This window comes from uncultured Tenacibaculum sp., assembly GCF_947495995.1.
Taxonomy (GTDB): domain Bacteria; phylum Bacteroidota; class Bacteroidia; order Flavobacteriales; family Flavobacteriaceae; genus Polaribacter.
Map to the genome: position 1 here is coordinate 1 of NZ_CANMAX010000001.1, position 57,671 is coordinate 57,671.

The following is a 57,671-nucleotide window of genomic DNA, read 5'->3' on the forward strand; positions in this document are numbered from 1 at the left end:
TCTAAAACCGTGTTTTGTTATTTGCGGGTGCAAAACTACACACTCTTTTCAATCCCACCAAACTTTTAAACCAAAAAATTACACTTTTTTTGAAAGTTTTTCATAATAAACAACTAATCAATGATTTGTAGATTCGACTTTTTTCAACTAAATAAGCAAACTAAAAAGGATAATAGAAAGTGAAGGGGTTTAGTTGAAGAACATGACGAAAATTAGGTGCTTCTTTTTCTATAATATTTCAAAAAAACTTAATTTTTTATTGCTTTAAATGCTCTTTCAAAAGAAGAAATCATATTTCTTGACACAGGAATAAAGTCAATGTCATTAATCCAAAGTTGAAATCCTTGTGAATTTCCTTCAATTTTTTTTATGGTTTTCAAGTTAATAATGTAAGATCTATGAACTCGACATATATTATTATAACTTGAAATTTGCTCTTCAAAACTTTTAATAGTCATCCTTTTTAACAAAACAGCATCATCTTTCATAAATAATTCAACATAATTCTTGTCAGACTTTGCATATAAGAAATCATCTACATCTAAAATAAAGTCATCTGAAAGTACTTGCGTTTTAATTAATACTTTTTCTTTAATATTTGTATCATGAAAATTTAAAGAAGCCCCTAAATCTTTACTTTTATTAATATATATCTTTTTTAATCTTTCGATGTTTAATGATGTAATTATAAAAATTAAGAGACTTCCTACTAAAAGTGTATTTCTTATTTCTTCAAAAAGATATTTTAATGACCAATTATCTTCTTTTAAGTAAATAAAATCTCGAATTAAAAACTGCATTATTCCAATTATTATTAATACTATTAGCAAAAAGGAAAACTCGTTCTTAAGTTTCCAATCAGAATCAAGACTTCTTACTCTACTCAAAATAACCACTGCAATCATAAAAACTAAAAAAGAAATTAAAGAATGTATAACTGATATTAGTAAGAAGCTAAATTTTAATTCGCTAAAGTTAACTTCGAAAGGTTCAAAGAGGAAACTAAAAAGAGTTGAGAGTATAAAAACTAATGATGCTATTAGCAATGATGTTTTTACATCATAATAGAATGGATAAGTTGTATTAAAATATTTCTTCAATTTTATTTTTTTGTGCAAAATAAAAAAAGGTGCACAAACTTAAATAAGTTGTACACCTTTTATATTATTGAACTGATAATTTCTACCAGCTAGCTTTCTTTACACCTGGAATTAATCCTTGGTTAGCCATTTCACGGAAAGTTACACGTGAAATACCAAACTGACGCATATATCCTTTTGGACGTCCAGTTAGCTTACAACGATTGTGCATTCTAATTGGAGAAGCGTTCTTAGGTAACTTTTGTAATGCTTCATAATCTCCAGCTTCTTTTAAAGCCTTTCTTTTTTCAGCATATTTAGCTACAGTTTTAGCTCTTTTACGCTCACGCGCTTTCATTGATTCTTTAGCCATGTTATTAATTCTTTTTAAATGGTAAACCTAATTCTCCTAATAATGATTTAGCTTCTTTATCAGTTTCAGCAGATGTTACAAAAGTAATATCCATTCCACTAATTTTCTTCACTTGATCAATATTAATTTCTGGGTAGATGATTTGCTCAGTAATACCTAAGTTGTAATTACCTCTACCATCGAAACCATTTGCTTTAATTCCATTAAAATCTCTAACACGTGGTAAAGAAGCAGTGATTAAACGATCTAAGAATTCGTACATAATATCTCCTCTTAACGTAACTTTAGCACCGATTGGCATTCCTTTACGTAATTTGAAGTTTGCAACGTCTTTCTTAGAAATCGTTGGTACGGCTTTTTGACCAGTAATATTTGTTAACTCGTCAATCGCGTATTCGATTAATTTCTTATCAGCAATAGCAGCACCTACACCTTTACTTACTACGATTTTCTGTAATTTAGGTACTTGCATTACGTTCTTGTATCCGAACTCATCAGTAAGAGCCTTAATAACTCTACTCTTGTACTCTTCTTTTAATCTTGGTACGTAACTCATAGTTATAATGCTTTATCTGATTTTTTTGAAACTCTCACCTTCTTATCACCTTCTACTTTGTAACCAACTCTTACTGCCTTACCGTCTTCTACTAAAGCTACATTAGAAATGTGTAATGGTGCTTCTTGTTTTACAATACCTCCTTGTGGATTAGCTGCATTAGGTTTAGTATGCTTTGAAATCATATTAACACCTTCTACTACTACTCTATCCTTATCTTTAAGAATACGTAAAACTTTTCCTTCAGATCCTTTGTGATCTCCTGCGATAACTTTAACAGTATCTCCTGATTTAATTTTAAATTTCTTCATTTTAAAATCTGATTTTATAACACCTCAGGTGCTAATGATACTATCTTCATAAATTGCTTCTCACGTAATTCACGACCTACAGGACCGAATACACGTGTTCCTCTCATTTCCTCTGAAGGATTTAAAAGTACACAAGCGTTATCGTCAAATCTGATATAAGATCCGTCTTTACGTCTAATTTCTTTCTTAGTACGAACAACAACTGCACGAGAAACTTGTCCTTTCTTTACAGTTCCGTTTGGAGTTGCAGACTTAACTGTAACAACAATTTTATCTCCAACGCTAGCGTAACGCTTTTTTGTTCCTCCTAAAACTCTAATCACTAAAACCTCTTTAGCTCCAGTGTTGTCTGCTACTTTTAATCTTGATTCTGTTTGTAACATATTATTTAGCTCTTTCTAGGATTTCTACTAATCTCCAACGTTTAGATTTACTTAATGGACGAGTTTCCATTATCTTAACTGTATCTCCAATGTTGCAATCGTTATTCTCGTCATGTGCAACGTACTTCTTCGTTTTCTTAACGAACTTACCGTACATTGGGTGCTTTACTCTTTTTACCTCGCTTACAACGATAGATTTCTCCATCTTGTTGCTAGATACAACACCTATTCTCTCTTTTCTAAGATTTCTTTTTTCCATCTTTAAAACTGACTAGAATTTATTGTAATTCTCTTTTAGTTAATTCTGTAGCTATTCTAGCTACAGTTCTTCTTAAGCTTTTTAACTGCAAAGGGTTTTCCAATGGAGTTATGGCGTGAGCCATCTTAAGATCAGTATAATTTTTCTTCAACGCCCCTAGCTTACCTTGTAAGTCAGCTGTTGATAATTCTTTTATTTCTGATTGTTTCATGATCTATTAGAATTAAGCGTTATAATCAAAATCTCTTGCAATGATAAACTTAGTCTTCACAGGAAGTTTTTGAGCAGCTAAACGTAATGCTTCTTTTGCTACTTCCATTGGCACTCCACCAACTTCAAATAATATTCTTCCTGGCTTAACTACAGCTACAAAATGATCTGGTGCACCTTTACCTTTACCCATACGTACCTCTAATGGTTTCTTAGTGATAGGTTTATCTGGGAAAATTTTAATCCAAAGTTGCCCTTCTCTTTTCATATAACGTGTTGCTGCGATACGTGCAGCTTCAATTTGACGAGAAGTAAGTAAGTTCTGGTCTAAAGATTTGATACCAAACATTCCGTTTGATAATTGGGTACCTCTTCCAGAGTTACCACTCATATTACCTTTACCTTTCTGAACTCTACGAAATTTTACTCTTTTTGGCTGTAACATCTTCTAATTTCTTTTAAAAATTATTTTCTTCTACGAGGTTGACGTCTACCACCTCCACCTTTGTTATTTGAATTACCTTTTTGCTTAGATAATCCAACTAACGGAGATAATTCACGTTTACCATAAACCTCGCCTTTCATAATCCATACTTTCACACCGATTCTTCCGTATGTAGTATGTGCTTCAACAAGTGAATAATCGATATCTGCTCTGAAAGTAGATAGAGGAATTCTTCCTTCTTTGTAATGCTCAGAACGTGCCATTTCAGCACCGTTTAAACGACCAGAAAGTTGAACTTTGATACCTTCTGCATTCATACGCATTGCAGCAGCGATAGCCATTTTAGTAGCACGTTTGTAAGAAATTCTGTTTTCGATTTGACGAGCGATACTAGCTGCAACTAAGTTTGCATCTAATTCTGGACGCTTAATCTCGAAGATGTTAATTTGAACTTCTTTACCAGTAATTTTCTTAAGCTCTTCTTTTAACTTATCTACCTCTTGTCCTCCTTTACCGATAATGATACCAGGACGAGCAGTTGTGATAGTAACGGTTATAAGCTTTAAAGTACGCTCAATAATAATACGTGAAACACTTGCTTTAGATAATCTAGCTTTTAAATACCTTCTTATCTTATCATCTTCAGCAATTTTATCACCGTAGTCATTTCCACCATACCAGTTAGATTCCCATCCTCTGATGATTCCTAAACGATTTCCTATTGGATTTGTTTTTTGTCCCATTTCTACTAATGATTAATTACTGTTATTTTTAGTTCCTAACTCTAAAGTTACGTGATTAGAACGCTTACGAATTCTATGAGCACGACCTTGTGGAGCTGGTCTTAATCTCTTTAACATTCCTGCGCTATCTACATAAATAGACTGTACGAATAATCCAGCATCCTCGATACTTGCATCTTCATTTTTAGCTTGCCAGTTAGCAATAGCTGATAATAATAACTTTTCTAAGTTACGAGATGCTTCTTTTGGACTGAATTTTAAGATTTGTAAAGCTTTTTCAACTTCAACACCTCTAATTTGATCCGCTACTAAACGCATTTTTCTTGGTGATGTAGGACAGTTTGTAAGCTTAGCGATAGCTCTTTGCTTCTTAGCTTCTTTTAACTGTTCTGCCATGTTATGTTTACGACTTCCCATATCCTACTTATTTTTTTCCTTTATTTTTAGCACCTGCGTGTCCACGGAATGAACGCGTTGGTGAAAATTCGCCTAACTTATGACCTACCATGTTTTCAGTAACGTAAACAGGTACAAACTGACGTCCGTTGTGAACAGCAATTGTTTGTCCTACAAAATCAGGAGTAATCATACTAGCTCTTGACCAAGTTTTGATCACAGATTTTTTTCCTGACTCAACGTTAGCTAACACTTTTCTTTCTAACTTATAGTGAACGTAAGGTCCTTTTTTTAATGATCTTGCCATGATTTATTATTTCTTTCTACGTTCTAAAATATACTTGTTACTAGCTTTAGTCTTAGATCTAGTCTTATATCCTTTAGCAGGTATACCATTCTTAGATCTTGGATGTCCTCCAGATGAACGTCCTTCACCACCTCCCATTGGGTGATCAACTGGGTTCTTTCTAACTGCATTAGTTCTTGGTCTTCTACCTAACCATCTTGATCTACCAGCTTTACCAGAAACTAATAATTGGTGATCTGAGTTAGATACAACTCCGATAGTTGCCATACAAGTTTGTAAGATTAATCTTGTTTCACCTGAAGGTAACTTAACAATTGCATATTTTCCATCTCTTGCCATTAATTGTGCAAAAGAACCTGCAGAACGAGCCATAACAGCTCCTTGACCTGGACGTAATTCGATACAAGAAATTGTTGTTCCTAAAGGAATATCACTTAAGAACATAGCATTACCAACATCTGGTGTAGCTTCTTTTCCTGAAACGATAGTTTGTCCAACTTTTAAACCGTTTTGTGCAATTACATAACGCTTTTCTCCATCAGCAAATTGAACTAACGCGATAAACGCTGTACGGTTTGGATCGTACTCAATAGTTAATACTGTAGCAGGATCGTTATATCTATTTCTTTTGAAATCGATAATACGATATCTTCTTTTATGTCCTCCTCCTCTGTTAGGAGTAGTCATACGACCCTGATTGTTTCGACCTCCAGTTCTTTTTTTCGGAGCCAATAATGACTTTTCCGGCTTATCAGTAGTGATGGTGTCGAACCCATTCACAACTCTAAAACGCTGACCTGGTGTTATTGGTTTTAATTTTCTAACTGACATTTGTCTTGCTTATTCTTATAGATTGTTATAAAAATCAATTTCGCCTTCTGCTAACTGAACAACCGCTTTTTTATAACCGCTTGTTAAACCAGTAACTAAACCTTTCTTAGTGTACTTAGTTTTTCTTAATGCAGGATGGTTTAAAGTTCTTACTTTCTCAACTGTTACTCCGTAAGCAGCTTCAACAGCATCCTTAATTTGAATTTTGTTAGCTTTCTTGTTTACAACAAAAGTGTAACGATTGAATCTTTCGCTATCTACTGTTGCTTTTTCTGTAATAATAGGTTTTATTAAAATACTCATATCTGAAAATCCTATTTACTTAAGTTAGATTCAATTCCTTCTAAAGTACTTTCTGAAATCACAACTTTATTTGCGTTTAATACATTGTAAGTATTAACTCCAGAAGCATTTACTACTTTAGATTTTTTCAAGTTACGAGAAGATAAGTATACGTTCTTATTCTCTTCGTTTAATACAAATAAAGTTTTCTTTGTATCTAATTCTAAAGCTTTTAACACATTAACAAATTCTTTAGTCTTTGGAGTTTCAAAGTTGAAATCTTCAACTACTACTAAATTGTTATCTTTTGCTTGAATACTTAAAGCAGATTTACGAGCTAAACGCTTTAAGTTTTTGTTTAATTTGAAAGAATAGTTTCTTGGTCTTGGACCGAAGATACGTCCTCCACCTCTAAAAACTGGAGACTTGATACTTCCTGCACGTGCAGTACCTGTACCTTTTTGCTTTTTAATCTTTCTTGTACTTCCAGCAATCTCACCTCTCTCTTTAGATTTGTGAGTACCTTGTCTTTGATTAGCCAAATATTGCTTTACATCTAAGTAAATAGCGTGATCGTTTGGCTCTATTCCGAATACTTCGTTAGAAAGTTCAACTTTTCTACCAGTATCTTTTCCTGTAATATCTAATACTGCTACCTTCATTACTTCTCAATAATTACATAAGAGTTTTTGTGTCCTGGAACAGCACCTTTAATAACTAAAAGATTCTTTTCTGGAACTACTTTTAACACTCTTAAATTTTGAACTTTAACACTATCACCTCCCATACGTCCTGCCATACGCATTCCTTTGAATACTCTTGCAGGGTAAGAAGCCGCACCAATAGAACCTGGCGCTCTTAAACGGTTATGTTGACCGTGAGTTGCTTGACCAACACCACCAAATCCGTGACGTTTAACAACCCCTTGAAAACCTTTACCTTTAGAAGTTCCTGAAACATCAACGAACTCTCCTTCAGCAAAGTGCTCAACTGTAATTGAGTCACCCAATTTAAACTCTCCTTCGAAACCTTGGAACTCAACGACTTTTTTCTTAGCAACGGTACCTGCTTTTTGGAAGTGACCATCTAAAGCTTTATTAGAGCTTTTTGCCTTTTTGTCATCGAAACCAAGTTGTAAAGCATTGTAGCCATCAACCTCTTCGGTTCTGACTTGGGTAACTACGCAAGGACCTGCTTCGATAACGGTACATGGGATATTCTTCCCATTCTCGTCGAATAAGCTGGTCATTCCGATTTTTTTTCCTATTAACCCAGACATATCTGTTAATTTTAAGACGATTAGACTTTGAATTTATCCAGCGCGTCTATTAATAAATAATTATTTGAAACAAATGTTTCTGCATCTTTAAAATCTCACTCAAAAAAAAAGAGCGTAAAACACGTTTTAGCTCTTAACTTATTGTGTTTTACCGTTTTTCCTTCGCGAAACCCTCCGGACATGTTGTTGAAATAACGTGTTAAAAATTGATTAACACCCAATTTCGGACTGCGAAAGTATAAAAAAATACAAACATAACCAAACTAAAACCAATTATTTAAATGATTTTATGGTAGTTAGGTTTTAAATAAATTTAAATTATCACAGAAAATAACTTTATACTCTAGTTCTGACTAGAAAAAGTTATTCATTAAAAAAGCCTTTTTACTTTCGCAAAAAGGCTTTTTATTATATCTGTATAAAAATACTTATACTTTAATCTCTACTTCAACTCCACTTGGTAATTCAAGCTTCATTAAAGCATCAATAGTCTTAGAAGAAGAACTATAAATATCTAATAAACGCTTGTAAGCAGATAATTGAAATTGCTCTCTAGATTTCTTGTTTACGTGTGGTGAACGTAATACTGTAAAAATCTTTTTATGAGTTGGTAAAGGGATTGGTCCGTTAACAACCGCTCCAGTACTTTTTACTGTCTTAACGATTTTCTCAGCAGATTTATCTACTAAATTGTAATCGTAAGATTTTAATTTTATTCTAATTTTTTGACTCATCTTAATTAACCTTTTGCATTAGCGATAACTTCTTCAGCGATATTTGAAGGAGTTTCAGCATAGTGTGAAAATTCCATTGTAGAAGTTGCTCTACCAGAAGATAATGTACGTAACGAAGTTACATATCCGAACATTTCAGATAAAGGAACGATAGCTCTAACAACTTTAGAACCTGAACGATCACTCATATCATTTACTTGTCCACGTCTTCTGTTTAAATCTCCTACGATATCTCCCATGTTTTCTTCAGGAGTTAACACTTCTAACTTCATCATTGGCTCCATGATTACAGCTCTTGCAGCTTTCGCAGCAGCTTTGTAACCTAATTTTGCCGCTAATTCGAATGATAACTGATCAGAATCAACTGGGTGGAAAGAACCATCCTTTAAAGTCACCTTCATAGAATCCATCTCGTATCCAGCTAAAGGACCATTCTTCATTGCTTCTTTGAAACCTTTCTCTACTGAAGGAACAAATTCTTTAGGAACGTTACCACCTTTAATGATAGATTCGAAAACTAAACCTTGAACTCCTTCTTCTGCTGGTTCCATAGTGAAAACAATATCAGCGAATTTACCACGACCTCCAGATTGCTTTTTATAAACCTCTCTGTGATCTGCAGATGCTGTAATTGCTTCTTTATACTCTACTTGAGGTTGACCTTGGTTTACCTCAACTTTAAATTCACGCTTTAAACGATCTACAATAATATCTAAGTGTAACTCACCCATTCCTGAAATTACTGTTTGACCTGAAGCTTCATCAGTTTTAACTGTAAATGTTGGATCTTCTTCAGCTAATTTCGCTAAAGACATACCTAACTTATCTACATCTGCTTTAGTTTTTGGCTCAACAGCGATACCAATTACAGGATCTGGGAAATCCATAGATTCTAATACGATAGGAGCTTTTTCAGCTGATAACGTATCTCCTGTTTTAATATCTTTAAAACCTACTGCTGCACCAATATCTCCAGCTTCAATAAAATCGATAGCATTTTGCTTATTAGAGTGCATTTGGTAAATACGTGATATACGTTCTTTCTTACCTGAACGGTTATTTAACACATAAGAACCTGCATCTAAACGACCTGAATATGCACGGAAGAATGCTAAACGACCTACGAAAGGATCTGTTGCAATTTTAAATGCTAAAGCTGCAAATGGATCTTTTACGTCTGGTTTACGAGCAATCTCTTCACCTGTATTAGGATCTGTACCGATAATTGCTTCTTTATCTGTTGGAGAAGGTAAGTAACGACAAACTGCATCTAATAAGAATTGTACTCCTTTATTTTTGAATGCAGATCCACATACCATAGGAATAATAGACATATCCATTACAGCAGCACGTAAAGCAGCGTGCACTTCTTCTTCTGTAATAGAGTTCTCATCTTCCATGAACTTCTCTAATAAATTCTCATCGTAAGCAGCTACTTCTTCAATTAATTTTGCTCTTAATTCAGCAGCTTCTTCTTTTAACTCTTCTGGAATATCAACTACGTCAAAAGTAGATCCAAAGTTATCATCATGCCATACAATAGCACGGTTTTTAACTAAATCTACGATACCTTTAAAGTCAGCTTCATCACCAATATTTAATACGATTGGCACTGCGTTAGACTTTAACATATCTTTTACCTGCTGACATACTGCTAAGAAGTTAGATCCTTGACGGTCCATCTTGTTAACAAATCCAATACGAGGCACTTTGTAGTTATCTGCTAAACGCCAGTTAGTTTCTGACTGAGGCTCTACACCATCTACTGCAGAAAATAAAAACACTAAACCATCTAATACACGTAATGAACGGTTTACCTCAACAGTAAAATCAACGTGACCAGGAGTATCAATAATATTGAAATGATATCCTTTAGTATCAGGAGTTGATTGTCCATTTTCAAGTGGAAATTTCCACTCACAAGTTGTAGCAGCAGAAGTAATTGTAATACCTCTTTCAGCTTCTTGCTCCATCCAGTCCATCGTAGATGCACCGTCGTGAACCTCTCCTATTTTATGAGAAACTCCCGTGTAGAATAAGATACGTTCAGTAGTTGTAGTTTTACCTGCATCAATGTGAGCAGCAATACCAATGTTTCGTGTGAATTTTAAATCTCTAGCCATTTTTATTAAAATCTAAAGTGTGAGAATGCCTTGTTAGCTTCAGCCATCTTGTGAGTATCTACTCTCTTTTTAACTGCAGCTCCTTCTTCTTTAGCAGCTGCTAAAATTTCAGATGCTAAACGTTGTGCCATCGTTTTTTCGTTACGCTTTCTTGCATAACTTATCATCCATTTGATCGCCATTGACACTTTACGATCTGGACGGATTTGCATTGGTATTTGAAATGTAGCCCCTCCCACACGACGTGAACGAACTTCTACGTGAGGCATTACATTTGATAAACCATCTTTCCAAATTTCTAATCCTGACTTCTCTTCGTCAGTTTTCTTTTGCTCTACGATATCAATTGCATCATAAAACACTTTGAACGCTACAGACTTTTTACCGTCCCACATTAAGTTGTTTACAAAACGTGTTACTAATTGATCGTTAAATCTTGGATCTGGTAATAAGATTCTTTTTTTCGCTCTTCTTTTTCTCATGTCTTTACATTAAAAAAGTTACTGAATAATTACTTTTTGTCTTTAGGGCGTTTTGCACCATATTTAGACCTACGTTGAGTTCTTCCTTCAACACCTGCAGTATCTAATGCACCACGTACGATGTGATATTTAACCCCTGGTAAATCTTTTACCCTTCCACCTCTAACTAATACTATCGAGTGCTCTTGAAGGTTATGCCCTTCTCCTGGGATATACGCGTTGATCTCATTACCATTTGTCAACCTTACACGGGCAACTTTACGCATTGCTGAGTTAGGTTTTTTTGGTGTTGTTGTATACACACGCGTACAAACTCCACGTCTTTGAGGACATGCCGTCAAAGCAGCCGATTTACTCTTCTTAGTTATTTTGGTTCTTCCTTTACGAACTAATTGTTGAATAGTTGGCATACTAATTAATTACTTGTTTTCGTTTGTACTTATTAATATTAATCTCTATTTTTAAGAGTGTGCAAATGTACAATTAATTTCTAATTAATCAAATATCAGTAAGTTATTTTTAAAACCTTTGATCCAATAAAGCCAAATCAATTGATTTAATATACTTTAGCATTTATTTTTCTACCTTGAAGCAAATAATCTTTTTTTTAGCAACAATACTACTGTTTTCCAACAACTTTGTTTTTTCTCAAAACAACAAAGTAAAATTCATTAATGATAAGAAAAACGAAAAACACACTTTAAAGAAAAACAATTTAGATCGCGCTTATTATTTCACTGATTTAAGTAAAAGCTTAGATTCAGTATCACAAAACCTAAAATTAAAAGGTTATTTCTATAATAGATATGATTCCATCATCACTTCCAAAGAACAAACATCTGTACACATAACATTTGGAAAAAAAATAGATTCAATAAGAATTTTTCACAGAAACAAATCGGTTGAAGTTATTGAAATCTCAAAACTCAAAAATTATCTAGATAATAAAAATTCAATCTTAGCTTCGGAAGGAAAAATATTCTCTAAAGCTGAACTTAAAAACATAACTCTTGAAGACAATATTATCTCAGCTAGCCTAGTCATTTCAGACTCAAAAAAAAGAACGATTGACAAAATCGTAATAAAAGGATACACTGAATTTCCTAAGACTTATTTAAAACACTATCTAAAACTAAAAACTCAATCAACTTTCTCTCCAGAAAAAATTGAAACTATTTCCCAAGAAATAAATGGACTAAACTTCATCGAACAACAAAAAAGTCCAGAAACATTATTTAGTAAAGATTCTACTATTGTTTACCTATACTTAAAGAAAGTAAAAAACAGTAGTTTTGATGGACTTATAAATTTTAGCTCTAGCGAAAGAGAAGACTTAAGCATTAATGGAAATATTAACTTCGAATTAAACAACCTAATAAATACTGGTGAGCAATTACATATAAATTGGAATGCAAATGGAAACGAAAGACAAAACCTTGTATTAAGAACTTTTATACCTTATATATTCAAATCACCAATATCAAACAATAGCTCTTTTGAAATTTACAGGCAAGACAGTAGTTTTTTAAGCTCTAAATTTAACACCGAACTTACATACGACATCTCACCTAAAATGAAAGCTGGATTAAAATTTGAAAGTTTAAATTCCAACAACACGTTAGACAGTAATAATCAAATCAACTCAAACACAGTCGACTTCTCTTCTTCATTTGTAGGCCCATCATTCTCATACAGAACAAATACTAGAAATACATTTCTTAAACCAAAATTCTCAATCCAATTCAACACCTTATTTGGAAATAGAGAATCTGAAAACAACAATGCTAATCAAATAAAAACTAATCTAGAATCTAACTTCAACTTCAAAATAAGTCAAAGAAGCATTATTGATATAAGAAACGAAACTAGCATACTAACTTCTTCTTCAGAGATATTATTCAATGAACTATATAGAATAGGAGGAATTAATTCTATAAGAGGATTTGATCCTCAAAGTATTTTTTCAAGCCAATACTCTTTCTTTAACATCGAATATATTTATTTGACCTCACAACAAAAGTCTTATTTGTACTCTATAACTGATATCGGGATATCTGAAGACATTACTAAAAAAACTAATATATTATTTGGCTATGGATTTGGATATGCCTTCAAGAGATCAAACACTCTAATAAACCTATCTATTACCAGCAATCTTTCAGAAAACCTCAATAAAAACAGGTTTAACTTATCGATTATTTTCAAAAACTACTTTTAGTTAAAAAAAAACTTTCTTTTTAACAATAACGACGCCGTATTTACATTTTATTAACTTTTTTTGTTGTTTTTTTAAGTTTAATTTAAGACTTTAGCACACATTAATTCAAATAAATACATAATGAAAACAAAATTTAATGGAATTTTAACGCTATTCCTAGCGTTGATTGTGCATGTATCTTTCGCACAAGACAAAACGATTTCAGGGGTTGTTACAGATGGTTCTGAACCACTACCTGGAGTTAGTGTTGTGAAAAAAGGAACTAGAACAGGAACAGAAACTGACTTTGATGGTAAGTATAACATTAAAGCTAAAGCTGGAGATGTACTTGTTTTTAGTTTTGTTGGAATGAAATCAATCGAAAAAACGGTTGGTAGTTCTAGCACAATTAATGTTGTATTAGCTGAAGATTCTAGTGTTTTAGACGAAGTTATCGTTACCGCTTTAGGTAAAACTGCAAAACCAAGAGAATTATCATATTCTATTCAAGCTGTAAAAGCTGAAGACATTGAAAACACTGGTGAAACTAACTTAGTTTCTGCTTTAAACTCTAAAGCTGCTGGGGTACAAGTTATCACTTCTTCTGGTTCTGTTGGTTCGTCTGCAAACATCAGAATTAGAGGTAACACTTCTATCAACAGAAGTAATAGTCCTTTATTCATTGTTGATGGTGTGCCAATTGACAACTCATCTAACGGAAACGGTTTAGCTGGAGTTGATAACTCAAACAGAGCTGTGGATATCAACCAAAATGATATCGAAAGCATCAACATCCTTAAAGGTGTGGCAGCACAAACTTTATATGGTTTAAGAGCTGCAAACGGAGTTGTTATCATTACAACTAAAAAAGGTAAAGCTGGAAAACCAAAAATTACTTTCAGCAGTAATACTATGATTAGTAATGTAAGTAGGCTACCTAACTTACAAAAAGAATTTGCTCAAGGTAGACCTTCTGGTGGTGTTTTAACATATAGAGGACCTGAAACAAGAGAAGGATTTAGCTGGGGACCTGCAATTTCTACTTTAGAATTTGACGGAGACGCTTCTTACCCATATGACAGAAATGGTAGATTAGTTCCTGCAGGAACTGGTAACGGACAAAGAGCTAATGCTTATGACAACTACAATTTCTTTAAAACAGGATTATCTACAGACTACAATTTATCTATTTCTGGTGGTACTGAAAAATCTAAGTATTTCTTCTCTGCTGGTAAATTAGATCAAACAGGTGTTGCTCCGACAGAAGAATTCGGAAGAACATCTTTCACATTAAACTTAAATACGGAATTAAGCGATAAAGTTAACGTTAACATTGGAGGTAAATACATTAACTCTGGTGGTAGAAGAGTACAAAGAGGTTCTAATATCTCTGGTATCATGTTAGGTCTTTTAAGAACTACTCCTACTTTTGATAACGGTAACGGTTTATCTGGAAGCCAAGCTGCTGCTACAAATTCTGTATACCAATTACCTGACGGAACACAACGTAGTTACCGTGCTGGTGTATATGATAACCCATTCTGGACAGTTGCTAAAAACCCTAGTTTTGACAACGTAAACAGATTTATTGGACAATTAGAAGCTACTTATTCAGTTACTGATTGGTTAACTTTAAAAGGAACTTACGGATTTGATAGATATACAGACGCTCGTAAATCTGGTATCGATTTAAACTCTGCAACAGTAAACGAAGGTTTAGTTTTAGATACTGATATCTCTAACCAACAAATAGACAACCAATTCTTAGCTCTATTCACTACTAAATTAAATGAAGATTTAACTTTAGACGGAACAGTTGGATACAACTTCTTTAGAACTGATTTTACTAGTAGATCTTCTCAAGGTAACACTTTAGCAATCCCTGGATTCTTCCATATTTCTAACACTGCTTCTCAAATTAATACTGAAACAATCAACAGACGTTCTGTAAACGCTCTTTTAGCAGATGCTAAGTTTGGTTATAAGAACATGTTATTCGTTAATGGTGCAGTAAGAAATGACTGGTCTTCTACTTTACCTCAAGACAACAACAGCTTCCAGTCTTATAGCGCTGGTTTAAGTTTTGTTTTCTCTGAATTAATTGAAGAGAGTGACTGGTTCGATTACGGTAAATTAAGAGGTTCTTGGGGTAGTACTGGTAATGACGCTCCATTATACGCAACAGTATCTTACTACAACGCTGCTTTAGCTGGTGGTGATGGATTTATTAACGGAAACCAATTCCCTTTATTCTCTAATGTTGCATTTGAGCGTGGAGCTGTTTTAGGTAATCCAAATATTCAAGCTGAAACTACTACTGAATACGAAATTGGTGCTGAGTTAAAATTCTTAGACTCTAGAATTTCGTTAGATGTTACTTATTATGACAAAACTACTGATGACCAAGTAGTATTTATTAACCAGCCTGCTACTACAGGTTTTACTAGTCGTGTAATTAATGCTGGTACTGTTGAGAACAAAGGTTGGGAAGTTTCTGCTGGATTCAACCCTGTTAGAACTGAAGATTTCAACTGGGACATTAATGTTAACTGGACTAAGTATACAAACTTTGTTACTGATTTACCAGAAGGTATAGAACCAATCTTATTAAACGGATTTAACTCTACTTCATCTAGAGCTGTTGAAGGAGAACAGTATGGTGCTATTTGGGGATCAAGATGGTTAAGAGACGCAGATGGAAACGTACTTATTGATGATAATGGATGGGCAATCGAAGATCCTGAATCAGGTGTAGTTGGTGATCCAAACCCAGATTGGACTATGGCTATCAGAAACACTGTTTCTTATAAAAACTTTAGCTTAACTGCATTAGTAGATGTTAAAGAAGGTGGAGATGTATGGTGTGGTACTTGTGGTATCTTAGATTACTTTGGAGTATCTGAAACTACTGGAAACTTAAGAAATGAAACTTTCGTTTTTGAAGGTGTAAGACAATCAGACGGTCAACCTAACACTACTCCTGTTGCTTATGCTGATCCAGCTGGTGGTTTAGGAGCTAACAGATGGGTACGTTATGGTTTTGGAGGAATCTCTGAAGACAACGTTTATGACGGTTCATATATCAGATTAAGAGAAGTAGCTTTAACATATAGTTTAGGTGAAAAAGCAATTAGTCAATTACCAATAGATAGTTTCTCTGTAACGGTTTCTGGAAGAAACTTATGGTTAGACACTGATTACCCTGGTATTGACCCTGAGACAAACTTATCAGGAGACTCTAATGGTTTTGGTTTAGATTATTTCAACCAACCAGACCTGGTGGAGATAATGTAAGTGTGCGAGCTATTGTTCCGGCAATGCAAACACAAACACACAGAAACATGATGGCTAACGGAGCTCGTTTAGCAGGAATCATTATGCAACAATGGGCTGGTTTTGATGCTCAGCAAGTTGCTTTTACTCAATACAACATTGGTGAAGGTGATATTGCTAACTTATGGGAATTCGGACTTTACGTAGGTTCTATGAAGGACTGTGATGACATAATTACTCGTACTACTACTAGTGGAAACTTACACACTAGAGGTTTAGCTAGATTATACTATGCTTACAATTTAGGTATGGCTACTAATTTATGGGGAGACATTCCTTTTTCTGAAGCTTTCAAGGGAGCAGATAACTTAACTCCTGCTTATGATTCTCAAGAAGATGTGTATACAGCTATCATTAACTTATTAGATGGAGCAATTGCTGATTTAAATACTACTGACCCTGCTGGTATTTTCGGAAATTTAACTTCTGGTCCTTCTTCAGCATCTGATTGGGCTGCTGTTGCACATGCTTTAAAAGCTAGATACTTATTACAACAATCTAAAGTTAATCCAGGAGTTATGGCTAGCGTTATCAGCGAAGTAAATCAATCTTTTACTTCTAATGATGGTCAACCTGAATTTGTATTCGAAAATACCTCTGGAGGTAGAAACCCAATTTCTGCTTTTGGTGCTGAAAGGCCAAATACTATGGTTATCGGACCTTCATTTGCTACTTTAATGACAGGAGATCCAAGACAAGAAAAATACATGTTCCAAGATGGTACAGATTTCTTATTCTACGATTCTAGTAATGCAGATTTATTCTGGGCTCAACAAGACTCTCCTTCTTTATTAATTTCTTACGCTGAAGTTAAATTTATAGAAGCTGAAGCTTTATTAAGTACAGGAGGAAATGCTTTAATGGCATTACAGGCTGCTGTTACAGCTAACATGGAGTACTTAGGTGTTCCTGCTGGAGACATTACTACTTATGTTAATGCTTTAACTTTAACTGGTACTGCTCAACAACAACTTGAAACTATTATAACGGAAAAATACAAAGCTTTTTATGGGCATAATGCAATAGAGGCTTGGAATGACTACAGAAGAACTGGTTTCCCTACATTAACTGCTGATGCTAATGGAGCGAACGGAAACAATCCTTCAGGTATAGTTCCATTACGTTTCTTATATCCAGATTCTGAAAGGTTAGCAAATAGCGCAAACTATAATGCTGCAATCTCTAATCAAGGAGGTCATTTATTAGATGATTCTTTATGGGTATGGAGATAACAAAAACACATTACTTTTTAAAGTAATCCATGAAAGAGCTAGTTTTTACTAGCTCTTTTTTTATTTAAAATTAAATATAACTCCATTTCTATTTATAAAGACACACTATTATCCTTTTAGGCGTGATTTAAATTGGTTTTTTATGTTAAAAAATTGTTTATTTAAGATAAAATTAAGATTTTAGCGATTGATTAATTCAAACAATTATACAATGAAAACAAAGTTTAATGGGATTTTAACGCTCCTTTTGGCGTTGGTTGTGCAAATTTCATTTGCTCAAGACAGAACAATTTCAGGAACTGTTTCAGATGAATCTGGACCTTTACCTGGGGTTAGTGTATTAAAAAAGGGTACTACATCTGGTACTGAAACTGACTTTGATGGTAAATACTCAATTAAAGCTAAAACTGGTGACGTTATCGTTTTTAGTTTTGTTGGTATGAAAACTGTAGAACGAGTGGTTGGTTCATCTAACAGTATCAATGTTTCAATGGAAAGTGACAATTTACTTGAAGAAGTTATTGTAGAAGGAGCTTATGATATTAGAAGAAGTAAGCCTACAGTAAACACTTCTATTACAAGTTTAGGTGCAGAGACTATTGAAGGTAGACCTAATGCTTCTTTAGTTCAGACAATTCAAGGTCAGGCTCCTGGGGTAAACATTACTACAGGTTCTGGACAGCCAGGTGCTAATAGTGAGGTTATTATTAGAGGGGTTGGTTCGATCAATGGTAACACTGAGCCTTTATTTATTATTGATGGTGTTCCAGTTGATGGTGATAACTTTAGAAGTTTAAACCCTAACAACATCGAAAGCATGACTATCCTTAAGGATGCTGGTGCTAAGTCTGTTTATGGTAACAGAGGTGCGAACGGTGTAATTATTATTAAAACAAAATCTGGTAAGTTTAATACTCCAACTACAATCGAGTATAACTTATTAACTTCTATATCTGAATTACAGAGTAACAATCTTAATCTTTTAGATTCTAGAAGAATGTTAGAATTAGAAAGAACATTCGGAAACGGTAGAGGTAGCGGATTAACTGATGCTGAAATTGCTCAATTATCTCAAACTAATACTGAATGGTTAGATATCTTCTTCAGAAGATCTATTACTCAAAGTCACAACTTAAGAATTAGTTCTGGTTCTGAAAAGACAACAACAAATGTAAACTTAGGTTACTTTGATTCTCAAGGTATTTTAGTACAAAGTGGATTACAGAGATTTAATTTAGATGCTAAAATTAATGGTAGAAGTGATAATGAAAAGTTCAAATACGGAACTTCTATATCTTTAAACTACTCTAAAAACAATGAGCCAAATGCAATTGGTGGTGGAGGTGTTAACAGAAACTTCGTATTAGGTGCTTACCAATCTTTACCTTACATTTCTCCTTCAGAGTATGTAGTTGGTCAAGGAGGATCTATTGCTCCAATTTTCGCAAATACTCCATTATTATTATTAGATAGATTAGCTACTTACGAAAGACGTGAGGACGAATTAAAAGCTATTTTATCTTTAAATGCAAGTTATGAACTTTATGATGGATTAACTTTAGGATCTAGATTAGGTATGGATTACACTCACGAAACTACTCTTAGAGCTGAGTTCCCTAATTCATTCAACTCTGTTTTCTTTGCTCAAACTGGTAACACAACTCCAGGTACTCAAGATCAACAAACTACTAGAGCTATCGGTGTTAACTGGTTAAACTCTTTAAACTATAGTACTAAGTTTGGAGAGGATCACTCTTTAGATGTTGGTGCTTACATGGAGGTTTTTAAAGCTCATTTAGATACTTTTGGATTTAGAGCTAACGGTTTAGATCCTAAGACATTTAGTCCTGGAGACGGTTCTGGTTTTGTAGATGATAATGCTGCTAATGATTTCTTCATTGATCAAGCAAATGCAAACATCAACAACGCTGGTTTATTATCTTTCTTCGCTACAGCTGATTATGATTATAAAAAGAAATATGGTTTTGGAGCTACTGTAAGACGTGATGCTTCTTTTAGATTTAGAGATTCAAACCGTTGGGGTACTTTCTGGTCTGTTTCTGGTAGATGGAACATCGATCAAGAATCATTTATGGATGGATCTGCCTTTGACTTATTAAAACTAAGAGCTTCTTATGGTACAACTGGTAACCAAGATATTACTACTGCTGTAGGTTTCAACCAATACTTCGTTGCTGCAACAAGAACACAAAGTTTATTTAGTACTGGTGCTGGTTATGGTGGTGCTAACGCTATTTTCATCAACCAACCTGGTAACCCAGATTTAAAATGGGAAACAACTACTGAATCAAACATCGGTGTTGATTTTGAAGTTTTCAATAGAAAATTATCTGGTAGTTTAGACGTTTATGAAAGAGAAACTTCTGACTTATTCGTTTCACAACCTGTACAGAGTCTTTTTGGAGCTACTAGTTTAGAAGTAAATAGTGATGGTATAGTTAGAAATACTGGAGTTGATTTATTCTTAAGATATACTCCTATCAGTACTCCTGATTTAAGAGTTTCTGCGAACTTTGCAGGAAACTACAACAAATCAGAAAGATTTGGTGCTAATTTAACAACTGTTCGTGAAGGAGGACCAATTGGTGAATTCTTCTCAGTAAGATATGCTGGTGTTAACCCTGCAAATGGTAACTTATTATTCTTAGACGCGAATGATAATTTAACTGAAACTCCAGATGCTGATAACGACCGTGTATTCACAAATAAAACTAGATTCCCAGATTACCAAGGTAGTTTTGGTTTTGACGTTGATTATAAAGGATTTTTCTTACAAACTAGCTTTAACTTCGTAATTGGAGCTGATAGAGTTGCTGGTAATTACGCGAATGCTGTTAACCCTAACAACATTGGTAACTTCCGTTTATCTGAAGATCTTTTAGATTTCTGGACACCAGACAACAGAGTTACTGATGTACCTGCCTTAAGAGCTAGTAACTTAGGTTTAGCTTCAGATCGTTTTATCCAAAGCGCTGATTACTTACGTTTACGTTTCGTAAGCTTAGGTTATAACTTCCCAAGAGATATTGTAAAGCAATTTAAGCTATCTAAGATTAGAACTTTCATTAATGGAGAGAACTTAGTTACAATAAGCGGGTTTAGAGATTTCGATGTTGAAGGATTTGGTAACACAAGTAGAACTTTCCCAACTCCAAGAACTATCTCATTTGGTTTCGAAATTGGATTCTAAGATTTATATAATTTAATATACAATATAAAGATGAAAAAAATATTTTTAATTTTAATAGGGTTGATCGCATTCACAGCATGTGATGATGTAATTGACATCGAACAACCTGGTATACTTACTTCTGATAAAGCTGTTCAATCTGTTGATGATTTTGAGAGCACTTTACTTGGAGTATATGCTCGTCTCGACAACACGACAGAGATTTTATTCAATGCTGGTTTCACAGATGAAATGTCTTTAGGTTTAGTTAATGGTGGACAAAATATCTTATTATTAGGTCAACAATTGACTCCTGCTTCAGGATTCTCTGCTGGATTATGGTCTTCTTATTATATCACTATCAACCAGATCAATAAATTATTACAAGCTGGTGAAGCTTTAACAGTAGATCCTGCTGATCAAGCTGAATACAATGAGATTAGAGGTGAGTTTTTAGCTATTAGAGCTTATTGCCACTTTCAGTTATTAACTTACTTTAGTACAGATTTAACTGATGATTCTGCATTAGGTGTTGTTAAATTAGACATCATTCCTGGTCCTACTCAGTTTTTACCAAGAAATACTAATGGAGAAGTATATGAATTCATTAATCAGGATTTAGATGAGGCTGCTACTTTAATTTCTACTCAGTCAGAGAGACAATTTATTAGTAGAGATTTTGTGACTGCTTTAAGAGCTAGAATGGCTGCTTACAGAGGACAATATACTTTAGCTGATCAGTATGCTACTACGTTATTAAACTCTTACACTTTAACTAACCCCGTAAGATATTTTAACACCTTTGATGATTCTGATGATTCTGGAATCATTTTTGAATTAGAAAGAACTATTAACGATAACTTCGATAACCAAGCTACTGGTGGTGGTGGATGGGCTGGATCATTGTTTGCTTTTGGAGGAAGTACTATTGACGGTTCTCCATTTATGGAATTAAGTAGATCTTTATTCAATAGCATTGATGATGCAGATATTAGAAAAACTAGATTAGTAGATCCAACTTCTAGAATTGATCCTAATTACGCAACTGCTTCTGACCCAAAAGAATCTGACGTATTAGTTATCAGATTATATCCTGGACACGAAAGTCAACCATTAATGAATGACATCAAGATCTTTAGAGTTTCTGAAATGTTATTAATTAAAGCTGAAGCTCAAATCGCTTTAGGAAACCTACCGGCAGCTGCTACATTATTAAAACAGTTACAAGACAACCGCTACGCTAGCCCACAACCATTAGCAAACTTCGGAAGTGCTCAAGCAGCATACGCAGCTTTATTAAATGAGAGACGTAAAGAATTAGCTTTACAAGGTTTCAGATGGGTTGATATCAAAAGATTAGGTGTACGCGCTAACACTACTATCGACAGAGACGCAATTGATTGTGCTTTCAACGGAGTATGTACAATTAGTAATACTGATCATAGATTTACTTTACCTATACCTTTAGGTGAAATAGATTTAGCAGGTGATATTTTACAACAAAACCCAGGTTACTAGTTTTAATTAAAAGACATTAATTATGAAAAAATTAAATAAATATTTTTATTTTCTTCTTCTATCTTCAATATTTGTGTTGAGTTCTTGTGAAGATGAAAACCCTACTTTTTATAAAAACACTGAAGGATTTATACAATTTGCTTCAACATCAGCAGATTTAGCGGAAAACAACACAGCAGGTTTAACGACTACTGTTTTATTTGGTGGAGCTTCTAATGAAAATGGTATTACAGTAAATTATACTGTAACTTCGGATGATAATACACGTTTTACTGACATGAACAATGGTACTGTAGAAATACCTGCGGGACAAAGAAGTGCTGAAATTGTTATTGTTCCTGTAGATAATGCGAGAACTGATGGAAACTTAGATATTGTTTTAGAATTATCTACTTCAAGCGATAAAGCTGTTGGTATTGGAGGGGAAGGTGTTAATAGCAATACAAAAACCATAACAATTGTAGATAATGACTGCCCTATTAATCTTGATGATTGGGTAGGAACATATACTGTACAAGAAGAATTTAGTGCTGGTGGTACTAATGCAGGATTAAGTTTAGCTGCTAATTTTGGAGAAACATACCAAATTGAAATCAGCAAAGATCCAACAGATACTGATGGTATTAGAGTAATTTTAAATAATTCTGCTGGTGCTAATCAATTTATTCCTAACGGTACTGTAATGACTTTTGATACTTGTAATGGAACTGTTTCTTTTGCAGGTTCAACGGTTAATATTGCCTTATTTAGAGATATGACTGTAAACGAAACATCATACGCAGATTCTAATTTCACTATTTTTGCTAAAGGACCTTTAGGTACTTTTGGAGATTACGAATTTACACTTACTAAGCAATAATAAATTTCATTGTTATAATAAATCAAAAACCACCTTTTTAAAAGGTGGTTTTTTTTTGGAATAAATTCAACTACCTTTGCAGCATGGAACAAAAAACTACAATTTTTGGTATTAGAGCTATTATTGAGGCAATTGAAAGTAATTCAACTATAGACAAAGTTTACTTACAAAAAGGATTAAGAGGTGATCTTTATTTTGAATTAGAAAAACTAATAAAGAAGAATAAAATATCTACTAGTGTTGTTCCTGTTGAAAAACTTAATCGTTTATCGAAGCATAATAATCACCAAGGGGCTGTTGCTAAAATATCTCCTATTACTTTCTTTGAATTAGACACATTGATAGAAGAAACTTTAGAATCTGGTAAAAAACCATTGTTTATTATTCTTGATCAACTATCTGATGTTAGAAATTTTGGTGCTATCATAAGAACTGCAGAATGCACTGGAATAAATGGTATTATTATTCAAAAAAGTGGTAGTGCACCTGTAAATGCAGAAACTATAAAAACTTCAGCTGGTGCTGCGTTTAAAGTTCCTATCTGCAAAGTAGACCATATAAAAGATGCTATCTTCCAATTTCAAGCTGCAGATATAAAACTTGTTGCTGCTACTGAAAAAACAGAAGATTCAATTTATGATGTTGATATGAATCAGCCTATAGCTATTATAATGGGTTCTGAACACAAAGGTGTCAGTAATTCTGTTTTAAAAATGGCTGATTATAAAGCCAAACTTCCTCTTCTTGGAGAAATTCAATCACTTAATGTTTCTGTTGCTTGTGGAGCTTTCCTTTACGAAGCTGTACGACAAAGAATGTAATTTAAAAACTAACATAAAGCTCATCTTTATTTAACAAAATTTATAGATAGGTTTTCTTAAATTTAAGACTAAACCGATAAATTTTAAAAAATGAGCACAATTAGATTAGGTGATGAAGCACCAAACTTCACTGCAGAGACTTCAAAAGGAACAATAAACTTTCATGAATGGTTAGGAAACAGCTGGGGGATTTTATTTTCACATCCTGCAGATTATACTCCTGTTTGTACAACTGAATTAGGAACTGTTGCGAAATATAAATCAGAATTTGAAAAGCGTAATGTTAAGGTTGTAGCATTAAGTGTAGATGGTGCTTCTTCTCATAAAGGTTGGATAGAAGACATTAATGAAACACAAAATACAACTGTTAACTTTCCAATTATAGCAGATGAAGATAAAAAAGTATCTAACTTGTATGATATGATTCATCCTAATGCAGATAATAACTTAACTGTTCGTTCTGTATTTATTATTGATCCGAATAAGAAAGTGAAATTAATTATAGTTTATCCTGCGTCTACTGGTAGAAATTTTGATGAATTACTAAGAGTTATTGATTCTCTCCAATTAACTTCTTATCATAAAGTTGCAACTCCTGCAAATTGGAAAAATGGTGAGGACTGTGTTATTGTTCCTGCTGTAAAGAATGAAGACATTCCAGATCTTTTTCCTAAAGGACATAAAGAAGTTAAACCTTACTTGAGATTAACTCCTCAACCTAACTTATAAAAACACAAAAAAGACGCTAATTAAGCGTCTTTTATTCTTCCTCTTCTTTTGAAATCTCGTTAGGAACGTATATATATTTATATGTTATTTCTTTAACCTCTTCGACAACCTCTTCTTCTTTTTCTTCTGGAGGTAAATAATTACCATCTTCATCAAACATTTCATCAAAAGCTGTTTTTGAAAAAATAAATTTTTCTTTAACTATTCCAATTTTTCTGTAATGATAGGCAAAAAACATTCCTACTAAAAAACCAGATAAATGCCCTTCCCAAGAAATTCCGTTTTCAATTGGAAAAAGATACCAAACCATACTTCCGTAGAGAAAAATAACAATTAAAGACATTGCTACTAATCGAAAATGTTTTCTCAAAATCCCACTAAAAAAAACAAAACTGAATAATAAATAAACTATTCCACTAGCTCCAAAATGATATGCTTCTCTACCAATGATCCATGTGAAAATTCCGGTCAGTAAACTTCCGTACAACAACACTTTTACACTTACATCTCTATAAAAATAAAATAAGCTCATTAAAAGCACTGTTAACGGTACTGAATTATTAAATAGATGCTTTGTATCATTATGAATAAAATGAGACAAGAAAACCCCTCTGACACCTTTTAAAGTTCTTGGTAAGACTCCATATTTATTAAAATTAAATCCAAACTTAATTTCTAACCAGTACACAAACCAAATAATAAAAATGAAAAGTAGCGGAATGGTAATGATATTATTTTTGAATTGAAATTGTTCTCCTTGTTCCATATTAATAAAGGTAACAAAAAGGTAACCATTTTAGATTTCTGGCTAATCTGTCATAAATCTTTTCTATTTTTACTTTATGAGTGCACCTTTGGCAGAACGAATCAGACCGAAATCTTTAAATGACTATATAAGTCAGCAACATTTAATTGGTAAAAACGGAATTTTAACAAATCATATTAAACAAGGTATAATTCCATCATTGATTTTTTGGGGACCACCAGGAATCGGAAAAACAACATTAGCCAATATTATTGCTACAGAATCGAAAAGGCCTTTTTATACTTTAAGTGCTATTAGTTCTGGTGTTAAAGATGTTCGTGAAGTAATTGATAAAGCAAAAAAAAGTGGCGGACTTTTTACTCAGAAAAATCCGATTTTATTTATTGATGAAATTCATAGATTCAGTAAATCACAGCAAGACTCTCTTTTAGGTGCAGTTGAAAAAGGTTGGGTAACTTTAGTTGGTGCAACTACTGAAAATCCAAGTTTTGAAGTTATACCTGCCCTCCTATCTCGTTGTCAGGTTTATATTCTTAACTCTTTTGATAAAGAAGATCTCATTTCATTACTGAATAGAGCCATTGAAAAAGATGAAATTTTATCAACTAAAAAGATAACGTTAAAAGAAACTGACGCGTTATTACAAATCTCAGGCGGAGATGCTCGTAAGCTTTTAAATATTTTCGAACTTTTAGTTTCCTCTGAAGAAGAAATAGAAATCACCAACAAACTGGTATTAGAAAAAGTTCAGAAGAATACGGTTCGTTATGATAAAACGGGAGAGCAACACTACGATATAATTTCTGCTTTTATTAAATCTATTAGAGGAAGTGATCCTAATGCAGCAGTATATTGGTTAGCAAGAATGATTGAAGGTGGCGAAGATGTAAAATTTATTGCAAGAAGATTACTTATATCTGCTTCCGAAGATATTGGTAATGCTAATCCAACTGCTTTAATTTTGGCGAATAATACATTTCAAGCTGTTTCGGTAATAGGTTATCCAGAATCAAGAATAATTTTAAGTCAGTGTGCAGTTTATTTAGCTAATTCTCCTAAAAGCAATGCCTCTTATATGGCCATAGGAAAAGCTCAAGAATTGGTTCGACAAACTGGAGATTTATCTATTCCTCTTCATCTTAGAAATGCTCCAACAAAGCTGATGAAAGATCTTGATTATGGTAAAGATTATTTATACTCACATAACTACGAGAATAACTTTGTAAATCAAGAATATTTACCGGATGAAATCACAGGAACTAAATTATATGAACCTGGCAACAATGCTAGAGAAAATAACTTTAGAGAAACGCTAAAAAAACGTTGGGATAAAAAGTATAATTATTAAAACTTAATCTTATAACTTTTAGTTGTAAGCTTTCCTTCTTTATAAAATTGTGCATCCCAAAATCCGTTTTCTTTTTGAATTAACATTCCGTTTGCATTCTCTAAAATATAGATATTTGGATACTGAGTTTTTAAGATTTTGAAAACAACTTGAGGCTTATCATCTATCAACTGAAAACCATTTTCTCTTGGTTGCGCATATAAAGTTGCAAAAGATGAATTTGAAGTTGTATTCACTTTTTTCACTTCTTTAACTGCTACAGGAGCTTTTGGTTGTGTTTCTGTATTTAAAGTTTGCTTACGAACAGTTGTTACATTCAAGTCTCTTTTTACAACTTTCGTTTCTTCTTTAGGCGGAATGTATTTATAGTTTAATCCTTTTACAGAAACAAAGCTTTCTCTTATAGCTTCATGATAAGCTCTTTTATACTCTTTAATTTTACTGAAACCTTCTTTTGAAACATACACTACTCTATTCTGACAATCTCTCATTTCAATTGTCGCTTTTGTAGATAAGAATCCTGATCCTTTTTTAACAACTGCTGTTAATGCTTTACAGTTATTCATTTGTAAATCTTCAGGTTTAGTTTCATCATCAAAGAAAGCTTTAAATCCATGTTTATTGAACAAGAATTTTAATAAAGAACTTGTTTGATATTGATCTGCACTTTTAAATCCATCAAAATTTTTAGGAACGATTACATATTTATAATTATTAATATTCTTTTGTGCAAAAGCTACACTAGTTGATACTAACAAAAGGAACAATAGTTTTTTCATTCTTTAAAAAATTTTTGGATGATGTGACAATATAGTAAAAAGGTTTGAAACTATCTTGAAATAAAGTTGATTCCAAATTGCAACGAAGCTGTATTAGCATCTCCTAAATTAGACAATCCTAAAACATTATCTACTGCAGTATAAATATTCAACTTCCAAACATTAGCAGAAATTCCGAATCCAAAATTTGTACTTGAAAAATCGTCTATTGTGTAGGTAACTCTTGTATTAAAACGTTCAGATAATTTTCTTTCATAAAAACCTGTCAATGCAAATCGAGGTCCGATAGGCGTTAAAACAGAGAAAATTTGTCCTCCAATAGCATTATCATAATAATCATTAAATGACATGTCTGCACAATTTTCTTCTCTTCTAGATTTTCCGAAGCTATACTTTCCTGCAAAGTTGAATTTTACAGGACGCATTACTGAATAAGATTCTGTATTCTCACTTCTAGGAATTCGAGCATTGATTTCATCATTCAATTGTTGCCAATAATCTGGATTTGTATTATCGAACTGAAATTCTATTCCATCGAAGATATAATTTCCTTCTACGGTTCCGTTTCTTACTTTATTTGAATAGCTAATAAACCCAACATCTAATAAACTTGCAGAAATTTCTGTTTGCTCATCTATTGCATAGGTAAATCCGATATCGATACCTAATCCTAAATTACTTCCTAAGAAAATATTTCCTGTAATGTCACTTGACTCAACACCAAACTCATTATTTTCATCATATAAACCAGAACTATATCCGTTTAAATTAATATTCGTTAACGAATGCTGATAAATTCCTGAAGATCCTAAACGAGTAGTAAAACTTCCTGTGTTTCCTGTAGAAGTTACATTTAAAGCTCCTGAGTAAATTTTAAGTCGAGCACCAGCTATAAACTTTTCATTAAACTTTCTTGTAATCCCCGCATGAATAACTCCTAAAACATCTGCTTTTGCAGCTAAGTTAGAAAACAAAAAGCTTCTGTTTAAAAATCCTGCATTACCATCTCTTATTAACTCTGCAAAATCTTTTGGTATTTTTAAAAATGCATCAACTTCTGTATAATAACCAACACTTATATAATCTTTTTTATTTAACTGATAACCTGCGTTAATTACTTCTATTTGAGAGTTTATATATGCATAATCGTTAGTACCTAAATTACTAACTACATTATTAAATTTTGTGGTAAAATCTATATTATCGTTACTAAATAAATCTGCTAATGTAAATCCAGATGTATTTACGCTAGTTGAAATTCCTGATAATAATGGCACACCAATATGATATTTATAAGCAGTTTCTGCACCAGGATTTAATAACAATCCTTGTGGAATTTTATCGAAACCGTATAAAATATGTTTATGTTGCCCAAAACAATAACTAACTAATGTTAGTGATAAGAATACTAAAATCTTTTTCATCTACTAATTTATTCTGAAGTAAAAAGTTCCTGCTGATTTAAATATTAAAGATGCTGGAACATTAACATCTATTGTTGATCCATCTGTACTTGGTAAAAGTTCTATTCTAACTTGCACCTTCCTTGTATTAGTAAAAGCTGGATTGTTAGCTATAATGATTTCTTCTTCCTGTCTGAAATTAGATTCATTCTCTGGAATATCAAGCACTACTGGTCCGTAAGTAGTATTATCTCCATTATCTAAAAACAGAAATTGAATTCTAAATCTTCTATTAAATTGGTTATTGATATCAAAACGTAAAACTGCTCTCTCTAAATTATCATTAGATTGTTCGTTATTAAAAACAGTGAATAAAGACGTTTGTTCAATTGGCATACTTAATTCTGTTCCTCCAATTACCAATTGGTTTTGTGTGATTGTAGAATTTACTAACGAAGCAGCAACAGCTGGTGTTAATTCTAAATCTCCTGCTTGATCGAAATTAAGATCTTCTACACAAGAACTTAACATCAATACAAAACAACAAAATACTGTTTTTAAAAAAAATCTCATCATATTCTCATTTACTTTCATGTTCATTTGTAACGCTCTAAAACTAAAGAAATTGTTTAATTTCTAACAACTCTACTACAGTTTTAACACTAGTTTCGTGTTCTTCTTTATTCGGATTGAAAAAAACAGGTGTGATGTTTAAATTTTGAGATCCAATTACATCTGCTTCTAAACTATCACCTATCATTACACTATTTTCTGGTTTTGAGTTTGCTAGTTCTAATGCAAAATTAAATATTTCAGGATTAGGTTTTTTAACCCCAACACTTTCAGAAGTAACAATTATATCAAAAAAATCTCGTATCCCTGAGTTATTTAACTTCTTGTACTGCACTTCTTTAAAACCATTTGTAATAATATGCAATTTATACTTAGGTTTCAAATATTCAAGCAACTCAATTGTTCCTTCAATTAAAAAATTATGATTTGGTAAGTAATTAATATAATCTTCTGAAATCTGGTGAATCAGTTCATCTGAAACTTCATAATTTAAAGCGTCAAAAACATCTTTTAATCTTTTGTATCGTAACGCTTCTTTAGAAATTTTATCTTCTCTGTACAGTCTCCAGTAACTTAAGTTTAAAGGAATATAAACTTTTAAAAATTCATCAAAATCAAGTTTTATGTTTTGTTCCTCAAAAATTTGTTGAAAAGTTAATGCGGAGTTTTTATCGAAGTCCCACAGTGTATGATCTAAATCAAAAAATATATGCTCTATACCAGTCATAGCTCAAAAGTAAGGATATAATTAGTCTGAAATTTAATTTAATTGTTAAAAAAATATATCTTGCCTAGAAAATAAAGAGTAGAAAATTGCAGTTATCTGAACTTTTTAATTTATTCTTAATCGTAAGCGCAATACACGGTTTTGCTTTCTTCTTTTTCTTGTTAAAAAAGAAAACCAAAAATAGAGGAATTTTATTTCTAAGCTTAATGATTTTAGCCATAGCTTTAAATAATTTGCAATCTTGGCTGTTAATCAAAGAGTTCTTTATTTTAAAGTACATTCAAATTCCTTGGCATTTATTAATTGCTCCTTTTTTCTACGTTTTCCTACTGCATTATTTAGATATTAAAAAGAAGTTCTTTAATGTTTTAAAGTTCATTATTCCTCTTTTCTTTATCAGTATTATTTTTCAAGTAGTGTACTTATCATTTATTAAAGATGTAAAGAGTGATGCAGATTATAGTTTATTTTATGAAAAATATACTGCTATCGAAGAAGTGATCAGCTTACTTATTTCTTTAATTTTATTCTATTACAGTTATAGTACCTTAAAATATAAAAGTCACCTTTTTAAAGAGGTTTTAAGTTTTGATAATTTAAAATGGTTAAACTCTTTTATTTATTTAGGTGGAATCACCTACATACTTTGGTCTGTAGCGCTTATTGTAAAGTTCTATTTAAACTTCGATAATTTTATTGTTTTCTATTACCCGTTAAGGGTTATGACAACCTTGCTTATTTATTGGTTAGGTTATGAACTTATTTTTGTTTTAAAACAAGTAAAAGAAAGAAAATCGATTCGAGAAAAAATTATTGCAAAACCACAAAAGGAAAAGCAAAACACCTCTCAAAAGTTTATTCAAATTACATCTTATATTACCGATAATAGACGTTTTTTAGATAATTTATTAAGTTTAGAAACCTTAGCAAACGAACTACAAATAAGCAGTAGTCAATTATCAAAAGTAATTAATGAAGAAACTTCTCAGAATTTCAATCATCTTATCAATAATTATCGAGTAGAATTTTCGAAACAATTGTTGTTAGATCCCGAATACAATAATTATACGATTACCTCAATTGCGCTAGAATCCGGATTCAATTCTAAATCTACATTCTACAATGCATTCAAAAAACATACAGGCATCACTCCTACTAATTTTAGAGTTCAAAACTCGTAAAAACAGTGTCCTAAAATCATCAAAACCGTCCTGTTTCTAGCATAAACCTTATTTCTGGACTCTGAAAGTACTTTCTGCAAATAGTTTTATGTCATGAATTTCTAATTATAAAAAGTAGTAATCATGAAACTAAAATTAACCTATTTAAAAATGTGTATTATTTTATGCACACTATTCGTTAGTACTAATTGTTTTTCTCAATCGGAAAAAGAAACTGAACAAGCTTCAACTCAAATTAATTTCAATCAAAAATCTATTAAAAAACTACAAGTCTTGGGTATTGATTATGATAAAATTGACTTCAATAATCAAAATGATCTTTTAAAACTGAATTTAATTCTACAATACGATAAAAGATACAGATCTAATCAGCTTTTTGCATACATCTGCACTGGACTTTCAATATTAGCTATTGCTTCTGCTATTACAAGCGGAAATCGAAGCGGAATTTTTAACGATTTTTCTCAAGACATTCATTATATAGCAGCGGCTGGTTATGCAGGTATATCTATTCCTTTGTGGATTGGAAGAAGTAGATATAAAAAAGAACGAGATAACTTAATCAAACTCTTTTAACACAACCGTTTTCTGTAAGATTTTTAAACAGTTTTTGGCAGTACACCAAAAACTGTTTTTCTTTATAAAGACTATCCTAAAATCGGCAAACCTCTCCTATTACAATCATAAACTAAGATTCTGGACATTCGTTTTTGGTTTCAAAAATACTTTTGAAGTAACTTTTTAATCTTACAAATCATGAAAAAAGCTTCATTGTATTTTATTGTTTATTCACTTATGTGTTTTCTACTTTTTACAGGTAAATTAAATGCGCAAGAAAACGATACCGCTTCTATTATTGGATTTAGTCCATCTTCAAAAATCACAACTATAAATGGTTTAGGTTTTAATTATACCATCTTGGCTCTTAAGAAACGTTATGCTGATGTAAATGGAATTCGATTAAATGTAACTCCTATTACGATATTCATGCCTTTTTTAACTCTTTTGCATGCTCCTATTATTAAAGCTGGACAAATTGACAACACATTTGGTTATGAAGATCAAAATAGAATTAACGGAATAAACCTAACCTTGTTCGACCCGAACTCTAGTAAGATAAATGGTATAGAGATTAATATTTCTGGAGGGAGAGGAAACACAACAAATGGTTTTTCAACTGGATTGGTAAATAGTCACGAAACTATTAACGGTTTAACCTTCGGAATTCTTCGAAATGCGAGTAATAAATGTCGCGGAATACAAATCGGTTTGGTTAATGAGTGTGAAAATCTAAAAGGAATTCAAATTGGATTATGGAACAAAAATTCAAAAAGAAACTTTCCGCTTATTAACTGGAATTTCTAAAAGCTAAATCAATTCGCATTAATACTTTTCAATTAAAACTCATCAACATTTTATCTGTTCAATTTAAGTTGTCCTAAAATCGGCAAACTCGTCCTATTCTATGGAAAGTGATTTTTATCGGACTAAAATATTTTAAGCTGAACATAATTTTGACATAAACTTTAATTCTTCAATTATGGAAAATCCTAAATTTATAAGTTCAACTAAAGAAAAACAATTTTTCACCACATTAAGAGAAAAAGTCTTTTATCAACTTGGTTATAATAACTCAAAATTCGGAGATTTTAATTTCTGGGCTAAAGGCATTTTTTGGTGCTTCGTATCTTATTTTAGTTACAGTGCTTTATTTTTTACGCACAGTCATCTAGCATTTTGGTGTTTCTTTTTAATGTTTCAAATTTCTGGATTACTTATTGGCTTTAGTTTTGGCCACGATGCTTCTCATAACACTGCTTTTAGAAATAAAGATGCCAATCAGGTTTTACATTTCTTTTGTTTTTTAACTGTTGGAATAGATCCTTTGCTTTGGGGATTAAGACATATTAGATCTCATCATTTATATGCAAATGTTGAAGGAAGTGATATCGATATTGATAAAAATCCGTTTTTACGATTGGCTCCTTCACATCCTTGGTCTAAAAAACATAAATACCAACATATTTATGCGCCATTTGTTTACATGTTAGCTTTATTACATTCTGTTTTTATGGGAGATTGGATTTATCTTTTCTCTAAAGAATATTCTTGGATGCGAGAAGGTGTTTCTAAAAACCAATTGTACATCAGATTTTTCCTTTTCAAAATTCTGTACTTTTCTTTAGTCCTTTTTATTCCATTTGCGTATTCAAATGTTTCCTTTCAGTTTGTAACACTAACTTACATTACCACTTCAGCATTTACGTCTTTACTTTTTGTAGTAATGCTTGTAGGAACTCATTTCTTTTTAGAAGCTTCTTATTACGAATGCGAGAACAATGAATTAAACTCTTCTTGGGCAATTCATCAATTAAAAACTAGTTGTGATTGGAATCCGAATAGCAAATTTGCTCGATTCTTAAGTGGAGGCTCTAACTGTCACGCCGCTCATCATTTATTCCCAAACATTTGTCATACGAACTACGACAAAATCAATTCAATTATCGAAGAAACAACTAAAGAATATGGATATCCATATCATAAAAAAACATTGCTAAACATGATGATTTCTCACTTTAAACATCTTAAAAAGATGGGAGAAAATTCTTAAAAATTCACTTAAACCAATACATCTAAATATGAAACTAAAACTATTTCTTACAAGCTATTTTATATTGATAATAGCCTATGCTCAAAATTCAATAAGTTTAGATCGGCTTCGAGCCATTAAAAATGAAAACCTAACGTTCTATAATGTTGATGGAATTCGAATTAGCAAACAAGATTTTTCTTACAGTTTTAATAAAAAAGGACTTAAGAAAGCTTATAGAAAATACCGCATTAAAAAGAAAGATCTTAAAACTAAAGATAGCTTACTATTACACAATCATTTCTTAGTTACAACTGAAACTAAAATTAATGATGAATTCAATCAGTATGACGCTATATATTTTATTGAAAATAGTAAAAAACAAATCTCAGTTATCTTTTTTAATAGCTACAAAAGAAACCCTAATCTTGAAAGAGAGTTTATAGATTTAGCTATAAAAAATAAAATTCCTAAAGATCGATTTGCAGAACCTGTTGTAGATATGATAGATTTTGCTGGAAGATTAATTCAACTTGGTCCAGCATGCAAGTGGCAAGATATTAATAATGTTCAATGTCCTTATTCCGGACAAATGAATTGGTCTATTCACAAAAATTTAAACAGTGCTAAAAAAGGATTGAATTTTCAATTAGTGACGACTAAAATGAAAAAAAACTTAAAAGTACTGTCAGAAGAATCAATACCAATTGAGTTTGAAGGAACTGATACCAAAGCCACAAAAATTGTTTATGATATAAAAGGAACCTCTTCGCTTTTAGTTGGATTATCAGGAGCAAAATCATTAACCGTTTTTTACGTTGCTTGTAAAGTTAGAAACAATTACGTGAGTTGTATATTAAGTTTTTGGAATAACGATTCAATTAGAAAAAGTGGCTTACCTCCTCTTCTAGAAGAAGTCATGAAAATAAAAAACGTCAATACTAAGTAAGGGGAAATTGCTAAGAAAACAAAAATCAAAAAAAAGGAAAATGTTAAGAAATCATTTCTTTTTAAAAATCATTCAAAAATTAAGAATAGAAAAAATATATTTGCCGAAAAAATCGTATGAAAAATTTAAATATTACTACCGTAATTGTCTTTTTAGTATTATCAATATTTAAAGTTCAATCTCAAGAAGAAAAAGTAAGTCAAATACAAGGAAAAAACGAAATTAAACTTAACGGATTTTATTTAGCATTAGGTGTAGCTGAAATTAGCTATGAGAGAATATTGAATAATGAATCAGCAGTTGGAATTTCTGTAAACTTCGATTTAGAAGAGAACAATCTCTATAATTTTGGTGTAATTCCTTATTACAGGTTATATTTTGGAAAGAAAAAAGCTGCAGGATTCTTTATTGAAGGTAACGCAGCCGTTATCGCTGATGATCCAAGACCTTGTTACGATTGCTTCCTTTCTCCTGGGCCTCGTGAAAGTAAATTATACTTCGGACTTGGTGTTGCTGCTGGAGGAAAATTTATCTCTAGAAAAGGATGGGTTGGAGAAATTTTTATAGGTATTGGTAGATTTTTTGGAACAGATGAATACTACCATATTTCTGAACTTTACCCAAGAGTTGGAATATCATTTGGAAAACGTTTTTAACACATATTAAAATTATTGTATTACTAAGGTGTTGTTAACTCAACACCTTATTTCTTTTTAGAGGCTTATTTAGTGTCTTGAAAATAAATAGTTCTAAAGAATAATTATATTTGATTCAAAATACAAAACTTCACAAATTAATACTGAAGTTAAAGTAAAGGATACATTGAAGTTACTCAAGAATTCATTCATTAAAAACATTCTTACACTTATTTCCGGATCGGGTTTAAGTCAAATAATCATGTATGCATTTATTCCTTTACTTACTCGATTATTCTATGAGGAAGTATTTGGAGTTTTTATGCTTTTTTCTTCTACTGTTTTGTTATTAAAACCTTTAATTTCTTATCAGTTAGAACTTGCTATTGTAGTTCCTGAAACCACTAAAAAAGCTATTAATGTTTTTGTTTCTTTACTTTGCATTCTATTTATAAACTCATTGATTCTTTTCATTTTAATTTTTCTATTTAAAGAACCAATTGTTACTTTTTTTAATCTACAAAGTTTATTTTATTTCGTTTATTTTTTGCCTTTGGCTGCTTTCTTATATGGAGTTTCTTTTGCTCTTGAATATTGGAATAACAGAAATGAAAACTTTAAAAATATCGCGAAAGCTCAACTGATAAAATCCAGTACAATGAGTATTGGACAACTTACAACTGGATTAACTATAAAATCATTAGGACTTATTCCCGGTTATTTAGCTGGAATGGTTTTTCAAGTATCGTCTTTACTAAAAAACTCTTATTCAAGTATACGACAAGAATTACATCATGTATCTCTTGCTGAAATGAAACAAGTTGTAAAACAATATAAAGACATTCCTATTTATAGTACAATCATCAACTTTTCTAATACTTTATCGAATGAATTGCCTATTCTTTTAATTACTAAATTCTTTGGAATTAAAGCCACAGGAATTTATGGATTGGCAAGTAAAGTAAGTAAAGCCCCAACTGGTATTGTTCAAAATTCAGTTAGTCAAGTATTCTTCAGTAAAGCAACTCAAATTGTAAATGATCAAGGAGATTTAAAATCTTTCGTTTTAAAAACAATCAAAGGTTTAGTGGTTACTGGAGCTATATTATTCGGTGGTTTAGCAATTATTTCTTTCTTCTTTGAATTCATTTTTGGTAGTGAATGGAAAGATGTTGGCTTGTATACTAGAATTTTAATTCCTTGGTTATTCTTCATGTTTTTATGCTCGCCTATTACACCGCTAATCACAATTTTAAATCGACAGAAAGTTTTACTGCTTTTTGATATTCTATTACTAATCTTTAGATTTTTAGCACTATTTATTGGTTTCAAACTGTATAACAACCTAGTTATTTCATTGGTCTTATTTTCACTAGTAGGCGCAATTTTTAATATTTTTATGATTATTTACTTAATTAGTATTTCAAACAAAAAGCAGATTGGATACCAATAACATCAACATAACTTTTACAGGAGATTTGAATATCTCTGGCGCATTCGTTTCTAAAGTTGTTGATAACGATGAAATATTTTGTAGTGAACTAAAATTTGAATTCCAACAAAATGACTATGTTGTTTGTAATTTAGAAGGTCCTACAACTTCTTCTAAATTTAGAACGACAACACAAACAGTAATTAAAAGTCCTAGAGAAACTATTAGTTACTTATCTCGACAAAACATTAAAGTATTTAATCTTGCTAATAATCACATTTTTGATACTGATTCTACTGGTGTTGATGATACAATTCAAGAAATTGAACAACACAAATGTCTTTACTTTGGAATAACTAATGAGCAAAAAGACGCTGTTCAAATTATAGAAAAGAACGGAATTAAAATTGGTTTAATTGGCGTTGTACATACTTTTCCTTATGAATTAGGAAAATATTCGATTCCTAAGAAAAGTTTCAATCAAATAAAAAAGCTTGTTGAAAAACTCAGTTCTAAAACCGATCATATTGTTGTAAATTTTCATGGTTTTGAAGAGTTTACTGTTTATCCTTCTCCTGTGAAACGAAAGTTTTTACAGAAAGTCGCTAGTCTAAAAAAAGTTTCAATAGTTATTGCACATCATTCCCATACTTTTCAAGGATTTGAACACATTAATACAACACCTGTATTTTATTCGTTAGGAAATTTTGTATTTGATATACCTAATCACAAAATGTACGATTATGTAAATTCCGGAGCTTTAGTCAGGTTTCAATTTAGAAAAACAGATTTCTCTTTTGATTTTGTTCCGTTCAGTATAAATGATGGATTTGTAAAAAAGTCAGAGGATGAAACTTTTATGAATCATTTACATCAAATTTCTGATTTCAGTAATTACAGTAGCAAATGGCGTAAAGAAGCACATCGCACATTATTCAGAAAAAATAATCCTAAAATAGCACCTCAACAAGAAGGTAAAACTTTACAAAACTCGAGTTTACTCAGCATTCTTTTTTCAAGAAAATTCTATCAAAAATGTAAACTAATTTTAGGAGATCGAACAATGTTTTCAGTTTATTCTAACGCTATTTATCAAGAAATACGAAATAGATTCTCATTAAAAAAACATTCGGAATAAGATGAGAATTCACTTAAAGCAAAATAGAGGTTTTGATTGGTTTTCATCAGAAAACTCATATTTTAAAGGATATTTCTTTTATGAAAACACATTTTATGAAAAAGAGAATGCAATCCTTAAACTTTTAAGTTTTCAATCTATTCCTGAATTTAAAAACGCGGCAAGGCAATTTAATGGAGTATTTACTATTGTAATCACAATTGACAATAGTACTTTAATTGTATGTGATACAACTCGAAGCTTTCCATTATTCTATGGAATGAAAAACGAAACACTTTTAATTACAGATACAATTGAAGAATTTAAATCAGAAACTATTCGTAAAGAATCGGAAATTGAAATGCTTTCTTCTTTGCATTGTTACGCAAACAAAACATTATTTAATGAAATATTCATAACTCAATCCAGTGAATTACTTACGCTACAAAATGAAGAAATTATTAGTTCTGAGTTTTTGTTTAATTATGTTCCTTTAGAATGTAGTAAAGAATCTTATACTAAACTCAAAGAAAAAACTATTAATACGTTTGACAATGCTTTTAATCGATTATCAAAAACTATTGAAGGAAAAAGAATTGCATTGCCTTTAAGTGCAGGTTATGATTCTAGATTAATCGCTTGTTACTTAAAAAAATTAGGACATAAAAATGTTATCTGTTATACCTATGGACGAACATCTAGTTTTGAAATTGAAAATTCAAAAAAGGTTGCTGAAGAACTCGATTTTGAATGGATTTTTATTCCATATTCAAAAGCATTAATTGAAGGCTTCACTAACTCAAACGAATTCAAAAAGTTTGTGGAATTTGCTGGAAAATATTCAAGCACACCAAACTTTCAAGAGTATTTTGCAGTTAATTATTTGAAACAACAAAAATTGATTGATGAAAACACTGTTGTTATTTCAGGTTATGCAGGTGATTTATTAGGTGGAAGTCAATTTTTAAAAGTAATTCCAAAAGATTTTACTTCTGATAATTTAGTAGCAACTATTTATAAGGAGAAATACAATTTATTTAATCATACGGCCGAACAAAAAGAGAAATTACAAAATACAATTACAACAACACTCAGTAATTTTAATAAAGAATACACCAAAAAATCACCTCACGCAGTTTTCGAAGATTTTGATATCAAAGAGAAGATTACCAAGTATATTTTTAATTCTGCTAATTTTTATACATTCTTTGGTTGTGAAGTTCGTTTTCCTTTTTGGGATTCTGAATTACTCGAACATTTCAAAAGGATTCCTGTTCAATATAAATTAGAGAAAAAGTTATTTGATGATGTTTTGATTTCAAATTATTTTAAACCTCTAAATGTGTATTTTTCTAATGATTATAAACCAGATTCTAAACATTTAAAAGAAAATAAATTAAAAAGTGTTGTTAAGAATTTGATTCCTAAAAAAGTTTTGACAAAACAATTAGAAAAATCTGACTGGAATAATTATCTATTAATCACAAATGAACTTAAAGAAGAACTCTTAAAAAAGAATTTACCTTTTAAAAATCCTACAAAAGCTTACAATCAAATTGTAGTTCAATGGTATTTGTATTTTTGTAAAAACAAAATCTAATGTTTAGTAAAATCGACTTTTTAATTTTTGGATGGATTATCAAACTTTTCTATCCTCAATATTACCGACCAAAGTACGGTTATCAACGATATTATATTTTGTTTTTTCATTACATAATTCCGCAATTCTTTTTTAGACTGAACCCAAAAGTAAAATGGCCAGTTCATTTTACTTCTAAAGTACTAGCTCCAAAAAATATTCAAAAAGGAATTTTATGTGATCCTGGTGATAATTTGAATAATTATATTCAAGCCAATAATGGAATTATTTTCGGAAATAATATTGAATTAGGTCCGGGTGTTTCTATTATTTCCTCTAATCACAATTTTGAGAATTTACGTGAACATATAAAATCAGATCCTATTGTTATTGGAAATAACGTTTGGATTGGCGCTAACACGACCGTTCTACCTGAAGTTAACATTGGCGATAATGTTATAATTGGAGCAAATTCTGTAGTAACAAAAGATATTCCGAGTAATTCTATCGCAGTTGGAAATCCTTGTAAAGTTGTGAAAGAAAAGCCTGCTTATACAGAAGATTTATCTCAAATAAAATTCAACAGAAAACTTCCTAAGAAATATCAAGAGTTTTTAAACACTAACGTTTAAAAATTTGAAGTAGTTTAGGTAATCTATTTTGTCTTATTAATATGTAATTTTCTGTTTTTGCTCCGAAGCTATAGAAATATTGTGCAATATTTTTCATTGAAGAACCTCCAAAATTAAATTCAGAATATTGAGGCTGATACTTAAAAATAGCTCGATCTATAAGAAATGTATTTGCTCCGTTTTTTCTATCATTGAAATTAGTAGCTGAAGCAAGAATCGATACTTTATCTTTAAATTTTGTAAAAAATCCTGAAGCAATTAATTCTCCATCTTTATTGTAAACAGATAAAATTTGTCCGACTTTTTTCTGAATACAAATACTCATAGCTTTATGTAAACGTATATAATCTTGTTCTTTTATTTTAGTTACTCTTTTCCCGACATTATCTCTATATAAATTAATGAGATTCATCGGATCATCATCCCACTTTTCAGTTAAATCGTTCTTCTTTGCTCTATTTAAATCCTTTCTTCGATCTCTTCTGTAACCTGACTTTACTTTTTCGTAAGGATCGTTTAATGAAATATATTGAAAAGTTCTTCCTTGCTGATACGCTTCAAACATTGAAAATGAATTCTTACTATTCAGTCGGCTTTCAACAAATTTAAACTCACTAAATACTTCAATTAGAAATTCATTTTCATCTTCAATTTCCTTAGAGAAAATTCCTAATTCTAAAATCCAAAAAGGGAGATATGCATATTTAATAAAGAATTTTCTTTTCCATGGCACTGGCATTACAGCTTCATAATCGTTTAAAACAAAAGCACTCCAGTTATCTGTTACTTGATCTAAATACCAAGAAAATCCAAAAACGTTACTTTGTATCGAATTCGCTACACAAGCATTATATTTTTCTTCATCTAAGTTTTTCCTAGCAACAAATGTTATCATCTATTCGTAATAATCTTTAACATTGATTCATAAACTCTTCCCCAACCCTTCCAACGCATGTAACCACTTAAACTTTCGTTATGGAATAATGTTATAAATGTTCCATTAACTTTCTTTACAGCATTATTTAACTCGTTTATCTTACCTAAAGATTGTTTAGGAGTTAACTTCATATAATCATTCAATGTTGTATCCATCAATGCAAATGGAAAGATTTTTAACGGCGTTTGAATTTCAAAATCTAAATCATAGAAATAAAAAGGTGTACAAGTACTTGCTCTGAATCCGACATGACTCGCATATCCCATTGAATAATCTTCATGAATTTCTAAATCAATTAACTTCTGAAATGTAGTAGGCAATGAGAAACGAAGATAATGTTGTCTCGATCTAAAAATCGGCATATTTGTAATTCCTTCTAAACGCTCTTTTTCAGTTTTCAATTTCTGAAAGTTATTCATGGTGTAAAAAGAAGGATGTAATCCTACTCTTGCGTAATCAACCATATCTTTAATTAGCAACCGGAATTTACCTTTTGATGCAGAAACATTCGTATCATAAGTCGAATAATCGGCAATTAAAAAGAAAAAAACAGTTCTTACATCGTACTTTTTCTTTAGTGCTATTATCTTTTTAAAAGTATCGTACGGATCTCTTTTTAAATTAAATCTAACCGCTATTCGATCTAAAGCATTAAAAAAGTTTAACTGATAAATATCTTTCAACAAACCTCCAAATGCTCTAATTGTACTTTTATACTTATACGCATAAGCATTATCAACATCTATTGTAGAAATAAACTTATAAGTTCTTTCTTTATATTCGTATTCAGGAAATCTTTCCTTAATAACTGCTAATAGTTTATAAGCCCAAATATCTATCACTGGTTTTTCTAAAAATCCATGTTGATATGCTAAACTTTGATTTGCAGGAAAACGCTCGTATTTATCTTTAATATGAGGCAGATACTCTTCGTATCTTGTAATCAAGAAAAAACTTGCAGAAAAAATATCGAACGGAATAGTTGACTTCTTTCCTTGAAAGAAAAAACAAGGAACGTTGTCCCATTTTGAAATATCAATATCTACATCACGTACACCTTGTTCAAATAATAAATCGGTACTTTTTATAAAGAATTCATTTCCTAACGGAACTTTTGTATACGACATCTTAGGTCCGTTAAACGCAACAAAATCCTCAATCTTAGAAGTAAAATCTACTTCTAAAAGCAATGTTCTAGTAAAAATATGCTTAAAAATATAGCGTACTCTGGGTGTAACTTTATGTGTGTAAACTAATATCAAGTCAAAAATATCATCTATTGTTCGTTTCTGTAACTACAGAATTCCTTCGTCTGCAAAGCTAAAGTAATCTTTTTCAGTTATAATTAAATGATCCAAAACTTTTATGTCTAAAGCTTCTCCTGCTTTAATTATTTTTTGAGTAAGCTGTTTATCTGAATTACTTGGAGTTAATTTTCCTGACGGATGATTATGAATTAGAATAATTCCTACTGAAGCCAGCTCTAAAGCTTTCTTATAAATCAAACGTACATCAACCAAAGCACTAACTAAACCGCCTTTACTTATTTGATGTTTTGCTAAAACTGTATTCGAATTATTTAAATACACCACCCAAAACTCTTCATGAGCTAAATCTCCAACAATGGGTTGCATTAGATTACAAACATGAGCAGATGATTTTATTTTAAAAATACGCTGACCTTCTTCAAATTGCCTTCTTTTCCCTAATTCCAATGCTGTGATTATACTTATGGCTTTAGCTTCGCCAATTCCCTTAAACTTAGTAAGTTCTTCTATAGATAATTTGGATAAGCTGTTTAAATTATTATTTGTTGAAGCTAAAATTCGTTTGGAGAGTTCTACAGCACTTTCTTCTCTATTTCCAGAACCAATTAAGATTGCGATTAACTCTGCATTGGTAATTATCGATTTTCCTTTATGCAATAACTTTTCTCTAGGTCTATCATCGATAGCCCAAGATTTAATACTCAACTTTTTCATTTTTTCAATTTTACTACCAAAGATAAAAAAAGTAATAGAAACTATGAATTCTTATCAAAACACTCAACTTGAGCAAACTAGAACTTAAAAACACAGCTTCATCAAAACTTACTCATTAACAAAAACTTACATTTAATTTCTTTCATTTTGTAATGTTATCAATTTCTAGATTTAAAGAAATCGTCTAGTTTTTTAATGTTAAAACTGTATCTTTGTAGCCTATTCGTTAATTTTTAATATGAAAATTATTATAGCCGGAGCTGGTGATGTTGGATTTCATCTGGCTAAACTCCTATCCTACGAATCTCAAGACACATACATTGTCGATTTAGATGGTGACAAATTGAATTATATCAATAATAACTTAGACGTTATCACTAAAAAAGGAGATGCAACTTCAATAAAGTTACTTAAAGAAATAGGAATTGGAAATGCCGATTTGTTATTAGCTGTTACTGAAAACCAAAACACAAACTTTACAATTGCTGTTATTGGTAAAGCTTTAGGAGTAAACAAAACAATTGCTAGAATTAAAAACCCAGAATTTCTAAATAGCGAGTGTATCGATTTTAAAGATTTTGGTGTTGACTTTATGATTTCTCCTGAAGAATTAGCAGCAGAGGAAATTAAATTGCTATTACATCAGTCATCTTTTAATGATACTGTTGCCTTTGAAAATGGTTTGTTTAATGTGATGGGAACTACGTTAGGATATAAATCTCCAATCGTAAACTTATCTGTTAAAGAGGCTAAAGATAAATTCAATATGGTAGATTTTATTACCATTGCGATTAAAAGAGAAGGTATTGCACAAACTATAATTCCTAGAGGAGATACAGAATATAAAATGAACGATCAGGTTTATTTTTCTGTTCCAAATTATAGTATTGAAAAACTATATCCTATTATTGGAAAAGAGCATTTAGACATTAAAAACGTAATGATCTTAGGTGGTAGTAGTATTGGTAAAAAAACAGCTAGAAATCTTTGTAAAGACAACTTTAAAGTAAAGTTAGTTGAAAAAAACAGAGATAAAGCTTTAACTCTTGCTGAAGATTTAAGAACTACGTTAGTAATTCATGGTGATGGTAGAGAATTAGAACTATTAGAAGAAGAAAATATTAGAGATATGGATGCATTTATTGCTGTTACAGGTGATTCTGAAACAAATATCATGTCTTGTTTAGTAGCAAAATCTAAAGGTGTTAGAAAAACCGTAGCATTAGTTGAAAATATGGATTATATCAATATTTCTCAAACTATTGGAATCGACACTTTGATAAATAAAAAGTTAATTGCAGCAAGTAATATTTTTAGACATATCCGTAAAGGAGAAATTCTTGCGCTTGCCAACTTACATAATATTGATGCTGAAGTTTTTGAGTTTGAAGTTCAATACGGAGCTAAAGTAACTGAAAAACCAATTCGAGAACTACGTTTTCCTAGAGAAGCTGTTTTTGGAGGAATTATTAGAAACGGAAAAGCATTAATGTCTTTTGGTGATATGCAAATACAAGCTGGCGATCATGCAATTGTATTTTGTTTACCTGAAGCTATTTCAACTGTTGAAGACTTATTTAACTAATGGAAAGTTTAAATCTCAAATTAATTTTTCGTTTTTTAGGAATTACTGCCGTTTTGAACGGTCTTTTCATGTGGTTAGCAATTCCTTTTAGTTTATACTTCAGCGAAAAAAATGTTGTTCTTGGAATTTTAAATGCAGGTATTATTACTGTTTTTATCGGACTTTTATTGTTCTTTTTCAATAAGCCGACCAACAAAAATTTACAAAAGAAAGAAGGTTATCTTATTGTTACATTAGGGTGGATTATTCTAACGTTAACAGGAATGCTTCCATACTTATTAACAGGAAGTATACCTTCAATTCCGAACGCTTTATTTGAGACTATTTCTGGATATTCAACTACCGGATCTTCCATTCTTACAGATATTGAAAGTATGCCAAAAGGAATACTTTTCTGGAGAAGTGCGACACATTGGATTGGTGGAATGGGAATTATTGTGCTTACAATTGCTATTTTACCATTATTAGGTATTGGTGGAATGCAGTTATTCTTAGCCGAAGCTCCTGGTCCGTCTGCTGATAAATTACACCCAAGAATTACCGATACTGCCAAACGTTTATGGCTAATTTATGTTGGACTTACCATTGCTGAATTCTTATTGCTAAAAGTAGCTGGAATGACTTGGTATGATGCCATTAATCATGCTATGGCTACGGTTAGTACAGGTGGGTTTTCTACTAAAAACGCTAGTGTTGCCCACTGGAATGGCATGCCTATGATTCAGTACATCATTATATTCTTCATGTTTGTCGCTGGAACAAACTTCGTTTTAACTTACTTCGCACTGAAAGGAAAAGTGAGAAAAGTAATACAAAGCGAAGAGTTTAAATATTATGGTTTAGGTATACTTTTAGTAACCGTTTTAGTAACTGTTTGCATCATCTTCTTCCAAGATGAATCACTAAAAACTACTATAGCACATCCAATGGTATTCGGAAAAGTAGAAAGCTCTTTCCGTCATGCTTTATTTTCAGTAATTTCTGTGGTAACCACTACAGGATTTGTCTCTGCTGATTTTACCATGTGGAGTTACTTTGTAACTGCTATATTTTTTGCTCTATTTTTTGTTGGTGGATCAGCTGGTTCTACTTCTGGAGGAGTAAAAGTGGTTCGTCATATTGTAATGCTTAAAAATAGTTTCTTAGAATTTAAAAAATCTTTACACCCAAACGCAATTATACCTGTTCGTTACGATGGGAAAGCAGTAAAACAAACTATTGTTTTTAACATTATATCATTCTTCATTTTATATATGTTAATCTTTATTGTAGGAACTGTAATTCTTGCTATGATGGGATTAGATATTAAATCAGCACTTGGTGCTTGTTCTTCTTCATTAGGAAATATCGGACCTGCAATTGGTAGTGTTAGTCCTGTAGATAATTTCTCACATCTTTCTACTAGTGCTAAATTGTTCTGTTCTTTTCTAATGTTAATTGGACGTTTAGAATTATTTACTGTACTTATTTTATTTACTCCTTTCTTCTGGAAGAAAAATTAGAAAGTCAGTTTTTATCAAACTTTTCAATACCATTTTTTCAAATTTTAACTTTTGTTAAGAAACATATTTCACTCGTTACTAAAAAAACCACACTCGTGATTAAAAGTAATGCACTTATTACTTTTAAATCTACTACATCCTATTGCTAATGTAATTTTACGTTGGAATTATATATAAGAATTACTAACTAAACTTAAATATTATGAATTCAACGAAAAAAATTATCGGATTATTATTTTTATCATTCATTCTATCTAATAACTCTTTACAAGCACAACAAGAAGGTTTCTTAGGAGAAGTTAAAATGTTTGCAGGAAATTTTGTTCCTAGAGGATGGGCTCTTTGCCAAGGACAGTTAATGTCTATATCACAAAATCAAGCTTTATTTGCAGTTATAGGAACTATTTACGGAGGAGATGGTAGAACAACATTTGCATTACCTGATTATAGAGGTCGTATACCAAGAGGTACAGGAAATGGACCAGGGTTACAACCTGCAATTATTGGTCAAAAAGGTGGAACTGAATTTAAAGTTTTATCCTTATTAGAAATGCCACAACATACGCATGCTTTGTCACTATCTGGATTAAATGGAAGTGTTAGTATACCTGTAAATACTGGCGCTGGAAATGAAGATGAATCTAACCCTGGAGCAGGTGTATTAGCTAATACAGGAGCAGAGAATTTTTCATCTGAAATAACAGCTGGCGCTGCTTATGGTGGTCAAGCTTTACCTGTGGCTATATCTGGTCAAGGAACTGTAGGAGTAACTGGAGGTAGTCAATCTTTTGACAACAGACAACCTTTTACAACTATTAACTACATCATCTGTGTATCTGGAGTTTTCCCTTCTAGAAACTAATTATCGAGATTAAATTACTTTTCATCCCCCATTGAATACACTTTTATTCTTTGGGGTTTTTTAAATTAATTATTTATATTTAAGTCAATTAACTTTAAAACCGAACCTAAAATGATTAAACACATTACTTTAAACAAAATAACTTTATGCTTAATTTTGTTATTAGTATCCTCCTTTAACCTTCAAGCGCAAAATGACAACGGTTCTATTGATGTCGCTGGTGATATAGCTATTGTAGCTTTTAATCGAGTAACATCTCCAACAAGTAGTTCTGACTTTGCTTTTCTTCTTCTTGACGATTGTCCTGCTGGAACAGCAATTATTTTTGATGATGATGAATGGACTGGCAGTGGTTTTGATTCTCCTACAGGAGGAGAAGGAGCCGTTACATGGACAAACAATACTGGATCGACTATAAATTCAGGAACTGTTATTCAAATTACCAGTGGAAACAATTCTCCAACAGTAAATTTAGGTTCCGCAACTGAATCTGATGGTGGTTTTAATCTTGCTCCTAATGATCAATTATACGCTTACACTGGAACCTTCAGAAGCCCTTCAGTTACTTTTTTAGCTTTTTATGGTGGAACCACAAATACAGGAGGTGGTTCAGCCACACTAACTGGTACTGGTTTAACAAATGGAACCACAGCTTTTGAAACCGCTAATTTAGGATACTACTCAGGACCAACTGTATGTAATAGTACACTAGGCGATTGTTTAAACATGATAAATAACCCTACCAATTGGACTACAGGAGCCTTTTCTTTTCCTGCCGGGGTAGCAAGTACTTTTACAGGCACTGCAATTTCACCTGCTACAACTCCAACCGTAACCAGTGTAACAGTCCCTAGTAATGCCACATATTCTACAGGTCAAAATCTAGATTTCACAGTAAACTTTGACGAAAATGTTACAGTTAATACTACTGGAGGTACTCCACAATTATCCTTAACTATTGGAAGCACAACTCGCCAAGCCACTTATCAAAGTGGTTCAGGAACTACTGCTTTAGCTTTTAGGTATACTGTACAAGCTGGTGATGTTGATTCTGATGGAATATCAATAGGAACACTTTCTGCTAACGGAGGAACCTTACAAAACGGTTCAGGTACTGATGCTGATTTAACTTTAAATAGCATTGGTGTTACAACTGGGATTTTAGTTAGCGCACCTATTACATTAACAATTACTGGACTCACTGGTGATGATAAAGTATATGATGATACTACTGCAGCTAGTGCTTTTGGAACTGCTACTCTATCTGGAGTTGTTGGTGGAGATGATGTATCTTTAGGTGGTAGCCCAGTATTCACATTTGCTTCTGCCAATGTGGGAACTGGAATTACAATTAACACAACTGGATATACTATCTCTGGAACAGATAGTGGAAAATATACACTAACACAACCAACTTTATCTGGTGACATTACAGCTAAAGAATTAACCATTACTGGACTTACTGGTGATGATAAAGTATATGATGATACTACTGCAGCTAGTGCTTTTGGAACTGCTACTTTAGTAGGTGTAGAATCGGGTGATGATGTATCTTTAGGTGGAAGCCCAGTATTTACTTTTGCTTCTGCCAATGTGGGAACTGGAATTACAATAAATACTACTGGATATACTATTTCTGGTACGGATAGTGGAAATTATACACTAACACAACCAACTTTATCTGGTGACATTACAGCTAAAGAATTAACCATTACTGGACTTACTGGTGATGATAAAGTATATGATGATACTACTGCAGCTAGTGCTTTTGGAACTGCTACTTTAGTAGGTGTAGAATCGGGTGATGATGTATCTTTAGGTGGAAGCCCAGTATTTACTTTTGCTTCTGCCAATATGGGAACTGGAATTACAATAAATACTACTGGATATACTATTTCTGGTACGGATAGTGGAAATTATACACTAACACAACCAACTTTATCTGGTGACATTACAGCTAAAGAATTAACCATTACTGGACTTACTGGTGATGATAAAGTATATGATGATACTACTGCAGCTAGTGCTTTTGGAACCGCTACTTTAGTAGGTGTAGAATCGGGTGATGATGTATCTTTAGGTGGAAGCCCAGTATTTACTTTTGCTTCTGCCAATGTGGGAACTGGAATTACAATAAATACTACTGGATATACTATTTCCGGTACGGATAGTGGAAACTATACACTAACACAACCAACTTTATCTGGTGATATTACTGCTAAAGAATTAACTATTACTGGACTTACTGGTAGTGATAAAGAATATGATGATACTACTGCTGCTAGCGCTTCTGGAACTGCTACTTTAGTAGGTGTAGAATCGGGTGATGATGTATCTTTAGGTGGAAGCCCAGTATTTACTTTTGCTTCTGCCAATGTGGGAACTGGAATTACAATAAATACTACTGGATATACTATTTCCGGTACGGATAGTGGAAACTATACACTAACACAACCAACTTTATCTGGTGATATTACTGCTAAAGAATTAACTATTACTGGACTTACAGGAGACAATAAAGTATTTGATGGAACAACTAACGCAACAGCTACAGGTACTGCAACATTAAATGGTGTAGAAACTGGTGATGATGTATCTCTAGGCGGAAGTCCTGTATTTACTTTTATTTCTACAAGCGTTGGAACTGGAATCACAATTAACACTACTGGATACACTATTTCTGGAACTGATAGCGGAAATTATACATTAACACAACCAACTTTATCTGGTGATATCACTAGCGCTGCGATTACTTGGACCGGAACTAGTAGTAACGACTGGAATACAGCTTCTAACTGGAACACAAATACATTACCGGTTTCCAGTTCTGATGTAACTATACCAAATGGAATTACTAATTACCCTACTATATCTTCAGCTGTAACTGTAAATTCTATTAATATTGCTTCTGGAGCGTCATTAATTGCAAATGCTTCAGTAACTGGTAGTACTACATATACAAGAAACTTACCGACTACTAATTGGTATTTAGTTTCTGCTCCTGTATCTGGAGAAACTCAACAAGATATAATTGCAGGTCATACTTTTGCTACAGGATCAGGTTCTAACATTGGTATCGGTGCATTTACTAATAACGGAGCTACTCCTTGGGTATATGCCACAAATGCTACTACTGGTCCATTAGTATCAGGTGCAGGTGTGTCGATGAAACTTGCTGCTGCAGGTGATGTAACTATTACAGGAACTGTAAATACCACTAATGTAAGTTTCCCAATAGCTACTGGAACTAGAAACAATTTCAATTTAATTGGTAATCCTTATACATCTTATATCAGTTCTAGTACTTTTGCTTCAGCTAATACAGGTTTACTTAGCGAAGAAACTGTTTGGTTATGGGACGGTTCTCAATATGTAACTTATAATAATATGAGTCCTATTCAAATTGCTCCTGCTCAAGGTTTCTTTGTAGAAGCAAGTGGTTCTGGTAATGTTACATTCTCTACTGCAAATCAAAGCCACCAAGGTAGTGATACTTTCATGAGACAGGTTCCAAATGCTACTTTTGAGTTATTTATTGATAATGGTACTGATAAAAAATCTACAAAAGTATTTTATGCTGATAATAAAACTAAAGGATTTGATAATGGTTCAGACTCTAAAATGTTTGGTGGCATAACACTAGAGTTTGCGGTTTTCACTGAACTATTAGAAAATAGTGAAGGAAAAAAATTAGCTATTCAAACTTTACCTAATACTAATTTTGAAACAATGATTATTCCTATTGGAGTTATTGCTAATGCTGGTGAAAATGTAACATTCTCGATTTCTAGCAATAGCTTACCTAATGGTGTAGAAGTTTATCTAGAGGATAAAGTTAACAATACCATTGTGAATTTATCTGAGAACAATCATAACCTTACTTTGAATAAAGCCTTAAATGGTACTGGTAGATTCTATATACACACTACAGCTAAACGCTTGAGTAATGAAGATATTACTAATGATTTTAAATCGGTAAACATCTATAAATCTAACCAACAAGAAATTACTATTAGTGGATTACAAGGACAAGCTTCAGTAAAATTATTTTCTATACTTGGTAAACAAGTTAGTAACACAGAAATTAATTCTACAGGAAACAGCAAGATTAACTTACCAGAACTTCCTACAGGAATATACATTGTAAGACTTTCGTCTGATTTAGGTGAATTAACTAAAAAAATAATCTTAGAATAATTAATCCTCTAAAAGAAGTAATCATGACTAATAGCAAAGAAAATAAACAAGAAATCACGAGAAAAGAAGCTCTTAAAAAAATAGGTAATTACGGAAAGTATACTGCATTAACAGCACTAGGTACTTACTTAATTTTAAATCCTAAGAAAGCACAAGCAGCTTCACCAGAACCACCAGGAGGCGGATTCTAAAAAAAGTTATACAAACTTAAAACCTCAAGAGTATTCTTGAGGTTTTTTATTTTCATTATTAATAAATCGTTAACAATTCAACAAAAAAGACAATTCGAACTACACTAAGCACTCATTTTTAGTAATTTGCTTGCTCTTAAAAATATATAAACTAAAAATGAAAAAAAATTACTCATTATTGATAATCTTTTTATTATCGATTTTTTCAATTCAAAATTCATTTAGTCAGATTTATAATGCTGATTTTTCTAATGACGGTGACGGTTTTGCCGACCACACTTCTAGTAGTCTTCCTGCTACTGCACCTGCTAGTGTAGGTCCTTTTGGAACTGCTCCTAATCAATGGTCTTTATCATATACCACTACTCCATCTAGTGATGGTACAGCAAACTCTTTTAAAGTAAGTGGTGGGGCCTTAGTTAGTAATGACTGGGGAGGACAAGGTATCTTTACAAGTCAATCCATAGACATTTCTACTATTTCTACTATCAATATTTCCGCTCTAGGATCTAACATTGGAGCTAACGATGATAATTTCACATACTTTTACATCTTAGACGGAGGAACTAGAGTTGATACAACTATTGGAGCAACAAACAATGGAGATCCTGTAAACTACAGCATAAACAATTTAGATGTATCAGGAAATAATTCTATTCAAGTTGGATTTGAATTTAGCGAAAACGGAAGTGGCGATGGTTATTCTATCTCTTCTTTTTCTGTTTCAAACGCATCTAACCAAGCTATAAATTTTAATAATTCAACAAGTTCAATTAACGAAACAGATGCTACTGTTAACACATTAATACCTGTTACACTTTCAAACTACAGTACAAATGTAACTGTTAGTGTCACAGTAGATGGTAGTAGTACTGCTCAAGTAGGAGATTATACATTAAATACTAATTCATTAGCATTTACTGCTAATGGAAGTCAAAATATCTCTTTAGACATTAATGATGATGTAGATTTTATAAGTGAAACAGTTATTTTAAATATAGCCGTTACATCTGGAACAGCTGACATTACAACATCTCAACATACTGTCACAATTAACGACGATGATTTACCTATAGTAATTAATGAAATTAATGCAGATCCTGATTCTACGAACGGAGATGCTAATGGAGATGGAACTTCTAATTTCTCTGAAGATGAATTTGTTGAAATATATAATATTTCAGGAGCTAATTTAGATATTTCTGGATGGGTTTTAGCAGATGCTGCTTCAGATAGACACACTTTCCCTAACGGTACCATAGTTCCAGCAAATGAATCTATTGTTGTATTTGGAGGGGGAACACCTGTAACAGTTCCTGGTTTAGTTCAAGTGGCTTCAACAAATTCATTAGGTCTAAGTAATTCAGGAGATACTGTTGTCATTAAAAATGGTTCTGGAGATATAATTATTTCTGAATCTTATGGAAGTGAAGGTGGGAATAACCAATCTTTGGCTAGAAACGATGATTTGACCGGAACATTCGTTCAGCACTCAACTATCGTAAGTAACGCTGTACTATTCTCTCCAGGTAAAGACAATACAGACAATACTCCTTTTTCTTCTTCTATCAAATGGACAGGAGCGACAAGCAATGACTGGAGTACAGGTACCAATTGGTTAGGAGGAGTTGTTCCTTCTAATAGCTCTGATGTTGTTATACCTGCCGGGTTAACAAACTATCCTACTGCATCTAGCTTTATATTCGTAAACAGTATTACTTTCGAATCTGGAACGTCTTTATTGTTCAACTCTTTTGTTAATGGACAAATAACATACAACAGAGATGTAACTTCAAATTGGCACTTAGTAGCTTCTCCTATCAATGGAGAAAGTATTGATAATTTGATCACTAACAATAGTTTCTCTACTGGAACTAGTACTAATATTGGTATTGGTTTATATGATAATGACAATGCTACTACACCATGGCAATATCAAAATAGTTCTTCAACTGGAGCATTAGCTAGCGGAACTGGTATTTCAGTAAAATTAAATACTTCATCTATAGTTTTTAAAGGAAACATGTATACAGGTTCTGACGTAATACCTGTTACAACTGGTAGTAGAACTGATTTTAACCTAATCGGAAACAGATATACAGCTTATTTAGATTCTGATGCTTTTTTAACTAATATATCAAATACTCCTGCATTAGCAGAGCAAACTATTTGGTTGTGGGACGGAACACAATATGTAACAAAAAACTTAACAGAATCTATCAAAATTGCTCCAACTCAAGGTTTTTTCATAAAGGCTGCTATTGACACTAATGTAGCTTTGAATCCTGCAATGCTTTCTCATAACTCAACTGATACTTTTTTACGTCAAGCACCAAAATCTTCTTTTGAATTATCAATAAATAATGGTGAGGTTGCGGGTTCAACTAAAGTATATTATATAGACGGAAAGACTAAAGGTTTTGACAATGGTTATGATTCTAGAATATTTGAAGGCGCAGACCAGAACTTTGCAGTTTACACTCAATTATTAAATGATAATGATGGTAGAAATCTAGCTATTCAAACATTACCTAATAACAATCTAGAAACTATGGTAATTCCTGTTGGTTTAATTACTGATGCTGATCAAGAAATCACATTTTCAGCAATAACTACGAATTTACCATCTGGAGTAGACGTATATCTGGAAGATAGAGTTAACAATACATTTGTAAATCTTTCTGAAGGTAATTATACATTTAAAACTAAATCTGTTAGTAACGGAGTTGGACAATATTATATCCATACTACATCTGCTAAATTAAGTAACGATGATATCTCAAAAGATATTAAAAACGTAAGTATATATGGTTCTGCTAATAATGAAATTACTGTAACTGGATTACAAGCAGAAGCTAATGTAAAAGTATTCTCTCTTTTAGGGGAAGAATTAATAAACTCTGATATTAATTCAAACGGAGTAAGTAAAATTTCTTTACCTAGCTTATCCACAGGAGTATATGTTGTAAAGTTAAACTCAACTTTAGGAAACATAACTAAAAAAGTAATTTTAGAATAAACTACCCCTCTAAAAAGTATCATCATGACTAATAAGAAAGATAACAAACAAGAGATTACTAGAAAAGAAGCTCTTAAAAAAATAGGAAACTACGGAAAGTACACTGCATTAACTGCATTAGGAACTTACCTAATTTTAAATCCTAAAAAAGCACAGGCTTCTTCTCCTGAAGCTCCAGGAAGTGGATTCTAAGAAGTAAAAACTATTTAAACTTAAAAACCTCAAGAGAAATCTTGAGGTTTTTTTGAACTTGATATTTAAATAATTGACTATGCGTCTATGTTAGCATATTTCGCATTTCTTTCTATAAAGTCTCTACGTGGTGGAACTTCGTCTCCCATTAACATAGAGAAAATTCTATCAGCTTCAGCCATATTTTCAATTGTAACTTGGCGTAATGTTCTAAATTCTGGATTCATGGTTGTATCCCATAATTGCTCAGCATTCATCTCTCCAAGACCCTTATAACGTTGAATAGAAGCTCCTCCTCCCATTTTTTGGTTAATTAAATCTCGTTGATTATCATCCCAAGCATATTCTCTCTTCTGTCCTTTTTTAACTAAGTATAAAGGCGGCGTAGCAATGTAAATATATCCTTGCTCAACCATTTCTTTCATGTAACGGAAGAAGAATGTTAAGATTAATGTAGCAATATGCGAACCATCGACATCGGCATCACACATAATCACTACTTTATGATATCTTAATTTTGATAGGTTTAATGCTCTTGGATCTTCTTCTGTTCCGATAGTGATTCCTAAAGCTGTAAACATGTTTTTGATTTCTTCATTCTCAAAAACTTTATGCTGCATCGCTTTTTCTACGTTAAGAATCTTACCACGTAAAGGTAAAATTGCTTGGAAATTACGATCACGACCTTGTTTTGCAGTTCCACCTGCCGAATCTCCCTCGACTAAGAAAATTTCACAAACTGCTGGATCAGTTTCAGAACAATCAGATAGTTTACCAGGTAAACCTCCAATACTCATTACTGTTTTACGTTGTACCATTTCTCTTGCCTTACGAGCTGCATGACGCGCTTGAGCTGCAAGAATTACTTTTTGTACAATCGTTTTAGCATCATTAGGATTTTCTTCTAGATAATCAGTTAACATTTCTGCTACAGCTTGCGATACTGCAGAAGTAACTTCTCTGTTTCCTAATTTTGTTTTTGTTTGTCCTTCAAACTGAGGTTCAGCAACTTTCACTGATACAATTGCTGTTAAACCTTCACGGAAATCATCTCCAGAAATCTCAAACTTAACGTTCTTTAGTAACCCAGAAGTATCTGCATATTTCTTTAAAGTACTTGTTAATCCTCTTCTAAATCCTGATAAATGTGTTCCTCCTTCGTGAGTGTTAATGTTATTTACATAAGAATGTAAATTTTCAGCATACGAATCATTATAAATCATTGCAACCTCAACAGGAATTCCGTTTTTCTCACCTTCCATTGAAATTACATGCTGAATAACAGGAGTACGAGTACTATCTAAATATTTAACAAATTCAGATAAACCTTCGTTACTATGGAAAGTTTCAGCAATAAAATTTCCTTCATCATCTTTATTACGCTTATCTGTTAACGTAATCGTGATTCCTTTATTAAGATACGCTAACTCACGCATACGTGTAGCTAACGTTTCATAATTATACTCTGTAGTTTGTTGAAAAATACTTTTGTCTGGTAAGAATGTTACTTCTGTACCAGTTATATCAGTTTCACCTACAGTTTTTACAGGATAAAGTGTTTTACCACGTTCATACTCTTGCTCCCATATTTTACCATCTCTGTGAACTGTAGCTTTTAAATGATCTGAAAGTGCATTCACACAAGATACACCAACCCCGTGTAAACCTCCAGATACTTTATATGAATCTTTATCGAACTTACCTCCTGCTCCAATTTTCGTCATTACAACTTGTAAAGCAGAAACTCCTTCTTTCTTATGTAAACCTACAGGAATACCTCTACCGTTATCCCTTACAGTGATTGAATTATCTTCATTAATATCTACAGTAATTACATCACAGTGACCAGCTAATGCTTCATCGATAGAGTTATCTACCACCTCATACACTAAGTGATGTAAACCGCGAACACCTACATCTCCGATATACATGGAAGGACGCATACGTACGTGCTCCATACCTTCAAGAGCCTGAATACTATCGGCAGAATAATTGTGTTTTTTTTCTTCGCTCATATATTAGAGTTTATTTTATTACTTACTACATTTAAGGGCGCACAAAACCTTGATTAATCTTTACTTTTGTAAATATTATCTAAGTTTTGTATTGAAAAAAGTTCCCCGTCTAAATCGTTGTCTTAGTAACAACTAGTCTACAAATTTACATTTTTTTAATCTCAAAATAAAGTTTTTAAGCAATTTTATATTCAAGTTATTAACAATATTAGAGAAATATAAAAATCGCTTAAAACCACTTTAAAACTCTTTAAATTTAATTTCACTTATTTCAGAAAATCATTCCAAATAAGAAAAAGTAGAAAACACGCTTAAAACTTTTAAAACACGTTTTACAAAAAAGCTTTACATAGCAAGAAAAAAAGTCAAACAACTAAATTATTTATGTTAAAAAATCATAAAAAATAATTTTAAAATTATTTTTTTAACACTTAAATGTTAATTTATTTAAGTTTTTATATATTTGAATTAATTGTCAATAACCAAAAATAAAAAACCATGAAATTCCCCCGAATTTTAATTAAGGCTCTTATTGCCTCAACTTTACTAACAAATTGTAACAATTCAGACGAAACTAACATTCAATCTGACGATTTAACCACAATAACCCCTAACTCGGTTAACAAAAGAGAAGTTACAATGAAGTTTATTGATTTAATGAAAAATCAAAACTTCAAAAACAAAACAATTAGTTTATTAGAAAATCAAAAACCAAGTATTCCGCTATCTAAGGTATTAAACGAAACTTCGGAATTTGTTGGACAACAAAAATCTTACACTAATTTGGTTTCAGAAACTACTAAACT

The 57,671-nt window shown here is 32.0% G+C and carries 55 protein-coding genes (1 of these 55 running past the window's edge); 27 read left to right on the plus strand and 28 right to left on the minus strand.

The window, feature by feature from the left end; genetic code table 11:
• Window positions 1-248: 248 nt before the first annotated feature.
• The 19 genes from Q1A15_RS00005 to rpsL form a co-directional block, all read right to left on the minus strand.
• Window positions 249-800, minus strand: coding sequence for a LytTR family transcriptional regulator DNA-binding domain-containing protein (locus Q1A15_RS00005; RefSeq protein WP_299617098.1), 552 nt, complete (start codon window positions 798-800; stop codon window positions 249-251).
• Window positions 801-1,182: 382 nt separating this feature from the next.
• Window positions 1,183-1,452: a 30S ribosomal protein S14 gene (gene rpsN / locus Q1A15_RS00010; protein ID WP_091891535.1), complete on the minus strand. Its 270-nt coding sequence runs from the start codon at window positions 1,450-1,452 to the stop codon at window positions 1,183-1,185.
• A 4-nt stretch (window positions 1,453-1,456) separates the two neighbouring features.
• Entirely contained in the window at window positions 1,457-2,008 is a 552-nt protein-coding gene (rplE, locus tag Q1A15_RS00015; protein WP_299617100.1) for a 50S ribosomal protein L5, read from the minus strand.
• A gap of 2 nt (window positions 2,009-2,010) precedes the next feature.
• Window positions 2,011-2,319, minus strand: coding sequence for a 50S ribosomal protein L24 (gene rplX, locus Q1A15_RS00020; RefSeq protein WP_299617102.1), 309 nt, complete (start codon window positions 2,317-2,319; stop codon window positions 2,011-2,013).
• A 14-nt stretch (window positions 2,320-2,333) separates the two neighbouring features.
• On the minus strand, window positions 2,334-2,702 hold the full coding sequence (gene rplN, locus Q1A15_RS00025; RefSeq protein ID WP_299617104.1) for a 50S ribosomal protein L14: 369 nt from the start codon (window positions 2,700-2,702) through the stop codon (window positions 2,334-2,336).
• A gap of 1 nt (window position 2,703) precedes the next feature.
• A complete protein-coding gene (gene rpsQ / locus Q1A15_RS00030; protein ID WP_132722879.1) occupies window positions 2,704-2,961 on the minus strand; it encodes a 30S ribosomal protein S17 in 258 nt (85 codons plus the stop codon).
• A 19-nt stretch (window positions 2,962-2,980) separates the two neighbouring features.
• On the minus strand, window positions 2,981-3,172 hold the full coding sequence (gene rpmC, locus Q1A15_RS00035) for a 50S ribosomal protein L29 (RefSeq protein WP_299617109.1): 192 nt from the start codon (window positions 3,170-3,172) through the stop codon (window positions 2,981-2,983).
• 12 nt (window positions 3,173-3,184) lie between these two features.
• Complete coding sequence (rplP, locus tag Q1A15_RS00040) at window positions 3,185-3,616, minus strand: 50S ribosomal protein L16 (RefSeq protein ID WP_075342607.1); 432 nt, start codon at window positions 3,614-3,616, stop codon at window positions 3,185-3,187.
• 20 nt (window positions 3,617-3,636) lie between these two features.
• Window positions 3,637-4,359, minus strand: coding sequence for a 30S ribosomal protein S3 (gene rpsC, locus Q1A15_RS00045; protein WP_075342606.1), 723 nt, complete (start codon window positions 4,357-4,359; stop codon window positions 3,637-3,639).
• Between the two features lie 12 nt (window positions 4,360-4,371).
• On the minus strand, window positions 4,372-4,776 hold the full coding sequence (rplV, locus tag Q1A15_RS00050; RefSeq protein WP_095074028.1) for a 50S ribosomal protein L22: 405 nt from the start codon (window positions 4,774-4,776) through the stop codon (window positions 4,372-4,374).
• Window positions 4,777-4,783: 7 nt separating this feature from the next.
• Window positions 4,784-5,062, minus strand: a complete 279-nt coding sequence (gene rpsS, locus Q1A15_RS00055) for a 30S ribosomal protein S19 (protein WP_075342604.1) — start codon at window positions 5,060-5,062, stop codon at window positions 4,784-4,786.
• Between the two features lie 6 nt (window positions 5,063-5,068).
• A complete protein-coding gene (gene rplB, locus Q1A15_RS00060; protein ID WP_299617121.1) occupies window positions 5,069-5,893 on the minus strand; it encodes a 50S ribosomal protein L2 in 825 nt (274 codons plus the stop codon).
• Between the two features lie 15 nt (window positions 5,894-5,908).
• Window positions 5,909-6,196: a 50S ribosomal protein L23 gene (gene rplW / locus Q1A15_RS00065; RefSeq protein ID WP_299617123.1), complete on the minus strand. Its 288-nt coding sequence runs from the start codon at window positions 6,194-6,196 to the stop codon at window positions 5,909-5,911.
• A gap of 11 nt (window positions 6,197-6,207) precedes the next feature.
• Window positions 6,208-6,837 carry a 50S ribosomal protein L4 gene (gene rplD / locus Q1A15_RS00070; protein WP_299617125.1) on the minus strand — a complete coding sequence of 210 codons (630 nt, stop codon included), beginning with the start codon at window positions 6,835-6,837 and terminating at the stop codon, window positions 6,208-6,210.
• Window positions 6,837-7,454, minus strand: a complete 618-nt coding sequence (gene rplC / locus Q1A15_RS00075; RefSeq protein WP_299617127.1) for a 50S ribosomal protein L3 — start codon at window positions 7,452-7,454, stop codon at window positions 6,837-6,839. Before rplC ends, rplD begins: the two co-directional genes overlap by 1 nt.
• A 428-nt stretch (window positions 7,455-7,882) precedes the next feature.
• Window positions 7,883-8,188: a 30S ribosomal protein S10 gene (gene rpsJ / locus Q1A15_RS00080; RefSeq protein ID WP_075342599.1), complete on the minus strand. Its 306-nt coding sequence runs from the start codon at window positions 8,186-8,188 to the stop codon at window positions 7,883-7,885.
• A 5-nt stretch (window positions 8,189-8,193) separates the two neighbouring features.
• The gene (gene fusA, locus Q1A15_RS00085; protein WP_299617129.1) at window positions 8,194-10,311 is read right to left on the minus strand and encodes an elongation factor G; all 2,118 of its coding nucleotides are present in this window, start codon (window positions 10,309-10,311) and stop codon (window positions 8,194-8,196) included.
• 5 nt (window positions 10,312-10,316) lie between these two features.
• Window positions 10,317-10,793 carry a 30S ribosomal protein S7 gene (rpsG, locus tag Q1A15_RS00090; protein WP_299617131.1) on the minus strand — a complete coding sequence of 159 codons (477 nt, stop codon included), beginning with the start codon at window positions 10,791-10,793 and terminating at the stop codon, window positions 10,317-10,319.
• A gap of 29 nt (window positions 10,794-10,822) precedes the next feature.
• Window positions 10,823-11,203 carry a 30S ribosomal protein S12 gene (rpsL, locus tag Q1A15_RS00095; RefSeq protein ID WP_075342596.1) on the minus strand — a complete coding sequence of 127 codons (381 nt, stop codon included), beginning with the start codon at window positions 11,201-11,203 and terminating at the stop codon, window positions 10,823-10,825.
• 176 nt (window positions 11,204-11,379) lie between these two features.
• On the opposite strand from rpsL, the gene Q1A15_RS00100 reads away from it, so the two are divergent.
• The 8 genes from Q1A15_RS00100 to Q1A15_RS00135 all read left to right on the plus strand — a co-directional run bounded on the left by Q1A15_RS00100 (window position 11,380) and on the right by Q1A15_RS00135 (window position 24,672).
• On the plus strand, window positions 11,380-13,011 hold the full coding sequence (locus tag Q1A15_RS00100; protein WP_299617135.1) for a POTRA domain-containing protein: 1,632 nt from the start codon (window positions 11,380-11,382) through the stop codon (window positions 13,009-13,011).
• Between the two features lie 120 nt (window positions 13,012-13,131).
• Entirely contained in the window at window positions 13,132-16,284 is a 3,153-nt protein-coding gene (locus tag Q1A15_RS00105) for a SusC/RagA family TonB-linked outer membrane protein (RefSeq protein ID WP_299617137.1), read from the plus strand.
• A 2-nt stretch (window positions 16,285-16,286) separates the two neighbouring features.
• Window positions 16,287-17,555: a SusD/RagB family nutrient-binding outer membrane lipoprotein gene (locus tag Q1A15_RS00110; RefSeq protein WP_299617139.1), complete on the plus strand. Its 1,269-nt coding sequence runs from the start codon at window positions 16,287-16,289 to the stop codon at window positions 17,553-17,555.
• 211 nt (window positions 17,556-17,766) lie between these two features.
• Window positions 17,767-20,766 (plus strand): SusC/RagA family TonB-linked outer membrane protein, encoded by a 3,000-nt coding sequence (locus Q1A15_RS00115; protein WP_299617141.1) that lies wholly within the window; start codon window positions 17,767-17,769, stop codon window positions 20,764-20,766.
• 30 nt (window positions 20,767-20,796) lie between these two features.
• Window positions 20,797-22,263 (plus strand): RagB/SusD family nutrient uptake outer membrane protein, encoded by a 1,467-nt coding sequence (locus Q1A15_RS00120; RefSeq protein ID WP_299617143.1) that lies wholly within the window; start codon window positions 20,797-20,799, stop codon window positions 22,261-22,263.
• A 22-nt stretch (window positions 22,264-22,285) separates the two neighbouring features.
• Entirely contained in the window at window positions 22,286-23,122 is an 837-nt protein-coding gene (locus Q1A15_RS00125; RefSeq protein ID WP_299617145.1) for a hypothetical protein, read from the plus strand.
• A gap of 83 nt (window positions 23,123-23,205) precedes the next feature.
• A complete protein-coding gene (gene rlmB, locus Q1A15_RS00130; RefSeq protein WP_299617147.1) occupies window positions 23,206-23,943 on the plus strand; it encodes a 23S rRNA (guanosine(2251)-2'-O)-methyltransferase RlmB in 738 nt (245 codons plus the stop codon).
• Between the two features lie 90 nt (window positions 23,944-24,033).
• Entirely contained in the window at window positions 24,034-24,672 is a 639-nt protein-coding gene (locus Q1A15_RS00135) for a peroxiredoxin (RefSeq protein ID WP_299617149.1), read from the plus strand.
• A gap of 31 nt (window positions 24,673-24,703) precedes the next feature.
• Here Q1A15_RS00135 and Q1A15_RS00140 read toward each other — a convergent pair whose 3' ends face one another.
• Window positions 24,704-25,438 (minus strand): rhomboid family intramembrane serine protease, encoded by a 735-nt coding sequence (locus Q1A15_RS00140; protein WP_299617150.1) that lies wholly within the window; start codon window positions 25,436-25,438, stop codon window positions 24,704-24,706.
• A gap of 76 nt (window positions 25,439-25,514) precedes the next feature.
• On the opposite strand from Q1A15_RS00140, the gene Q1A15_RS00145 reads away from it, so the two are divergent.
• Window positions 25,515-26,786: a replication-associated recombination protein A gene (locus Q1A15_RS00145; protein WP_299617152.1), complete on the plus strand. Its 1,272-nt coding sequence runs from the start codon at window positions 25,515-25,517 to the stop codon at window positions 26,784-26,786.
• Here the strand turns inward: Q1A15_RS00145 and Q1A15_RS00150 are convergent.
• From Q1A15_RS00150 to Q1A15_RS00165, 4 genes are read right to left on the minus strand one after another with little or no spacing between them, the layout of a single operon-like run.
• Window positions 26,783-27,565, minus strand: coding sequence for a hypothetical protein (locus Q1A15_RS00150; RefSeq protein WP_299617154.1), 783 nt, complete (start codon window positions 27,563-27,565; stop codon window positions 26,783-26,785). The genes Q1A15_RS00145 and Q1A15_RS00150 overlap by 4 nt on opposite strands.
• A 50-nt stretch (window positions 27,566-27,615) precedes the next feature.
• Window positions 27,616-28,989 (minus strand): DUF5723 family protein, encoded by a 1,374-nt coding sequence (locus Q1A15_RS00155; protein ID WP_299617156.1) that lies wholly within the window; start codon window positions 28,987-28,989, stop codon window positions 27,616-27,618.
• A gap of 3 nt (window positions 28,990-28,992) precedes the next feature.
• Complete coding sequence (locus Q1A15_RS00160) at window positions 28,993-29,541, minus strand: hypothetical protein (protein ID WP_299617158.1); 549 nt, start codon at window positions 29,539-29,541, stop codon at window positions 28,993-28,995.
• A gap of 43 nt (window positions 29,542-29,584) precedes the next feature.
• Window positions 29,585-30,268, minus strand: coding sequence for a YjjG family noncanonical pyrimidine nucleotidase (locus Q1A15_RS00165; protein ID WP_299617160.1), 684 nt, complete (start codon window positions 30,266-30,268; stop codon window positions 29,585-29,587).
• 86 nt (window positions 30,269-30,354) lie between these two features.
• Here Q1A15_RS00165 and Q1A15_RS00170 point away from each other — a divergent pair, with 86 nt between their 5' ends.
• From Q1A15_RS00170 to Q1A15_RS00215, 10 genes are all read left to right on the plus strand, one after another.
• Window positions 30,355-31,449: a helix-turn-helix domain-containing protein gene (locus Q1A15_RS00170; RefSeq protein WP_299617162.1), complete on the plus strand. Its 1,095-nt coding sequence runs from the start codon at window positions 30,355-30,357 to the stop codon at window positions 31,447-31,449.
• Between the two features lie 123 nt (window positions 31,450-31,572).
• Window positions 31,573-32,025, plus strand: a complete 453-nt coding sequence (locus tag Q1A15_RS00175; protein WP_299617164.1) for a hypothetical protein — start codon at window positions 31,573-31,575, stop codon at window positions 32,023-32,025.
• 180 nt (window positions 32,026-32,205) lie between these two features.
• On the plus strand, window positions 32,206-32,814 hold the full coding sequence (locus Q1A15_RS00180; protein WP_299617166.1) for a hypothetical protein: 609 nt from the start codon (window positions 32,206-32,208) through the stop codon (window positions 32,812-32,814).
• Between the two features lie 175 nt (window positions 32,815-32,989).
• On the plus strand, window positions 32,990-34,060 hold the full coding sequence (locus Q1A15_RS00185; protein WP_299617168.1) for a fatty acid desaturase: 1,071 nt from the start codon (window positions 32,990-32,992) through the stop codon (window positions 34,058-34,060).
• A gap of 28 nt (window positions 34,061-34,088) precedes the next feature.
• Window positions 34,089-34,988, plus strand: coding sequence for a hypothetical protein (locus Q1A15_RS00190; RefSeq protein ID WP_299617170.1), 900 nt, complete (start codon window positions 34,089-34,091; stop codon window positions 34,986-34,988).
• Window positions 34,989-35,104: 116 nt separating this feature from the next.
• Window positions 35,105-35,644 (plus strand): hypothetical protein, encoded by a 540-nt coding sequence (locus Q1A15_RS00195; protein WP_299617172.1) that lies wholly within the window; start codon window positions 35,105-35,107, stop codon window positions 35,642-35,644.
• A 166-nt stretch (window positions 35,645-35,810) separates the two neighbouring features.
• The gene (locus Q1A15_RS00200) at window positions 35,811-37,076 is read left to right on the plus strand and encodes an oligosaccharide flippase family protein (protein ID WP_299617174.1); all 1,266 of its coding nucleotides are present in this window, start codon (window positions 35,811-35,813) and stop codon (window positions 37,074-37,076) included.
• Window positions 37,063-38,193, plus strand: a complete 1,131-nt coding sequence (locus Q1A15_RS00205) for a CapA family protein (RefSeq protein ID WP_299617176.1) — start codon at window positions 37,063-37,065, stop codon at window positions 38,191-38,193. The genes Q1A15_RS00200 and Q1A15_RS00205 overlap by 14 nt, the downstream gene beginning before the upstream one ends.
• Window position 38,194: 1 nt before the next feature.
• Complete coding sequence (locus Q1A15_RS00210; protein ID WP_299617178.1) at window positions 38,195-39,772, plus strand: asparagine synthase C-terminal domain-containing protein; 1,578 nt, start codon at window positions 38,195-38,197, stop codon at window positions 39,770-39,772.
• Entirely contained in the window at window positions 39,772-40,383 is a 612-nt protein-coding gene (locus Q1A15_RS00215) for a DapH/DapD/GlmU-related protein (protein WP_299617180.1), read from the plus strand. The genes Q1A15_RS00210 and Q1A15_RS00215 overlap by 1 nt, the downstream gene beginning before the upstream one ends.
• Here the strand turns inward: Q1A15_RS00215 and Q1A15_RS00220 are convergent.
• The 3 genes from Q1A15_RS00220 to radC all read right to left on the minus strand — a co-directional run bounded on the left by Q1A15_RS00220 (window position 40,373) and on the right by radC (window position 43,302).
• A complete protein-coding gene (locus tag Q1A15_RS00220; protein ID WP_299617182.1) occupies window positions 40,373-41,278 on the minus strand; it encodes a hypothetical protein in 906 nt (301 codons plus the stop codon). The genes Q1A15_RS00215 and Q1A15_RS00220 overlap by 11 nt on opposite strands.
• On the minus strand, window positions 41,275-42,510 hold the full coding sequence (locus tag Q1A15_RS00225) for a polysaccharide deacetylase family protein (protein ID WP_363322663.1): 1,236 nt from the start codon (window positions 42,508-42,510) through the stop codon (window positions 41,275-41,277). The genes Q1A15_RS00220 and Q1A15_RS00225 overlap by 4 nt, the downstream gene beginning before the upstream one ends.
• 105 nt (window positions 42,511-42,615) lie before the next feature.
• The gene (gene radC, locus Q1A15_RS00230) at window positions 42,616-43,302 is read right to left on the minus strand and encodes a DNA repair protein RadC (protein WP_299617186.1); all 687 of its coding nucleotides are present in this window, start codon (window positions 43,300-43,302) and stop codon (window positions 42,616-42,618) included.
• Window positions 43,303-43,540: 238 nt separating this feature from the next.
• Here radC and trkA point away from each other — a divergent pair, with 238 nt between their 5' ends.
• From trkA to Q1A15_RS00265, 7 genes are all read left to right on the plus strand, one after another.
• Window positions 43,541-44,887 carry a Trk system potassium transporter TrkA gene (gene trkA / locus Q1A15_RS00235; RefSeq protein ID WP_299617188.1) on the plus strand — a complete coding sequence of 449 codons (1,347 nt, stop codon included), beginning with the start codon at window positions 43,541-43,543 and terminating at the stop codon, window positions 44,885-44,887.
• The gene (locus Q1A15_RS00240) at window positions 44,887-46,389 is read left to right on the plus strand and encodes a potassium transporter TrkG (RefSeq protein WP_299617190.1); all 1,503 of its coding nucleotides are present in this window, start codon (window positions 44,887-44,889) and stop codon (window positions 46,387-46,389) included. The genes trkA and Q1A15_RS00240 overlap by 1 nt, the downstream gene beginning before the upstream one ends.
• 202 nt (window positions 46,390-46,591) lie before the next feature.
• Entirely contained in the window at window positions 46,592-47,251 is a 660-nt protein-coding gene (locus tag Q1A15_RS00245) for a tail fiber protein (RefSeq protein WP_299617192.1), read from the plus strand.
• 111 nt (window positions 47,252-47,362) lie between these two features.
• Window positions 47,363-51,448, plus strand: coding sequence for a YDG domain-containing protein (locus Q1A15_RS00250; protein ID WP_299617194.1), 4,086 nt, complete (start codon window positions 47,363-47,365; stop codon window positions 51,446-51,448).
• Between the two features lie 23 nt (window positions 51,449-51,471).
• Window positions 51,472-51,639 carry a hypothetical protein gene (locus Q1A15_RS00255; protein ID WP_299617195.1) on the plus strand — a complete coding sequence of 56 codons (168 nt, stop codon included), beginning with the start codon at window positions 51,472-51,474 and terminating at the stop codon, window positions 51,637-51,639.
• A 157-nt stretch (window positions 51,640-51,796) separates the two neighbouring features.
• Window positions 51,797-54,658 carry a lamin tail domain-containing protein gene (locus Q1A15_RS00260; RefSeq protein ID WP_299617197.1) on the plus strand — a complete coding sequence of 954 codons (2,862 nt, stop codon included), beginning with the start codon at window positions 51,797-51,799 and terminating at the stop codon, window positions 54,656-54,658.
• Window positions 54,659-54,682: 24 nt separating this feature from the next.
• A complete protein-coding gene (locus tag Q1A15_RS00265) occupies window positions 54,683-54,850 on the plus strand; it encodes a hypothetical protein (RefSeq protein ID WP_299617199.1) in 168 nt (55 codons plus the stop codon).
• 77 nt (window positions 54,851-54,927) lie between these two features.
• Here Q1A15_RS00265 and gyrB read toward each other — a convergent pair whose 3' ends face one another.
• Window positions 54,928-56,865, minus strand: a complete 1,938-nt coding sequence (gyrB, locus tag Q1A15_RS00270) for a DNA topoisomerase (ATP-hydrolyzing) subunit B (protein ID WP_299617201.1) — start codon at window positions 56,863-56,865, stop codon at window positions 54,928-54,930.
• Window positions 56,866-57,363: 498 nt separating this feature from the next.
• On the opposite strand from gyrB, the gene Q1A15_RS00275 reads away from it, so the two are divergent.
• Window positions 57,364-57,671, plus strand: the 5' portion of a protein-coding gene (locus tag Q1A15_RS00275) for a DUF3103 family protein (protein WP_299617203.1). 865 nt of this gene lie beyond the right edge of the window; the window shows 308 of its 1,173 coding nt (coding positions 1-308); it begins with the start codon at window positions 57,364-57,366; its stop codon lies beyond the right edge, outside the window.

Bases quoted from the DNA above. Each gene is read 5' to 3' on its own strand.
- Q1A15_RS00005 (WP_299617098.1), bottom strand. From the start codon at position 800: ATGCAGTTTTTAATTCGAGATTTTATTTACTTAAAAGAAGATAATTGG.
- rpsN (WP_091891535.1), bottom strand. From the start codon at position 1,452: ATGGCTAAAGAATCAATGAAAGCGCGTGAGCGTAAAAGAGCTAAAACT.
- rplE (WP_299617100.1), bottom strand. From the start codon at position 2,008: ATGAGTTACGTACCAAGATTAAAAGAAGAGTACAAGAGTAGAGTTATT.
- rplX (WP_299617102.1), bottom strand. From the start codon at position 2,319: ATGAAGAAATTTAAAATTAAATCAGGAGATACTGTTAAAGTTATCGCA.
- rplN (WP_299617104.1), bottom strand. From the start codon at position 2,702: ATGTTACAAACAGAATCAAGATTAAAAGTAGCAGACAACACTGGAGCT.
- rpsQ (WP_132722879.1), bottom strand. From the start codon at position 2,961: ATGGAAAAAAGAAATCTTAGAAAAGAGAGAATAGGTGTTGTATCTAGC.
- rpmC (WP_299617109.1), bottom strand. From the start codon at position 3,172: ATGAAACAATCAGAAATAAAAGAATTATCAACAGCTGACTTACAAGGT.
- rplP (WP_075342607.1), bottom strand. From the start codon at position 3,616: ATGTTACAGCCAAAAAGAGTAAAATTTCGTAGAGTTCAGAAAGGTAAA.
- rpsC (WP_075342606.1), bottom strand. From the start codon at position 4,359: ATGGGACAAAAAACAAATCCAATAGGAAATCGTTTAGGAATCATCAGA.
- rplV (WP_095074028.1), bottom strand. From the start codon at position 4,776: ATGGGAAGTCGTAAACATAACATGGCAGAACAGTTAAAAGAAGCTAAG.
- rpsS (WP_075342604.1), bottom strand. From the start codon at position 5,062: ATGGCAAGATCATTAAAAAAAGGACCTTACGTTCACTATAAGTTAGAA.
- rplB (WP_299617121.1), bottom strand. From the start codon at position 5,893: ATGTCAGTTAGAAAATTAAAACCAATAACACCAGGTCAGCGTTTTAGA.
- rplW (WP_299617123.1), bottom strand. From the start codon at position 6,196: ATGAGTATTTTAATAAAACCTATTATTACAGAAAAAGCAACAGTAGAT.
- rplD (WP_299617125.1), bottom strand. From the start codon at position 6,837: ATGAAGGTAGCAGTATTAGATATTACAGGAAAAGATACTGGTAGAAAA.
- rplC (WP_299617127.1), bottom strand. From the start codon at position 7,454: ATGTCTGGGTTAATAGGAAAAAAAATCGGAATGACCAGCTTATTCGAC.
- rpsJ (WP_075342599.1), bottom strand. From the start codon at position 8,188: ATGAGTCAAAAAATTAGAATAAAATTAAAATCTTACGATTACAATTTA.
- fusA (WP_299617129.1), bottom strand. From the start codon at position 10,311: ATGGCTAGAGATTTAAAATTCACACGAAACATTGGTATTGCTGCTCAC.
- rpsG (WP_299617131.1), bottom strand. From the start codon at position 10,793: ATGAGAAAAAGAAGAGCGAAAAAAAGAATCTTATTACCAGATCCAAGA.
- rpsL (WP_075342596.1), bottom strand. From the start codon at position 11,203: ATGCCAACTATTCAACAATTAGTTCGTAAAGGAAGAACCAAAATAACT.
- Q1A15_RS00105 (WP_299617137.1), top strand. From the start codon at position 13,132: ATGAAAACAAAATTTAATGGAATTTTAACGCTATTCCTAGCGTTGATT.
- Q1A15_RS00115 (WP_299617141.1), top strand. From the start codon at position 17,767: ATGAAAACAAAGTTTAATGGGATTTTAACGCTCCTTTTGGCGTTGGTT.
- Q1A15_RS00120 (WP_299617143.1), top strand. From the start codon at position 20,797: ATGAAAAAAATATTTTTAATTTTAATAGGGTTGATCGCATTCACAGCA.
- Q1A15_RS00125 (WP_299617145.1), top strand. From the start codon at position 22,286: ATGAAAAAATTAAATAAATATTTTTATTTTCTTCTTCTATCTTCAATA.
- rlmB (WP_299617147.1), top strand. From the start codon at position 23,206: ATGGAACAAAAAACTACAATTTTTGGTATTAGAGCTATTATTGAGGCA.
- Q1A15_RS00135 (WP_299617149.1), top strand. From the start codon at position 24,034: ATGAGCACAATTAGATTAGGTGATGAAGCACCAAACTTCACTGCAGAG.
- Q1A15_RS00140 (WP_299617150.1), bottom strand. From the start codon at position 25,438: ATGGAACAAGGAGAACAATTTCAATTCAAAAATAATATCATTACCATT.
- Q1A15_RS00145 (WP_299617152.1), top strand. From the start codon at position 25,515: ATGAGTGCACCTTTGGCAGAACGAATCAGACCGAAATCTTTAAATGAC.
- Q1A15_RS00150 (WP_299617154.1), bottom strand. From the start codon at position 27,565: ATGAAAAAACTATTGTTCCTTTTGTTAGTATCAACTAGTGTAGCTTTT.
- Q1A15_RS00155 (WP_299617156.1), bottom strand. From the start codon at position 28,989: ATGAAAAAGATTTTAGTATTCTTATCACTAACATTAGTTAGTTATTGT.
- Q1A15_RS00160 (WP_299617158.1), bottom strand. From the start codon at position 29,541: ATGAGATTTTTTTTAAAAACAGTATTTTGTTGTTTTGTATTGATGTTA.
- Q1A15_RS00165 (WP_299617160.1), bottom strand. From the start codon at position 30,268: ATGACTGGTATAGAGCATATATTTTTTGATTTAGATCATACACTGTGG.
- Q1A15_RS00175 (WP_299617164.1), top strand. From the start codon at position 31,573: ATGAAACTAAAATTAACCTATTTAAAAATGTGTATTATTTTATGCACA.
- Q1A15_RS00180 (WP_299617166.1), top strand. From the start codon at position 32,206: ATGAAAAAAGCTTCATTGTATTTTATTGTTTATTCACTTATGTGTTTT.
- Q1A15_RS00185 (WP_299617168.1), top strand. From the start codon at position 32,990: ATGGAAAATCCTAAATTTATAAGTTCAACTAAAGAAAAACAATTTTTC.
- Q1A15_RS00190 (WP_299617170.1), top strand. From the start codon at position 34,089: ATGAAACTAAAACTATTTCTTACAAGCTATTTTATATTGATAATAGCC.
- Q1A15_RS00195 (WP_299617172.1), top strand. From the start codon at position 35,105: ATGAAAAATTTAAATATTACTACCGTAATTGTCTTTTTAGTATTATCA.
- Q1A15_RS00210 (WP_299617178.1), top strand. From the start codon at position 38,195: ATGAGAATTCACTTAAAGCAAAATAGAGGTTTTGATTGGTTTTCATCA.
- Q1A15_RS00215 (WP_299617180.1), top strand. From the start codon at position 39,772: ATGTTTAGTAAAATCGACTTTTTAATTTTTGGATGGATTATCAAACTT.
- Q1A15_RS00220 (WP_299617182.1), bottom strand. From the start codon at position 41,278: ATGATAACATTTGTTGCTAGGAAAAACTTAGATGAAGAAAAATATAAT.
- radC (WP_299617186.1), bottom strand. From the start codon at position 43,302: ATGAAAAAGTTGAGTATTAAATCTTGGGCTATCGATGATAGACCTAGA.
- trkA (WP_299617188.1), top strand. From the start codon at position 43,541: ATGAAAATTATTATAGCCGGAGCTGGTGATGTTGGATTTCATCTGGCT.
- Q1A15_RS00240 (WP_299617190.1), top strand. From the start codon at position 44,887: ATGGAAAGTTTAAATCTCAAATTAATTTTTCGTTTTTTAGGAATTACT.
- Q1A15_RS00245 (WP_299617192.1), top strand. From the start codon at position 46,592: ATGAATTCAACGAAAAAAATTATCGGATTATTATTTTTATCATTCATT.
- Q1A15_RS00250 (WP_299617194.1), top strand. From the start codon at position 47,363: ATGATTAAACACATTACTTTAAACAAAATAACTTTATGCTTAATTTTG.
- Q1A15_RS00255 (WP_299617195.1), top strand. From the start codon at position 51,472: ATGACTAATAGCAAAGAAAATAAACAAGAAATCACGAGAAAAGAAGCT.
- Q1A15_RS00260 (WP_299617197.1), top strand. From the start codon at position 51,797: ATGAAAAAAAATTACTCATTATTGATAATCTTTTTATTATCGATTTTT.
- Q1A15_RS00265 (WP_299617199.1), top strand. From the start codon at position 54,683: ATGACTAATAAGAAAGATAACAAACAAGAGATTACTAGAAAAGAAGCT.
- gyrB (WP_299617201.1), bottom strand. From the start codon at position 56,865: ATGAGCGAAGAAAAAAAACACAATTATTCTGCCGATAGTATTCAGGCT.